Origin of the sequence: Aeromonas sp. FDAARGOS 1402, assembly GCF_019046925.1 — a bacterium.
Classification (GTDB): domain Bacteria; phylum Pseudomonadota; class Gammaproteobacteria; order Enterobacterales; family Aeromonadaceae; genus Aeromonas; species Aeromonas caviae.
The window spans coordinates 4,502,182-4,557,010 of sequence record NZ_CP077201.1 but is presented as its reverse complement, the minus strand read 5'-3'; the positions used below and the strand labels follow the sequence as shown (position 1 = coordinate 4,557,010).

General features: G+C 62.8%; 57 protein-coding genes and 1 pseudogene (1 of these 58 cut by a window edge). 26 read left to right on the top strand and 32 right to left on the bottom strand.

All coding sequences use genetic code 11. From position 1 onward, the window contains the following. The 3 genes in view from I6L32_RS21280 to I6L32_RS21270 are tightly spaced (at most 27 nt apart) and all read left to right on the top strand, a layout consistent with a single transcriptional unit that may run on beyond the window. Positions 1–556, top strand: partial view of a sucrose-specific PTS transporter subunit IIBC gene (locus tag I6L32_RS21280; protein ID WP_201890230.1) — the 3' end only. The gene continues 809 nt to the left of window position 1, outside the view; 556 of the gene's 1,365 nt are visible here — the last part of the coding sequence; its start codon lies off the left edge, out of view; its stop codon occupies positions 554–556. Continuing rightward, positions 556–1,971: a sucrose-6-phosphate hydrolase gene (locus I6L32_RS21275; protein WP_216944467.1), complete on the top strand. Its 1,416-nt coding sequence runs from the start codon at positions 556–558 to the stop codon at positions 1,969–1,971. The genes I6L32_RS21280 and I6L32_RS21275 overlap by 1 nt, the downstream gene beginning before the upstream one ends. Positions 1,972–1,998: 27 nt before the next feature. Continuing rightward, entirely contained in the window at positions 1,999–3,009 is a 1,011-nt protein-coding gene (locus I6L32_RS21270) for a substrate-binding domain-containing protein (protein ID WP_045524014.1), read from the top strand. Between the two features lie 77 nt (positions 3,010–3,086). Here I6L32_RS21270 and I6L32_RS21265 read toward each other — a convergent pair whose 3' ends face one another. The 4 genes from I6L32_RS21265 to I6L32_RS21250 form a co-directional block, all read right to left on the bottom strand. Continuing rightward, complete coding sequence (locus I6L32_RS21265; protein ID WP_041213246.1) at positions 3,087–3,815, bottom strand: MgtC/SapB family protein; 729 nt, start codon at positions 3,813–3,815, stop codon at positions 3,087–3,089. A 182-nt stretch (positions 3,816–3,997) separates the two neighbouring features. Then, positions 3,998–4,375 (bottom strand): hypothetical protein, encoded by a 378-nt coding sequence (locus I6L32_RS21260; protein ID WP_045524016.1) that lies wholly within the window; start codon positions 4,373–4,375, stop codon positions 3,998–4,000. A gap of 371 nt (positions 4,376–4,746) precedes the next feature. Next, positions 4,747–6,018 carry an NAD(P)/FAD-dependent oxidoreductase gene (locus tag I6L32_RS21255; protein ID WP_039039227.1) on the bottom strand — a complete coding sequence of 424 codons (1,272 nt, stop codon included), beginning with the start codon at positions 6,016–6,018 and terminating at the stop codon, positions 4,747–4,749. A gap of 52 nt (positions 6,019–6,070) precedes the next feature. Then, positions 6,071–6,256 (bottom strand): DUF2892 domain-containing protein, encoded by a 186-nt coding sequence (locus tag I6L32_RS21250; RefSeq protein WP_039039226.1) that lies wholly within the window; start codon positions 6,254–6,256, stop codon positions 6,071–6,073. A gap of 85 nt (positions 6,257–6,341) precedes the next feature. Between I6L32_RS21250 and I6L32_RS21245 the strand changes: the two genes are divergently transcribed. The 5 genes from I6L32_RS21245 to I6L32_RS21225 are packed head-to-tail and all read left to right on the top strand — an operon-like array spanning position 6,342 to position 11,736. After that, on the top strand, positions 6,342–6,656 hold the full coding sequence (locus I6L32_RS21245) for a helix-turn-helix transcriptional regulator (protein WP_039039225.1): 315 nt from the start codon (positions 6,342–6,344) through the stop codon (positions 6,654–6,656). After that, positions 6,653–7,066: a YeeE/YedE family protein gene (locus tag I6L32_RS21240; protein WP_042881673.1), complete on the top strand. Its 414-nt coding sequence runs from the start codon at positions 6,653–6,655 to the stop codon at positions 7,064–7,066. Before I6L32_RS21245 ends, I6L32_RS21240 begins: the two co-directional genes overlap by 4 nt. Before the next feature lie 13 nt (positions 7,067–7,079). Next, entirely contained in the window at positions 7,080–7,526 is a 447-nt protein-coding gene (locus I6L32_RS21235) for a YeeE/YedE family protein (RefSeq protein WP_039039223.1), read from the top strand. Between the two features lie 39 nt (positions 7,527–7,565). Continuing rightward, a complete protein-coding gene (locus I6L32_RS21230) occupies positions 7,566–8,585 on the top strand; it encodes an efflux RND transporter periplasmic adaptor subunit (protein ID WP_216945257.1) in 1,020 nt (339 codons plus the stop codon). Continuing rightward, a complete protein-coding gene (locus tag I6L32_RS21225) occupies positions 8,578–11,736 on the top strand; it encodes an efflux RND transporter permease subunit (protein WP_216944466.1) in 3,159 nt (1,052 codons plus the stop codon). Before I6L32_RS21230 ends, I6L32_RS21225 begins: the two co-directional genes overlap by 8 nt. Positions 11,737–11,769: 33 nt before the next feature. On the opposite strand, the gene I6L32_RS21220 is transcribed toward I6L32_RS21225, so the two are convergent. Continuing rightward, positions 11,770–14,157 carry a diguanylate cyclase gene (locus tag I6L32_RS21220; protein ID WP_254203906.1) on the bottom strand — a complete coding sequence of 796 codons (2,388 nt, stop codon included), beginning with the start codon at positions 14,155–14,157 and terminating at the stop codon, positions 11,770–11,772. Positions 14,158–14,625: 468 nt separating this feature from the next. Between I6L32_RS21220 and I6L32_RS21215 the strand changes: the two genes are divergently transcribed. After that, a complete protein-coding gene (locus tag I6L32_RS21215) occupies positions 14,626–15,639 on the top strand; it encodes a lipoate--protein ligase (RefSeq protein ID WP_216944464.1) in 1,014 nt (337 codons plus the stop codon). Between the two features lie 176 nt (positions 15,640–15,815). Then, a complete protein-coding gene (locus tag I6L32_RS21210) occupies positions 15,816–17,510 on the top strand; it encodes a pyridoxal-dependent decarboxylase (RefSeq protein WP_216944463.1) in 1,695 nt (564 codons plus the stop codon). Between the two features lie 73 nt (positions 17,511–17,583). Here I6L32_RS21210 and I6L32_RS21205 read toward each other — a convergent pair whose 3' ends face one another. The 7 genes from I6L32_RS21205 to I6L32_RS21175 form a co-directional block, all read right to left on the bottom strand. Next, positions 17,584–17,937, bottom strand: coding sequence for a copper-binding protein (locus I6L32_RS21205; RefSeq protein WP_216944462.1), 354 nt, complete (start codon positions 17,935–17,937; stop codon positions 17,584–17,586). Positions 17,938–17,981: 44 nt separating this feature from the next. After that, positions 17,982–21,110 (bottom strand): efflux RND transporter permease subunit, encoded by a 3,129-nt coding sequence (locus I6L32_RS21200; protein ID WP_216944461.1) that lies wholly within the window; start codon positions 21,108–21,110, stop codon positions 17,982–17,984. Continuing rightward, on the bottom strand, positions 21,107–22,639 hold the full coding sequence (locus tag I6L32_RS21195) for an efflux RND transporter periplasmic adaptor subunit (RefSeq protein WP_216944460.1): 1,533 nt from the start codon (positions 22,637–22,639) through the stop codon (positions 21,107–21,109). The genes I6L32_RS21200 and I6L32_RS21195 overlap by 4 nt, the downstream gene beginning before the upstream one ends. Before the next feature lie 282 nt (positions 22,640–22,921). Next, positions 22,922–23,410 (bottom strand): hypothetical protein, encoded by a 489-nt coding sequence (locus I6L32_RS21190; RefSeq protein ID WP_202044361.1) that lies wholly within the window; start codon positions 23,408–23,410, stop codon positions 22,922–22,924. Positions 23,411–23,593: 183 nt separating this feature from the next. Next, positions 23,594–24,400 (bottom strand): exodeoxyribonuclease III, encoded by an 807-nt coding sequence (xthA, locus tag I6L32_RS21185; protein WP_010673667.1) that lies wholly within the window; start codon positions 24,398–24,400, stop codon positions 23,594–23,596. Positions 24,401–24,652: 252 nt separating this feature from the next. Continuing rightward, positions 24,653–25,615, bottom strand: a complete 963-nt coding sequence (locus I6L32_RS21180) for an ion channel (RefSeq protein ID WP_029314056.1) — start codon at positions 25,613–25,615, stop codon at positions 24,653–24,655. 60 nt (positions 25,616–25,675) lie between these two features. Next, positions 25,676–27,322 (bottom strand): response regulator, encoded by a 1,647-nt coding sequence (locus tag I6L32_RS21175; protein WP_010673669.1) that lies wholly within the window; start codon positions 27,320–27,322, stop codon positions 25,676–25,678. 269 nt (positions 27,323–27,591) lie between these two features. On the opposite strand from I6L32_RS21175, the gene I6L32_RS21170 reads away from it, so the two are divergent. Next, positions 27,592–28,017 carry an Hsp20/alpha crystallin family protein gene (locus tag I6L32_RS21170; protein ID WP_043155523.1) on the top strand — a complete coding sequence of 142 codons (426 nt, stop codon included), beginning with the start codon at positions 27,592–27,594 and terminating at the stop codon, positions 28,015–28,017. Between the two features lie 41 nt (positions 28,018–28,058). Here I6L32_RS21170 and I6L32_RS21165 read toward each other — a convergent pair whose 3' ends face one another. Beyond that, on the bottom strand, positions 28,059–29,102 hold the full coding sequence (locus I6L32_RS21165; protein WP_216944459.1) for an FAD:protein FMN transferase: 1,044 nt from the start codon (positions 29,100–29,102) through the stop codon (positions 28,059–28,061). Positions 29,103–29,401: 299 nt separating this feature from the next. Between I6L32_RS21165 and azu the strand changes: the two genes are divergently transcribed. Both azu and I6L32_RS21155 read left to right on the top strand, forming a co-directional pair. Continuing rightward, positions 29,402–29,842 (top strand): azurin, encoded by a 441-nt coding sequence (gene azu, locus I6L32_RS21160; protein WP_010673672.1) that lies wholly within the window; start codon positions 29,402–29,404, stop codon positions 29,840–29,842. A gap of 197 nt (positions 29,843–30,039) precedes the next feature. After that, positions 30,040–30,246 carry a hypothetical protein gene (locus tag I6L32_RS21155; RefSeq protein WP_191967284.1) on the top strand — a complete coding sequence of 69 codons (207 nt, stop codon included), beginning with the start codon at positions 30,040–30,042 and terminating at the stop codon, positions 30,244–30,246. On the opposite strand, the gene I6L32_RS21150 is transcribed toward I6L32_RS21155, so the two are convergent. Both I6L32_RS21150 and I6L32_RS21145 read right to left on the bottom strand, forming a co-directional pair. After that, entirely contained in the window at positions 30,243–30,812 is a 570-nt protein-coding gene (locus tag I6L32_RS21150; protein ID WP_151028319.1) for a HutD family protein, read from the bottom strand. The genes I6L32_RS21155 and I6L32_RS21150 overlap by 4 nt on opposite strands. A 129-nt stretch (positions 30,813–30,941) precedes the next feature. After that, a complete protein-coding gene (locus tag I6L32_RS21145) occupies positions 30,942–31,364 on the bottom strand; it encodes a MarR family winged helix-turn-helix transcriptional regulator (protein WP_050498310.1) in 423 nt (140 codons plus the stop codon). Positions 31,365–31,445: 81 nt separating this feature from the next. On the opposite strand from I6L32_RS21145, the gene I6L32_RS21140 reads away from it, so the two are divergent. From I6L32_RS21140 to I6L32_RS21130, 3 genes and pseudogenes are all read left to right on the top strand, one after another. Next, positions 31,446–31,745, top strand: a complete 300-nt coding sequence (locus tag I6L32_RS21140; protein WP_042014216.1) for a DUF3861 domain-containing protein — start codon at positions 31,446–31,448, stop codon at positions 31,743–31,745. Positions 31,746–31,876: 131 nt separating this feature from the next. Then, positions 31,877–32,847 (top strand): annotated as a pseudogene (locus I6L32_RS21135) (nucleoside hydrolase). 95 nt (positions 32,848–32,942) lie between these two features. Beyond that, positions 32,943–33,272 (top strand): DUF3634 family protein, encoded by a 330-nt coding sequence (locus I6L32_RS21130; RefSeq protein ID WP_039039207.1) that lies wholly within the window; start codon positions 32,943–32,945, stop codon positions 33,270–33,272. A gap of 90 nt (positions 33,273–33,362) precedes the next feature. Here I6L32_RS21130 and I6L32_RS21125 read toward each other — a convergent pair whose 3' ends face one another. Beyond that, positions 33,363–34,271 (bottom strand): LysR family transcriptional regulator, encoded by a 909-nt coding sequence (locus I6L32_RS21125; RefSeq protein ID WP_039039206.1) that lies wholly within the window; start codon positions 34,269–34,271, stop codon positions 33,363–33,365. Between the two features lie 119 nt (positions 34,272–34,390). On the opposite strand from I6L32_RS21125, the gene I6L32_RS21120 reads away from it, so the two are divergent. The 8 genes from I6L32_RS21120 to I6L32_RS21085 all read left to right on the top strand — a co-directional run bounded on the left by I6L32_RS21120 (position 34,391) and on the right by I6L32_RS21085 (position 42,235). Beyond that, positions 34,391–34,834 carry a carboxymuconolactone decarboxylase family protein gene (locus tag I6L32_RS21120; protein ID WP_010673680.1) on the top strand — a complete coding sequence of 148 codons (444 nt, stop codon included), beginning with the start codon at positions 34,391–34,393 and terminating at the stop codon, positions 34,832–34,834. A gap of 506 nt (positions 34,835–35,340) precedes the next feature. Beyond that, positions 35,341–36,429, top strand: a complete 1,089-nt coding sequence (gene cyoA / locus I6L32_RS21115) for a cytochrome o ubiquinol oxidase subunit II (protein ID WP_080767819.1) — start codon at positions 35,341–35,343, stop codon at positions 36,427–36,429. 3 nt (positions 36,430–36,432) lie between these two features. Further along, a complete protein-coding gene (cyoB, locus tag I6L32_RS21110) occupies positions 36,433–38,409 on the top strand; it encodes a cytochrome o ubiquinol oxidase subunit I (protein WP_041211612.1) in 1,977 nt (658 codons plus the stop codon). Continuing rightward, positions 38,330–39,025: a cytochrome o ubiquinol oxidase subunit III gene (locus I6L32_RS21105; protein ID WP_080560441.1), complete on the top strand. Its 696-nt coding sequence runs from the start codon at positions 38,330–38,332 to the stop codon at positions 39,023–39,025. The genes cyoB and I6L32_RS21105 overlap by 80 nt, the downstream gene beginning before the upstream one ends. Next, positions 39,026–39,355 (top strand): cytochrome o ubiquinol oxidase subunit IV, encoded by a 330-nt coding sequence (locus tag I6L32_RS21100; RefSeq protein WP_010673684.1) that lies wholly within the window; start codon positions 39,026–39,028, stop codon positions 39,353–39,355. Between the two features lie 8 nt (positions 39,356–39,363). Continuing rightward, positions 39,364–40,257, top strand: coding sequence for a heme o synthase (gene cyoE / locus I6L32_RS21095; protein WP_010673685.1), 894 nt, complete (start codon positions 39,364–39,366; stop codon positions 40,255–40,257). 164 nt (positions 40,258–40,421) lie between these two features. Then, the gene (locus I6L32_RS21090) at positions 40,422–41,783 is read left to right on the top strand and encodes an MFS transporter (RefSeq protein WP_041213223.1); all 1,362 of its coding nucleotides are present in this window, start codon (positions 40,422–40,424) and stop codon (positions 41,781–41,783) included. 83 nt (positions 41,784–41,866) lie between these two features. Next, a complete protein-coding gene (locus I6L32_RS21085) occupies positions 41,867–42,235 on the top strand; it encodes a DUF1428 domain-containing protein (protein WP_216944458.1) in 369 nt (122 codons plus the stop codon). Positions 42,236–42,374: 139 nt separating this feature from the next. On the opposite strand, the gene tauD is transcribed toward I6L32_RS21085, so the two are convergent. From tauD to I6L32_RS21055, 6 genes are all read right to left on the bottom strand, one after another. After that, positions 42,375–43,226 (bottom strand): taurine dioxygenase, encoded by an 852-nt coding sequence (gene tauD, locus I6L32_RS21080; protein ID WP_216944457.1) that lies wholly within the window; start codon positions 43,224–43,226, stop codon positions 42,375–42,377. Positions 43,227–43,305: 79 nt separating this feature from the next. Beyond that, entirely contained in the window at positions 43,306–44,136 is an 831-nt protein-coding gene (gene tauC, locus I6L32_RS21075; RefSeq protein ID WP_216944456.1) for a taurine ABC transporter permease TauC, read from the bottom strand. Beyond that, a complete protein-coding gene (tauB, locus tag I6L32_RS21070; protein WP_042014207.1) occupies positions 44,133–44,900 on the bottom strand; it encodes a taurine ABC transporter ATP-binding subunit in 768 nt (255 codons plus the stop codon). Before tauB ends, tauC begins: the two co-directional genes overlap by 4 nt. 16 nt (positions 44,901–44,916) lie before the next feature. Continuing rightward, complete coding sequence (gene tauA / locus I6L32_RS21065; protein ID WP_216944455.1) at positions 44,917–45,891, bottom strand: taurine ABC transporter substrate-binding protein; 975 nt, start codon at positions 45,889–45,891, stop codon at positions 44,917–44,919. Positions 45,892–46,179: 288 nt separating this feature from the next. After that, a complete protein-coding gene (locus tag I6L32_RS21060) occupies positions 46,180–47,283 on the bottom strand; it encodes an ElyC/SanA/YdcF family protein (RefSeq protein ID WP_216945255.1) in 1,104 nt (367 codons plus the stop codon). A 149-nt stretch (positions 47,284–47,432) separates the two neighbouring features. Beyond that, complete coding sequence (locus tag I6L32_RS21055; protein ID WP_039039201.1) at positions 47,433–48,326, bottom strand: LysR family transcriptional regulator; 894 nt, start codon at positions 48,324–48,326, stop codon at positions 47,433–47,435. A gap of 100 nt (positions 48,327–48,426) precedes the next feature. On the opposite strand from I6L32_RS21055, the gene I6L32_RS21050 reads away from it, so the two are divergent. Further along, on the top strand, positions 48,427–48,915 hold the full coding sequence (locus I6L32_RS21050; RefSeq protein WP_216944454.1) for a DMT family transporter: 489 nt from the start codon (positions 48,427–48,429) through the stop codon (positions 48,913–48,915). A gap of 10 nt (positions 48,916–48,925) precedes the next feature. Further along, positions 48,926–49,360 carry a DMT family transporter gene (locus I6L32_RS21045; protein WP_216944453.1) on the top strand — a complete coding sequence of 145 codons (435 nt, stop codon included), beginning with the start codon at positions 48,926–48,928 and terminating at the stop codon, positions 49,358–49,360. A gap of 272 nt (positions 49,361–49,632) precedes the next feature. On the opposite strand, the gene I6L32_RS21040 is transcribed toward I6L32_RS21045, so the two are convergent. The 10 genes from I6L32_RS21040 to I6L32_RS20995 all read right to left on the bottom strand — a co-directional run bounded on the left by I6L32_RS21040 (position 49,633) and on the right by I6L32_RS20995 (position 54,521). After that, positions 49,633–49,875, bottom strand: coding sequence for a DUF3297 family protein (locus I6L32_RS21040; protein ID WP_010673692.1), 243 nt, complete (start codon positions 49,873–49,875; stop codon positions 49,633–49,635). 102 nt (positions 49,876–49,977) lie between these two features. Continuing rightward, a complete protein-coding gene (locus tag I6L32_RS21035; RefSeq protein ID WP_139736969.1) occupies positions 49,978–50,157 on the bottom strand; it encodes a hypothetical protein in 180 nt (59 codons plus the stop codon). A gap of 177 nt (positions 50,158–50,334) precedes the next feature. Further along, positions 50,335–50,622, bottom strand: coding sequence for a hypothetical protein (locus tag I6L32_RS21030; RefSeq protein ID WP_216944452.1), 288 nt, complete (start codon positions 50,620–50,622; stop codon positions 50,335–50,337). Positions 50,623–50,778: 156 nt separating this feature from the next. Next, positions 50,779–51,240, bottom strand: a complete 462-nt coding sequence (locus I6L32_RS21025) for a DUF6678 family protein (protein WP_216944451.1) — start codon at positions 51,238–51,240, stop codon at positions 50,779–50,781. A 105-nt stretch (positions 51,241–51,345) separates the two neighbouring features. After that, positions 51,346–51,723 carry a hypothetical protein gene (locus tag I6L32_RS21020; RefSeq protein WP_216944450.1) on the bottom strand — a complete coding sequence of 126 codons (378 nt, stop codon included), beginning with the start codon at positions 51,721–51,723 and terminating at the stop codon, positions 51,346–51,348. A gap of 214 nt (positions 51,724–51,937) precedes the next feature. Continuing rightward, on the bottom strand, positions 51,938–52,357 hold the full coding sequence (locus I6L32_RS21015) for a hypothetical protein (protein WP_216944449.1): 420 nt from the start codon (positions 52,355–52,357) through the stop codon (positions 51,938–51,940). Between the two features lie 301 nt (positions 52,358–52,658). Continuing rightward, positions 52,659–52,847 carry a hypothetical protein gene (locus I6L32_RS21010; protein ID WP_048208017.1) on the bottom strand — a complete coding sequence of 63 codons (189 nt, stop codon included), beginning with the start codon at positions 52,845–52,847 and terminating at the stop codon, positions 52,659–52,661. Between the two features lie 84 nt (positions 52,848–52,931). Then, positions 52,932–53,327, bottom strand: a complete 396-nt coding sequence (locus I6L32_RS21005) for a DUF2750 domain-containing protein (RefSeq protein ID WP_216944448.1) — start codon at positions 53,325–53,327, stop codon at positions 52,932–52,934. Between the two features lie 84 nt (positions 53,328–53,411). Then, positions 53,412–53,681, bottom strand: coding sequence for a hypothetical protein (locus I6L32_RS21000; RefSeq protein WP_216944447.1), 270 nt, complete (start codon positions 53,679–53,681; stop codon positions 53,412–53,414). A gap of 156 nt (positions 53,682–53,837) precedes the next feature. Then, on the bottom strand, positions 53,838–54,521 hold the full coding sequence (locus tag I6L32_RS20995) for an alpha/beta family hydrolase (RefSeq protein ID WP_216944446.1): 684 nt from the start codon (positions 54,519–54,521) through the stop codon (positions 53,838–53,840). Between the last annotated feature and the right edge of the window lie 308 nt (positions 54,522–54,829).

The window sequence follows — 54,829 nt, the reverse complement described above, 5'->3', positions numbered from 1 at the left end:
GCGGGTGCTGGGGGATGGCATCTCGTTCGGTCTGAGCGCTCTCTATGAGCAGGCAGGCTGGCTGGCGGGTCTGGTGTTTGGCGGCACCTATTCCCTTATCGTCATCACCGGCATCCACCACAGCTTCCACGCCATCGAGGCGGGGCTGCTGGCCAACCCTGCCATCGGCGTCAACTTCCTGCTGCCCATCTGGGCCATGGCCAACGTGGCCCAGGGTGGGGCTTGCCTCGCGGTCTACTTCAAGACCCGCGATGTGAAGATCAAGGCCATCACGGTGCCGGCGGCCATGTCCTGCCTGCTCGGCATCACCGAGGCGGCGATCTTCGGGGTCAACCTGCGCTACATCAAGCCCTTCCTGGCCGGTCTGTTCGGCGGGGCCTGCGGCGGCGCCTACGTGGTGGCGGCCAAGGTCGGCATGACGGCGGTGGGCCTGACCGGCATCCCGGGCATGGCCATCGTCCAGCCCATGAGCCTCATCCACTACGTCATCGGTCTGGTGATCGCCTTTGGCGCTGCTTTCGCCGCCTCCTACCTGCTCAAGTACAAGGTGGAGTGATGAAGGAAAGCTATCTCCTGAACCAGGTTGTCCGGTCCCTGCTGGCCGGACAGCTGAAGGCGGCGGCCGATCCCCATCGGCCCCGCTGGCATCTGGCAGCCCCGGTGGGGCTGCTCAACGATCCCAACGGCTTCATCGAGCACGACGGGCGCTACCATCTTTTCTACCAGTGGAACCCGCTCGGTTGCGAGCACCGCAACAAGGGCTGGGGGCATGTCACCTCCACCGATCTGCTGCACTGGCAGCACGAGCCGGTGGCGCTGCTGCCCACCGAGGCCTATGAGAGCCACGGCTGCTATTCGGGCTCGGCGGTGAGCGACGAGCAGGGGCGTCTGACCCTCATCTATACCGGCAACGTCAAATACCCGGACGGCAGCCGCACCGCCTACCAGTGTCTGGCCCGTGCCGACGGTGCGGGGGGCTTTGCCAAGCTGGGACCTGTGCTGGACCTGCCCGCAGGCTACAGCGGCCATGTGCGCGACCCCAAGGTGTGGCACGACGGTCGGCAGTGGTTGATGGTGCTGGGGGCTCGTACCCTGGACGATCGGGGTGAGGTGCTGCTCTATCGCGGTGACACCCTGGATGCCTGGACGCTGGTGGGCCCCATCGCCGGCAGCGGGCGCGGCGGTCTCGGGGAGTTTGGCTACATGTGGGAGTGTCCGGACCTCTTCCCCCTGGGAGATCGCCATGTGCTGATCAGCTGCCCCCAGGGGATTGCCCCGCAGGGAGAGGATTATCGCAACCTCTACCAGTGCGGCTGGCTGGCGGGTGACTTCGACGGGACGCACTTCGCCCACGGGGCTTTCCACGAGCTGGACAGGGGATTCGAGTTCTATGCCCCCCAGACTACCCAGGATAGCCAGGGGCGGCGCCTGCTGTTCGGCTGGCTGGGCTTGCCGGAGGAGAACGAGATGAGCCAGCCCACTCTCGAGCACGGCTGGATCCACCAGATGAGCTGCCCGCGGGAGCTGTTCTGGCAGGATGAGTGGCTCTGCCAGCGGCCGGTGGCAGAGCTGGGCGCCCTGAAAGGGGAGCAGACCCGCTTCGAGGGGGCGCCGGACGAGCTGCCTGCCCTGGCCATCGACTCGGCCTGGCTCGATCTGGCGCTGTGCGGTGAAGGGCGCCTCGGGTTCGGGGCCGTGGTCGAGCTGGTGTGGCAGCCGGGGCGTCTTGTGCTGCGCCGCCAGAACTGGCAGAGCGGGGAGTGGGAGGAGCGAAGCGCCCCCTGGCTTGGGGGCAAGATCACCGTCTTGTGTGACCGCTCCAGCCTGGAGTGCTTCGTCGATGGCGGGCGCCAGAGCTTGTCGACCCGTTACTTCCCCGGCGAAAACCCAGTACTTTCCGCACGTTGCGGTGGTGATGGCAGCAAAATTTGCCTCGATCACTGGCCGCTGGCGACCTGCCTAGTACAATAGCCCGGTCTCAGTGTGCCGGGAGGTCAGGTGGAGAAGAAGAAACGGATCACGATTGCCCAGATAGCCACGCTTGCGGGGGTCTCCAAGGCCACCGCCAGCCTGGTGCTCAACGGCAAGAGTGCGGAATACCGCATCGCCGACGATACCCGCAAGCGGATCCAGGCGGTGGCGGACGAGTGCCACTATCAGCCGAGCATCCATGCCCGCTCCCTGCGGGAGGTGCGCAGCTACACCTGGGGGCTGGTGATCCCCGACCTCACCAACTTCGGCTTCGCCAGCATCGCCCGTGCCCTGGAGGCCCGCTGTCGGGAGGCGGGGATCCAGCTGCTCATCGCCTGCTCCGAGGATGACCCCACCCTGGAGCAGCGGGTGGTGGACAACCTCATCAGCCGTCAGGTGGATGGCCTCATCGTCGCCTCCAGCGGCCACAGTGACGACATCTATGCCCGCATCCACGACCGCTTGCCGGTGGTGCAGCTCGACCGCCACATCGGTGAGTCGCGCCTGCCCATGGTGATCTCGGACGCCTGCAAGGCCACCGCCGAGCTGGTGCAGGACATGACCCAGGATTGCGGGGAGGAGATCTACTACTTCGGAGGTCTGCTGGATCTTTCCCCCAGCCGCCACCGGCTGGCGGGTTACGAGCTCGGATTGCACCGGGCCGGGCTGGAGGCCACTTCAGACCGGGTCCGCCACCGTGACTACCAGCCGAGCTCGGGCTATCAGCTGATGTCTGAGCTGGTGGACGAACTCGGGGCACCGCCGAAGGGGCTTTTTACCGCCTCTTTCACCCTGCTGGAGGGGGTGCTGCGCTACCTCAACGAGGCGGGACTGATGGAGACCGGCATGCGCCTGTGTACCTTCGACGATCACGATCTGCTCGACTGCATCCCCATGCGCATCGATTCCGTGGCCCAGGATTGCCCGGCCCTGGCCCGGGCCGCCTTCGAGATGATGCAGCAACTCATCGCGGGCAATCCCCCAGCCCAGACCGCCCAGGTCATTAACCCCAGGGTGCGCTGGCGCAGCCGCCGCTAGGCACACGGCTTCCCTTTCCTGTGAAAAAGCCCCGCCGGATCCGGCGGGGCTTTTGTGCTGCGACTGGTATGAGGGCGTCAATCGGTAATGCTGGCTCGCCAGAAGATCTGCTTGATGTGAGGGTGCTCCCCGAGCGTGTTCATCAGGGCATCGAGCTTGGTGCCATCGATGGCGGTGGCGAGCAGCGCCGCCGAGATCTCGAGATCCTGATCGCCGAAGGGGGTGATGTCGAGTTCGCTCAGGGGGTAGTGGGCCTGCTCCAGCATCTGCTCGAGCCAGGGCAGCACCTCCTTCTGGTGAGCGCGGCCGATGAGAGCGGTCACGTGATAGGTCACTTCGGTGTCCATGTTGTCCACCGGGTCACGGTTTATCTGGTTGACCAGGGGGCGCAGCAGGGTGTTGGCGGCCAGCACGAAGAGGGCGCCGAGGATGGCCTCCAGGGCGAACCCGGCGCCGCAGGCGGCCCCGACCGCGGCCACGCCCCACAGGGTGGCTGCTGTGTTGATGCCCCGGATGTTACCGGATTCCCGCATGATGACGCCAGCGCCGAGAAAACCGATGCCGGAGACGATGTAGGCCACCACGTGGACGACCCCGTAACTGCCGCCATGCAGGTCATAGATGCGCTGGGCCAGGTTGACGAACAGGGCCGCCCCCACGGCGACCAGCACGTTGGTGCGAAGACCGGCGGTGCGCTGGCGGTACTGGCGCTCCAGGCCGACCAGGCTGCCCAGCACGAAGGCGAGCAGCAGGCTGGCCAGGGTGTCGAGCAGGGCGAGAAAATCGAGTTGTTGCCACATTCTCATGAAGGGTCTCCTCCTGGGGATGCCGACCAGCCTGCTCCCCCGGGTTGCGTGAGAGATGGGGGGCAAGGTCGACATCGTGGTGAATGCAAGGGCGCGACCCGCCTCCTGACGGGGCGGGATGGCGCAGAACAGGGTACAGGCCCTTCACGGTTGCCCGGGAAGGACCTCGCCTCGTTCGAGGGTCAATGGCTGGTGGTGGCGTCGTCCCCGGCGCGGGGGCGCAGTTCCCAGCGTACCGGGTGGACAGCCCCGACCTGGTGGATGAACTGCACCAGATAGCGGCGCTGGGGCGGCGTGCAGTAGAGGCTCAGCACCAGCACGCGGCCTTCACCGCGCCCGGGCTTCATGGACTGCAGAGGACTGAGTCCGGCCGGTTGCAGGGTGTGGCTCACCGCCGCCAGCACCTGCTCCATGTCGGCTCTGTCTTCGCAGCGGATGTGCAGCCGATAGAGGTGCTGACGCCGTCTGCCACGTTGCCAGAGTGGTCGCAGGCCCCGTCCCAGTCTGCTCAGCAGGGAAGGGGATTTGTCAGCGACAGAGTTGTTTGAAATCAAGCGCATAGCAGCCTCCTTTTGGGAAGCAGAAACTATGCAGGCAAGGTGTCGGGGGATGAGTCCGCGTCACCTGACGTCAAGTGTGAAAAGCGGGGAAAAGAGGGATCCACTTCTCGCAGGGTGGCGAGTCGCGGCAGAGAATAACCTGCGGCTAGCTCGCGACCAGGGTGCCGACGACGAGGGTCGGCGTGCGTCTGTCACTTGATGAGTTGCCCACCGATGGTCTCCGCTAGTGATAAAGAGGCGACATGGTAGCCGATACGGCGGCCTGGGTAAACCCCGAGCCCTTGATAGCAACATATTGAAACATAATAAAAAAGAGATGAAAGCGCCGGTGAAGGGAGCCCTCTTCCCTTCACCGGCGGGCCCTTGGGGGGTTACCGGGTCTTGTCGATGCCCAGGTATTTGAGCATCAGTTTTTCATAGATGGGTTCGGTGTCGCCCACCTGCATCTTGTGCAGGAAATACTTCTCGAACGCTATCTTGGCCAGGTGGACCCACTTCCCTTTCTTGAACCAGGCGACGTTGCGCGGCGGGATCTGCGGCATGGCCACGAAGGCGGCCCCTGTGTCCCCCATGTCCGCCAGACAGATGGCATTCCACACCGCCCGGGTGACCGGGGGCTGGCCGTCCAGCTCCGCCTTGATGTTGTGGCTCAGGGTGCGCACCATGGCCTCGATCATGTAGCCGGTCTTGGGCACCCCGGTCGGTACCGGCGTCTTGTGCTGGGGCGGGATGGCGATGCAGACACCGGCGGCGTAAATCTGCGGGAAGACAGGGTTGCGCTGGTGTTCGTCGACGATGACGAACCCGCGGGGATTGACCAGCCCCTCGAGGCCCCGCAGGGGGCTGATGCCGGCGAAGGCGGGCAGCATCATGGCATGCTTGTAGGGGAGGCTGTGGGTGCGCTTGACGTTGCCATCTTCATCCAGCTCCTCCACCGTCATCACCCCATCCCTGGCCGCCACGGTGCGGGCATTGCAGATCCATTGCATGTCGCGCATGCGCAGCTCGCTCTCCAGCATGCCCTTGGAATCCCCCACGCCGTTGAGGCCGAGGTGACCGATGTAGGGTTCGCTGGTGACGAAGGTCATGGGCACGTCCTTTCTCACCTTCTTGTCGCGCAGGTGGCGATCGAGGATGAAGGCGTATTCGTAGGCCGGGCCGAAGCAGGAGGCGCCGGGCATGGCACCGACGATCACCGGACCCGGTTCGTCGAGCAGCCCGTTGACACTGTGCAGGCACTCCTCTGCGTGGGAGAGGGTGCAGACGCTGGCGGTGCCGCCCGCCGTCGGGCCTGCTCCCTGCACCTCTTCAAAGGCGAGTGCGGGGCCGGTGCAGAGCACCAGAAAGTCGTAGTGCAGGTGCTGGCCATCGGAGAGGCGGATCTGCTGTTCGAGGGGTTGCAACCCGGTCAGGGCGGCGTGGATGAAGCGGATCCCCTTCTTCTTCACATGAGGCTCTATGGGGAGGGAGATATCCTTGCGCTCTCGCCACCGGACCGCAATCCACGGGTTCGAAGGGTTGAATTCAAAGTCGGGTTTGTCGTTCACCAGGATGACGTCGTGCTGCTTGCCGAGTTCGGCCTTGAGCTCGTAGGCGGCCGACATGCCCCCCAACCCTGCCCCGATGATGATGATGGTTGCCATAATGAGCCTCCGCTCTATTACACGGCTCCTGTGAGCCAATATGTCCGCCTGCCTATTTGAGCCCCATTCGCCTGAGCACGGCGGCGGCGGGACAGAACCCGGTGAACGCGCTCTGGATCAGGTTGACCCCGACAAAGACGCTCAACCAGACAAAGCCCGGGTGGACCCAGGCCGTGAGCAGCAGCGACAGCAGCAACATGCCACCCGCGACCACTCTGACTCCGTTATCGACGGTCATTTCTCGTCTCCTTTTGTTTAGTGATTGCTAATTTAGAGTTGTTTTATACAATAGAACAAATATCAGCAATTGCTAATTTAATCTTATGAGCCACTTCGACGAGATGAACCGACATGCGACAGCCGCCGCCGGCCTGCTCAAGGCGCTGGCTCATCCCGAACGCCTGATGGTGCTCTGCCAGCTGGTGGAAGGGGAGAAGGGGGTCGGGGAGCTGCTGGCCCACAGCCAGCTCGGGCAGTCGGCCTTCTCCCAGCAACTGTCGGTATTGAAGCGCCAGGGCCTTATCCGCTCGCGCAAAGTCTCCCAGCAGATCTACTACTCCCTGGTGAGCGAGGCGGCGGCCGATGTGCTGGCGGCGCTGCAAACCCATTTTTGTCACTCAGATGAGGAAATTCGATGATGGAAAGCCAATGGCTGCTCTCGTTGGGGGGCGGCATGCTGGCGGGGCTCTCGGCCCTGATCCTGATGTTGTTCAACGGCCGGGTGGCCGGGATCAGCGGCATTCTGGCCGGTGCAATGCAGTACAAGACCCCCTGGCGGGTGCTGTTTCTGCTGGGATTGGGACTGGGGGCCTGGCTGGCGCTGACCCTGGGTTGGGCCACCATGCCCGCCTTTGATGCCTTGCCCGGCTGGCCCGTGGTGTTGCTGGCCGGCCTGCTGGTGGGAATCGGCACCCGCCTTGGCAATGGCTGCACCAGCGGTCACGGCATCTGCGGCATGGGGCGGCTGTCGACGCGCTCCGTGGTGGCGACGCTCACCTTTATGGGGATGGGCGTGGCGACCGTGTTCTTTACTCACCACATGTTTTGACGGGTTGATTGCCATGAAATTGCTGACAAGTGTGTTTGCGGGTCTGTTGTTCGGGCTGGGAATGGCCCTCTCCGGGATGATGGATCCGGCGCGGGTCACCGGGTTTCTCGATCTGGCCGGTGCCTGGGATCCCAGCCTGGCCTTCGTGATGGGAGGGGCCCTGGCTGTCTTCATGCCGGGCTACTTCCTGCTGGTGAAACCCCGTCGTCTGAGCCTGCTGGGGGAGCCCATGGCCCGGGTTCCCGCTCCCGTGCTGGATCGCCGCCTGATTGGCGGGGCCGCACTGTTCGGGATCGGTTGGGGCCTGGTGGGCATCTGCCCAGGGCCTGCCTTGAGTCTCATTTCCAGCGGACAGCCCATGATATTGTTGTTCATCGGGGCCATGGCGGCCGGGATCCTGCTGGTGGACAAGGTCTGGAACAGGGTGCTGGAGAAGGCTCGCCAGCACCGTATTGCCTGAGTTTTCAAGGTGCCCATGAGCCAGGGAAGGAGAATCATGATGAACACAATCCGGTTGCTGGTGACCACCCTGCTGGTCATGACATCCACCCTGGTGGCGGCCGAGGAGGCCAAGGGGTCGCTGACGCTCACCCCGCAGCGCGTCACCGACTGGCTCACCCTGAGCGGTACCGTGAGCGCCATTCATCAGGGGACGGTCGCGGCCCAGACCAGTGGCCGGGTCTCCCGCATGTTGGTGGATGTGAACGACGAGGTACAGGCCGGGCAACCCTTGCTCGAGATAAGCGGCAAGGAGCAGTCTGCCGCCGTGACCGGCGCCGAGGCGCGGGTGGCCAGGGCCCAGGCCCAGCAGGTGGAGGCCGAGCGCCAGCTCACCCGTTATCAGGCCCTCATCGCCAAGGGGGTGATCACCCGGGCCCAGCTCGACAACGCCCAGGCAACGGATCGGGCCGCCCGCGCCGAGGTCAATGCCGCCGAGGCCGCCCTCATCCAGGCCCGGGAAGCCTACGGCTATACCCGTATCCTCGCCCCCTACGCCGGGGTGGTGACCAGGCGGCTGGTGGAGCTGGGGGAGACGGTGGCCCCCGGTACGCCGCTGCTATCCGGTTTCTCCCTTGGCGAGCTGAGGGTGGAGCTGGAGCTGCCCCAGTCCGCGCTGGCTCTCGCCGGCCAGCCGTCGGATGTGCAGGTGCTGCTGCCCGGTGGCAAGGCCGTGACTCCCGTCAAGCTGACCCGCTTCAACTACGCCGACAGCCAGAGCCACAGTTTCCGGCTGCGCCTCGATCTGCCGCCGAACACGGCAGGGGTGCTGCCCGGCATGTGGCTCAAGGTGCAGCTCAAACAGGGTGAGCGTCAGGTGTTGCAAGTGCCGGAGCCCGCCCTGCTGCGGCAGGGGGAGTTCAACGGCGTCTACCTCAAAGAGGGGGAGGGATGGGCCCTGACCCCGGTGCGGGTCGGCCACTGCGAGGCTGGGCTGTGCGAGGTCCTGGCGGGTCTCAAGGGCGGTGATACCCTGGCCCCCGATGCCTGGAGCCGTCAACAGGAGGTGTCCCATGAGTAGCGATCTGAACGACAACCATGGCCACCTGGGGCCGGCGGGTCGGCTGGCGGCCCTGTTTCAGGGCTCGGCCATCACCCCGCTGCTGGCGCTGGTGGGGCTCTTGCTCGGCCTCTTTGCCGTGCTGGTGACCCCCAAGGAGGAGGAGCCCCAGATCGATGTCACCTTCGCCGACGTCTACATTCCCTTCCCGGGTGCCAGCCCTGCAGAGGTGGAGTCCCTCGTCACCACCCCTGCCGAGCAGGTGGTCTCCCAGATAAAGGGGATAGATACCCTCTACTCCTTCTCCCAACCCGATGGCGCCCTGCTGGTGGTGGTGTTCAAGGTGGGGGTGAGCCGGGAGCAGGCCATCGTGGATCTCAACAACCAGCTCGACTCCAACCGCGACTGGTTGCCACAGGGGATCGGAGTCGGTCAGCCACTGGTAAAACCCCGGGGGATCGATGATGTTCCCATCGTCAGTCTGACCCTCTGGAGCAAGCAACTGGGGGCCCCCGATCTGACCCGGGTCGCCCACGAGCTGGAGACCGAACTCAAGCGCATTCCCGGTACCCGGGACATCTACAGCCTGGGGGGCCAGCGCGCCGTGCTGCGGGTGATGCCGGACCCGGCGGCCCTCAGCGCCCATGGCATCAGCTGGGGCGAACTGAGCCAGCGACTTGCGGCCGCCAACCGGGTGGGCAGCGAGCAGGCCGTGGTGCAGGATAACCGGGAAATCAAGGTGCAGGTGGGGCAGTTCCTGCAAAGCGAGCAGGAGGCCCGCGAGCTGGTTGTAGGGTTGCAGGGCGACAAGCCCGTCTATCTCGGTGAGGTGGCCCGGGTGGGGCTTGGGGAAGAGACCCCGGTCCAGCGAAGCTGGATGGGGCAGGGGCAAGCCAGCTACCCGGCGGTGACCCTGGCCATCGGCAAGCAGCCGGGGCAGAACGCGGTGGAGGTGGCCAAGCGGGTGGAGGCACGGGTCGAGAGCCTCAGGAACCGGCTCATCCCGGCTGGCGTCGAGGTGACGGTGACCCGTGACTACGGCGTCACCGCCGAGACCAAATCCAACACCCTCATCGGCAAGCTCATCTTTGCCACCACGGCGGTGGTGTTGCTGGTGCTGGTGAGCATGGGGTGGCGCGAGGCGCTGGTGGTGGGGGTCGCCATCGTCATCACCCTCGCACTGACCCTGTTCGCCTCCTGGGCATGGGGCTTTACCCTCAACCGGGTGTCCCTCTTTGCGCTTATCTTCTCCATCGGCATCCTGGTGGATGACGCCATCGTCGTGGTGGAGAACATCCACCGCCATCGCGGCCTGGGCAAGGGGTCCCTCAAGGATCTCATTCCGGGCGCGGTGGACGAGGTGGGGGGGCCGACCATACTGGCGACCCTGACCGTCATCGCGGCCCTGCTGCCCATGGCCTTCGTCAGTGGCCTGATGGGCCCCTACATGAGCCCCATCCCCATCAATGCCAGCATGGGGATGCTTATCTCCCTGCTGGTGGCCTTCATCTTCTCCCCCTGGCTGGCCAATCACCTGCTCAAGCGCGAGGGGCATGTCGCCCACGGGGAGGCCAAAGTCGGGCTCTTTCACCGTCTGATGACCCCTTTCCTGATGGGGGCGGGTGCCAAAAGAGCGAGACATAAGCTCTGGCTGGTCATTCTGCTGCTGGTGGCGGGGGCGGCCGTCATGCCCGTGGTGCAGTGGGTGGTGCTCAAGATGCTCCCCTTTGACAACAAGTCGGAATTCCAGCTGGTGCTCGACATGCCGGAGGGGGCGACCCTGGAGCAGACCGAGCGCACCCTGCTGGCGGTGGGTCGGGAGCTTGCCAGGGTGCCCGAGGTGAAGGATTACCAGATCTACGCCGGCACCGCCGCCCCCATCAACTTCAACGGGTTGGTGCGCCACTACTTCATCCGCAGCGGCGCCAACGTGGGGGACATCCAGGTCAATCTGGTGGACAAGCATGAACGGGATCGCAGCAGTCACGAGATTGCCCGGTCGGTGCGTGCGCCCTTGCAGGCCATCGCCAGTGCGGCAGGGGGCAACCTCAAGGTAGTGGAGGTGCCCCCGGGACCGCCTGTCTGGTCACCCATCGTCGCGGAAGTGTATGGCCCGACGCAGGCCGCCCGTGAAGCCGCTGCCCGCGCCGTACAGGCCCGCTTTGTGGCCACGGCGGATCTGGTGGACGTGGACATCTATCTGACCGACCCTCAGCCCAAGTGGCGGCTGGTGGTGGATCGCGCCCAGGCGGCCCTGCTCGGGGTCGATCTCGGGGATCTGGTGGCTACCCTCAACGGGGGCGTGGGTTATCAGGATGCCAGCTGGCTGCAGGGGCAAGGCGCCAAGTATCCGGTACCGATCCGTATCGAGCTCGCCCCCGGTGACAAGCGGGATCTGACCGGCATCCTGGCTCTCAAGGTACGCAGCCAGAGCGGCCAGCTGGTGCGGGTCTCCGAGCTGGTGAGCCGTCGTGACGAGGTGGCCCCCAGCTACCTCATGCACAAGAACATGCAGCCCATGGTGATGGTGGTGGCTGACATGGGCGGCCATACCGACAGCCCGCTCTACGGCATGTTTGCCGCCGGTGCCGACATCTCGCTGCCACAGTATTACGTGCATCAGCCCGACAAGCTGGGGGAGGTGGCGCTCTTGTGGGACGGGGAGTGGAAGATAACCTACGAGACCTTCCGCGATATGGGGCTAGCCTACGGAGTGGGGATGATCCTCATCTACCTGCTGGTGGTGGCCCAGTTCCGCTCCTATCTGGTGCCGCTCATCATCATGGCCCCCATTCCGCTCACCCTCATCGGGGTGATGCCGGGTCACGCCCTGCTGGGGGCCCAGTTTACCGCCACCTCGATGATCGGGATGATCGCCCTGGCCGGGATCATCGTGCGCAACAGCATCCTGCTGGTGGATTTCATCGAGCAGCAGCGGGCGAGTGGCGTGGCGTTCGAGCAGGCGGTGATCGAGGCGGCGCAGGTGCGAGCCAAACCCATCATGCTGACGGCGCTGGCGGCCATGATAGGGGCGCTTTTCATCCTGGATGACCCCATCTTCAATGGCCTCGCCATCAGCCTGATCTTCGGGATCCTGGTTTCCACCCTGCTCACCCTGGTGGTGATCCCGCTGCTCTACTACAGCCTGCTCGTTTGCCGAAGTCAGAGGTAAACACAGGGGGCACGTGCCCCCTGTTTTCTGGCATCACACCGCCTCGCGGGCATCGCAGGTTTTCATCAGGGGGAAATAACGGCGATCCGCCTGGCTCATGTGACCCACGACCAGCTCCTGGATGATGAAGTTGAGCAGGGCATCGTTGCCAAGGGTGCCCGCCTGTGCGGCCGCCATCAGCTGGCCGGCTTTTTTCAGCAGATGCTGGTGCTCCTGGCGATGGGCCGCCAGCTCCTCATAGCCGTATTGCGCGAGGACCTGCTCTTCGAGGAGGAAGTGCTGGCGCGCCATCTCGAATATCTGCGCCATGTCTGCCAGTAAGGCATCCGGATGGATGCCGGGATCCTGCATGTGCTCGAGCAAGCGGTTGGCCAGCAGGTAGAGCTGGCGGTGGTCCGCATCGATGCGGGGGTGGCCGCATGCGTGGGCGGGCTGCCATTGCAGGGTGCCGGGGAGGGGATCCTGCCCGGTGGAAAACAGGCAGACCCTGCCCCGGCCATGGTGCTTGGCCTGATACATGGCCTGATCGGCGTGGTGCATCAGGGTCTTGGGATCGGCGCCGTGATCCGGGTAGAGGGCGACCCCTATGCTGCCGGAGATGCGCAGCGCCTGCTGTTCAAGCTGGAAGGGGTGATGCAGGCAGCGGTGCAGCTTGTCGGCGACCGCGAGGCCTGAGGCATCCGTATCGGGCAGCATGATCACGAACTCGTCCCCCCCAAGGCGTGCCACCAGGTCTTCTTCCCTGACGCACTCCCCCATGCGCTCGGCCACCAGCTTGAGCAGCAGGTCGCCGGTTTCGTGGCCGAAGGTGTCATTGATGGGCTTGAAGTGGTCGAGATCGATGAAGACCAGGGCCAGGGGCTGCTGTGGAGCCTGCTCCAGGGTCTCCTTGAGCCGCTGTTGCAGCAGGCGGCGGTTGGCCAGGCCGGTGAGGGGGTCATAGAAGGCGAGGCGGCGCATCATCTCTTCCCGGGCCGAACGTTCGGTGACATCCCGGGTCACCCCCAAAATGGCGTCCGGTCTTGTACTGGTGCTGCCGTGCAAGGTGGTGACCGTCTCGATGGTCACCAGATGACCCTGCTTGTGGCGCAGCTGGGAGTGAATGACGCACCGGGTCTGTCCATGATCCCCCCGTTGCCAGGCCTCGAGGGAGACGGTGATGCCGTCGCGAAGCTGTTTCCAGGACTCATCGGGGAGCAGCTGGCGCAGGGAGAGGGCAAAGAGTTCGGCGGGTTCATAGCCGCTCAGGGATGCGATGGCGGGGCTGATGTAACGAAAACGCAGGCTATTGGTATCCATGGTCCAGATCACGTCGCCGCTGTTCTCCGCCACGAAGCGGTAGTGCTGCTCGCGCTGGGCCAGTTCCCGGGTGAGCCGCTGTCGGTCACTGGCCTCTTCCCGCAGACGCAGATAGAGGTGCAGGAAGACGCCGAGCAGGGCCAGCAGGGAGAAGGAGATCAGCATGGCGATGGCCACGCTCCTGTCGAGCAGTTGGCGCTGCTGGCGAAGGCTCGCCTGGGTACTGTTGTAGAGGAAGGGGGTGAGGTTGGGCACCGCCTTGATCATCCCGGCCTCCTGGTAGGTGCGGGCGATCTGCTGCCAGCGATCCTGCTGCATGTAGCCGGGCTCGATGATGTCGGGTTGCATCAGGGCCCGGGTTTCACGGGCCTCGAAGGCGAGCGCCTCGCGCCCGGCCCCGCTGGGGTAGTGCTCCAGGATCAGGTTGATCATCTCCTCGGGATGATCCATGGCATAGCGCCACCCCTTGAGGCTGGCCTGCAAGAAGCGCTGGACCCGTTCCTGCTGGTTGAAGACCTCATTTTCCGAGGTGAAGAGGTTGTCTCCGTAGAAGTCGTACCCGATGTCGCGGGGACTGAACACCCGGTAGGGAATGCCCTGTTGCTGCAGGGTGAAGGGCTCGGTTGTGCTGTAGGCGCTGATGGCGTCCGCCTGGCCCCTCAGCAGTGCCTGTACCCCCCGCTCGTAGGGCAGGGTCTCCCACTGCCGGCTGCGGGTGTAGCGATGCAGGTAGGTGAGCAGCTCGTTGGAGCCGGGTTCGAGCATCAGCCGCTTGTTGGCCAGATCGCCCGGGGTCTGGATATCCGGCCGCTCCAGGGTGATGAGCATCAGGGGGGAGTGCTGCAACATGGCGGCGAGCACCACCACAGGGCGACCTGCTGCCCGGGCCAGCAGCAGATCGCTGCCGCGGATGCCGAACTGGGCGCGACCCGTGGTGACTTCATTGATGACGTCGGTGCCCGGCCCCGCCTCCCGCAGGGTGACCTGCAGGCCGGCCTCCCGGTAGAACCCCTTGGCGATGGCGGCGTAGTAACCGGCAAACTGGAACTGGTGCTGCCAGGGAAGCTGCAGGATGACGCGCTCATCCGCCCTGAGGTGAGCCGTGGTCAGGGTGGCAATCATCACCCAGAAGGGCAGAAGCAAGCGTACAGGCTGGCGAGATGCATCGGACTCCGTCATACCGCTGTTCTCTCGGGAGGTGCTCTTCTGGCTAGAGTCAAACAATTTCCTGTTATTCGCAAGGGGAGCAAGCCCCAATAAGATGGGGCGCGGGAGGCAGTAAAAGTCATTTTTGTGTCATTCATCACGTCAATGGGCGTCACGGCTCATTTTGAAACCTTGTCAACCCGTCACCGGCCCGGTGACAAGGGCATAAGGTGTCATTCCAGGAGGGGTGGCTGCCGCCTCTCTTCTCGCCTGTTAATGATAAGCTGCATGTTTTCGGCGACTCCCTCTTGTCTTCTCCTGTCGTATCAGAAGTTGATGCTCTTGCCCCGATCGGGTGTCGACCTGTGGCGGTCGGGGGACGCCTTCCTTCGTTCAGGGTGGTATGGTAGTCATCCGTTTCCTGTTTTCCGAGAAGGTCCTGTCATGTCTTCCTTGCGCCTGCTGCTCTCCGATTCCCACGATCCCCTGTTCAACCTCGCGGTGGAGGAGTGCATTTTTCGCCAGATGGACCCGGCCCAGCGGGTGCTGTTCCTGTGGCGCAACGACAATACGGTGGTGATAGGCCGGGCCCAGAACCCCTGGAAGGAGTGCAACACCCGCCGCATGGAAGAGGACGGGGTGACCCTGGCCCGGCGCAGCAGCGGGGGCGGCGCCGTGTTCCACGACCTTGGCAACAGCTGTTTCACCTTCATGGCGGGCAAGCCCGGCTATGACAAGAGCGTCTCCACCACCATCGTCATTGATGCCCTCGCCAGACTCGGCGTGAGCGCTTTTGCCTCTGGGCGCAACGACCTGCTGGTGGCGACCCCGGACGGGGATCGCAAGGTGTCGGGTTCGGCCTACCGGGAGACCCATGATCGCGGCTTTCACCACGGTACCCTGCTGCTGGACGCCGATCTCGGCCGCCTCGCCCACTACCTCAATCCCGACCCCAAGAAGCTGGCGGCCAAGGGTATCAGCTCGGTGAGAAGCCGGGTGGCGAACCTTGGTGAGCTGTTGCCTGGCCTGGGTCATGAGCAGGTGGTGCAGGCCCTGTGCGACGCCTTCTTTGCCCATTACGGTGAGGTGGTGCCGCCCGAGCACATCTCCCCCGAGCGGATGCCCGACCTGCCCGGCTTTGCCGAGACCTTTGCCCGCCAACGCAGCTGGGAGTGGAACTTCGGCCATGCTCCCGCCTTCAGCCACCTGCTGGAGGAGCGTTTCCCCTGGGGTGGGGTCGAGCTTCATTTCGACGTGGAGAAGGGGGTGATAGGAAGGGCACAGATCTTCAGCGACACCCTGGACCCTGCGCCCCTGGATGACCTGGCCGCACGCCTGCCCGGGGTGGCCTATCGTCCCGACGCCATCGCCGCGTTGCTGCGTCAGTGGCGGGCGACGTTTTCGGCCAACCCCGAGCTGGAAGGGTTTTCGGCATGGCTGCTGACCGCCCTGCGCTGACCTTGCCCATGACCAGGATCACAAGATGAACAGGGGAAAAGAGGGAAGAGGGGGCGCGGCGCCCGTCAGGGCGCCAACATGACAAAAAGTAGGGCAGACCATTAGTTATTGTCTCTGTTGATAGAGGTGTCACTGGAGTATAAAAACCGCACCTCAGCAGTATCAATGGTATAAAAATGAATCACTTGGTCTATCTGAAAGATGGGGGCGTCAACGCCGTCTCCCCCGAATTCGCCCGCCATTTTGCCACCGTCAAAGCCCACTTCTTCTCCCGCAATCCCGATCTCTGGCCGGTCTTTCGCGAGCCCGGCTTTGCCACCCTCAACGAGTTTCGCGCCCGTGGACTGGCGCCGGATGCGCGGCTCAATGCCTGGCCCGATGGTCGCGCCCGTCTGGCGGATCTCTGCGAAACCATGCCGGTGCCGGCCACCATGCGCACCCCGGGGGAGCCCATGGCGGAGCTGCTGTTTGCCGGCGCCTTGTCAAAGGATTGGGAGAACCCCTCCAGCGTCGAGAACGTCATCACCATGTCGGCGGATCCCGCCATCTATGGCGCCCAGATGGGCATATTGGCCAACCCCAACCTGGTCTACTCCGAATACGCCGGGGTGGCGGAGGAGCTGGAGAAGAAGGTGGTGCGCCAGATAGCGCTGCTGGCGGGTTATGACCCGGCCCGCGCCACCGGCATCTTCACCCAGGGAGGGACGTTTTGTAACCTCTACGGCTACCTGCTCGGCATCCGCAAGAGCCTGCCACAGGCCAAGCACAAGGGGCTAGGCCATTATCAGGACTACCGCATCATCAACTCCCAGGGCGGTCACTACTCCAACATCACCAACCTCTCCCTGCTCGGGGTGGACATCGAGAACAAGACCATCCGCATCCAGGTCGGCGAGAACAACGACATCGATCTCGACCACCTCGAGCGTACCCTGACCGCCTGCTTCGCCCTTCATCACGTGGTGCCCACCATCATGCTCACCATGGGCACCACCGACACCTTCGGGGTGGATCAGGTCAAACCCGTGGTCGAGCTGCGGGACAGGCTCTGCGAGCGCTTCGAGGTGGCGGTCAGGCCCCACATCCACGTCGACGCCGCCATCGGCTGGTCGATGATCTTCTTCCTGGATTACGACTTTGCCGCCAATCCGCTCGCCATCAACGCCGCCACCCTGGCGGGGATCGAGCGCAACGTGAGCCGCTTCGCCGAGCTCAGATATGCCGACTCCTTCACCGTGGACTTCCAGAAGTGGGGTTATGTGCCCTACACCTCCAGCCTGGTGATGATAAAAGAGCAGGACGATCTCAAGGCGATGGAGAACGATCCGGAGAACTTCTCCTACTTTGAGCGGGACATCCAGGGTCAGACTCACCTGCAATCCACCATCGAGTGTTCCCGTGGGGCGAGCGGCCTGTTCGGTGCCTATGCGGCCCTCAACTACCTGGGGGTGGAGGGGTATCGCACCGTGCTGGCCCACTGCCTGCAAAACGCCAACTACTTCCGCTTCCGGTTAAGCCAGCTCGGCAACGTCAAGCTGGTGGCCCAGGAGAACCAGGGGCCGAGCGTGGGCTTCAAGATCTACAACCCCGAGTGGGTACAGGACCCGGAAGCCGAATTCGCCTTCGAGCTGGCGCGCTCCAGCGATCCCGCCTACAAGGCGCGCTTGCAGCGCAACACCGACTACCACCGCAGCCTGTTCAAGGGACGCGGCAAGGTGGGGCTCTACACCAACTGGGTGGAGGCCATCGCTCACTCCGACTATGACTCTCGCGGCAAGTACTCCTATATCGCCGGGGAGAAGGCGGTCTTCATGAACCCCGCATGCGGCCGTGAGCAGATCGACGCCTTTATCGCGCATATTCGTGGCTGAAGAGCCGCATCTTGTGATGTCATAAATAAAAACGGCGGGATAATCCCGCCGTTTTTATGGCTCAAGGCAGTGGTTACCGTTTCTGGATAGCGGTCACGGTGAGCTTGCCGGCCGGGTTTTCGGCGTGAAAGCGCACCGCATCCCCCACTTTCAGATCCTTGAGCAGTGCGGGATCGGCCACCCGAAACACCATGGTCATCGCCGGCATCTTGAGGTTCGCGATGGCCTCGTGCTTGATGCCGACCTTGCCGTTGGCCGCGTCGATGCGGCTGATGACCCCCTGGGTCATCGCCATCTCGTTCATGCCTTCCATCTGGCTCATCTGGCCCATGTCGTGGCCGGCATGGTTCATCATCTCCTCGGCCTGCAGGCCGGTATGGGTGGCAAGGCCAAGCAGCAGGATCAGGGTCAGCGTCTTGTAGTTCATGATGGTTTCCTTATCGTTCAGTCAATATGGATCGTGAAATCGGGTTATTCGGATTGCGGGTTCGCGCTCTTGCCAAGGCTGCGGCTGCGCCACAGGTAGTAGGCCGCAGGCAGCACCAAGAGGGTCAGCACCAGCGCGCTCACCATGCCGCCGATCATGGGGGCGGCGATGCGCTGCATCACCTCGGATCCGGTGCCGTGGCTCCACATGATGGGCAGCAGGCCGGCGATGATGGTCACCACCGTCATCATCTTGGGGCGCAGGCGCAGGGCGGCGCCGTGGATCACCGCCCGGTGCAGGCCCGCCTGGTCCGGCTTGCCGCAGGCCACGATGTCATCCCAGGCGTGGTTGAGGTAGACCAGCATCAGGACGCCGGTTTCCACCGCCACCCCGGCCAGGGCGATAAAGCCCACTCCCACCGCCACCGAGAGGTTGAAGTCGAGCAGCCAGAGGGTCCAGATCCCGCCCACTACCGCCAGCGGCAAGGTGGTGAGAATGAGCAACACCTCCTGAACGCGGCGAAACGCCAGATAGAGCAGCAGCACGATAATGGCGACCGTGAGCGGCACCACGTAGGCGAGGCGCGCCTTGGCCCGCTCCATGTACTCGTATTGGCCGGACCAGGTGAGGGCGTAGCCCGCCGGCAGTACCAGCTGCTTGCCTACCTCTGCCTTGGCCTCATCTACAAAAGAGCCGATATCGCGGCCGCGAATATCGACGTAGACCCAACCGTTGAGCCGCGCATTTTCACTGCGCAGCATGGGGGCCTCATCGCTGATGTAAACCTGGGCCACGTCCGCCAGCGCGATGCGCGCGCCGCTCGGGGTCACCACGGGCAGCAGCTCGAGGCTCGCCACCGAATCGCGATAGCTCTGGGGATAGCGCAGGTTGATGGGGTAACGCTCGCGCCCCTCGATGGTCTGGCCCACTTCCATGCCGCCCACCGCGGTGGCGAGCACCGCCTGCACGTCGGCGATATTGAGGCCGTAGCGGGCCGCCTTGAGCCGGTCGATGTCCACCTTGACGTAACGCCCACCCGCCACCCGCTCGGCGTAGACCGATGAGGCGCCCTCCACCTTGCCGACGATCTGTTCCAGCTGCTGGCCGAGCTGCTGGATCACCTTGAGATCCGGCCCCGCTATCTTGATGCCGACCGGGGTCTTGATACCGGTGGCCAGCATGTCGATGCGGGTCTTGATGGGGGGCACCCAGGCGTTGGTGAGACCGGGGAAGCGGATGAGGGAGTCGAGCTCTTCTTTCAGCTTCTCCGGGGTCATGCCGGGTCGCCACTGATCGCGGGGCTTGAGCTGGATGCTGGTCTCCATCATCACCAGATCGGCGGGGTCGGTGGCCGATTCGGCGCGCCCCGCCTTGCCGAACACGTTCTGCACCTCGGGCACGGTACGAATGAGCTTGTCGGTCTGCTGCAAGATCTCCCGCGCCTTGCCCACCGAGATATTGGCCGCCGTGGTGGGCATGTACATGATGTCCCCCTCATCGAGCGGCGGAATGAACTCGGAACCCAGGTACTTGAGCGGCCAGAAACCCGCCACCGTCACCACGGCGGCGATGGCCAGAGTGGTTTTCGGACGAGCCAGCACGGCTTTGAGCAGCGGCACATAGCCCTGGCTCAGCCAGCGGTTGAGCGGGTTGGCCTGCTCCGCCAGCACCTTGCCACGGATGAAGTAGCCCATGATCACCGGCACCAGCGTGATGGCGAGCCCGGCCGCGGCCGCCATGGCATAGGTCTTGGTGTAGGCGAGCGGGTGGAACATCCGCCCCTCCTGCGCCTCCAGCGCGAACACCGGCAGGAAGCTGATGGTGATGATCAGCAGGGAGAAGAAGATGGCGGGCCCGACCTCTATGCTCGCCTCGGTGATGATGCGCCAGCGGTTCTTGTCGGTGAGCGCCTCCCGCTCCATGTGCTTGTGGACGTTCTCGATCATCACGATGGCGCCATCCACCATGGCGCCGATGGCGATGGCGATGCCGCCCAGCGACATGATGTTGGCGTTGATCCCCTGCAGGTGCATCACGATAAAGGCGGTCAAAATCGCAATAGGGAGGGAGATGACCACCACCAGGGATGAGCGCAGGTGGAACAGGAAGGCGAGGCAGACCAGCACCACCACCGCGAACTCCTCCACCAGCTTGCCGGAGAGGTTGTCGATGGCGCGCTGGATAAGGTCGGATCGATCGTACACGGTGACCACCTCCACCCCCTCCGGCAGGCTGCTTTTGAGCTGGGCGAGCCGCGCCTTGACCCCGTCGATGGTGTGCTGGGCATTCTCGCCATAGCGCATGACGATAATGCCGCCCACCACTTCCCCTTCACCGTTGAGCTCGGCCAGGCCGCGTCGGCTCTGGGGCCCGGTGACCACATCCGCCACGTCGCCCAGCAGCAGCGGGGCACCGCGCACAGTGGTGCCGAGGGGAATCTGTTTTAAGTCCTCCACGCTTTTCAGATAGCCGTTGGAGCGCACCATGTACTCCGCTTCCGCCATCTCGATGACGGAGGCGCCTGTCTCCTGATTGCCCTGCTTGATGGCTGTCTCGATAAGGGAAAGCGGGATGCCGTAGGCGCGCAGCTTGTCCGGGTCGACCCGCACCTGATACTGGCGCACCATGCCGCCCACGGTGGCGACTTCGGAGACCCCCTCCACCGTCTGCAACTCGTACTTGAGGAACCAGTTCTGCAGGGAGGTGAGCTGGCTGAGGTCGTGCTTGCCGGTTCTGTCCACCAGCGCGTACTGATAGACCCAGCCCACCCCGGTGGCATCGGGGCCGAGCTGGGGACGGGCAGAGGCGGGCAGGTTGGGGGCAACCTGGCTTAGGTACTCCAGCACCCGGGCACGGGCCCAGTAGAGGTCGGTGTTGTCGTCAAACAGCACATAGACGAAGGAGTCGCCGAAGAAGGAGTAGCCGCGCACCGTGGTGGCCCCCGGCACCGCCAGCATGGCGGTGGTGAGCGGGTAGGTGACCTGATCCTCCACCACCTGGGGTGCCTGGCCCGGATAGGCCGTCTTGATGATCACCTGCACGTCGGAGAGATCCGGCAGGGCGTCCACCGGGGTCTGTTTGACCGACCAGAGCCCCCAGGCGGTGAGCATGACGGTCAATAGCAGCACCAGAAAGCGGTTGCCGATGGACCAGCGAATAATCGAGGGGATCATGACTTCTTCTCCACCTCGGGCATCGCCATCTGATGCTGGCTATGGTCCATGCCTTCCATCTTGCCCATCTCATCTGCCGCAGGCTTGGCGGTGTCGCCAGTTGCGGGCGCTTGCTCTTGATGGATGGTGGTGATGCGGTACTCATCCCCCTCCTGCATTACTTGCAGGTGCAGGGTCTGTCCCTCGGCCAGCTTGCTGATATCGACCTCATCGGCGACGGCGAACTCCATTTCCATGGCGGGCCACTGCCACTCGGGGATGGGCTGGTGGGAGACCATCAGGGTACGGTTGGCCAGATCGATGCTTTCAACCTCCCCCTGGGTCCACACCTGGGCGGGGCGCACCGCCGTCATGCGCTGGAAGTCCGAATCGATGGCCGATTCGGAGTCGAGCAGGAACTGGGCCGAGCTGACGATGTTATCCCCAGCCTCTACCCCAGCCTTGATGGCCACCTTGTCGCCAAACTGGGGGCCCAGAGTGACGGCCACCGATTTGAAGCTGCCATCCCCCAGCGCCAGCACCAGCCGATCCTGACTGCCGGTGCGGATCACCGCTTCGCTCGGCACAACCAGTTGCGGCTCTCCCTGCCCGGTGCGAATGCTCACCTTGGCGAACATATTGGGCTTCAGAAACTCGTCCGGGTTGGCGAAGCGCAGCCGTACCTTGAGAGTACGGGTGGTGGCATCCAGAGTCGGGTAGAGGTAATCGACCCGGCCCTGCCAGTGGCGGCCGGGGGCATAGTCGAGGGTCATGGTGACCGGATCGCCTACCTTCAGCTGGGTCGCCTGGCGCTCGAACACCTCGGCACTCACCCATACCTGCTTGAGGGTACTGATGTTAAAGAGCGCTGCGGCGGGCTCCACATACTGGCCTTCGCGCACCTTCAGCTCGGAGACATAGCCGCTGCTGGGGGCATAGATGCGCACCGTCTCCTGCACCTGACGGCTGCCCTTGAGGGCCGCAATCTGATCCGCTGGCACCTGCAAGGACTTGAGCTTGCCCTCGGCGGCGCGCAGCAGCAGGGGGTTGGCTGTGTTGAGGGCGAGCAGGTACTCGTGCTGGGCATTGACCAGATCCGGGGCATAGAGCTCGTAAATAAGGCTCCCCTTGCTCACCTGCTGCCCCTCGCTCTTGATGGCGAGGGTGCGGATCCAGCCCGCCATGCGGGCGTTGACCGCCTCCAGCTTGTCCTCGTCATAGCCGACATAGCCCACCGTCTCGATCTGCTGGTGGATGGGGATCTTCTCCACCTTGGCGAGCCGCACCCCCAGGTTCTGCTGGATCTCCGGGCTGATGGTGACTGTGCCCGGTGAGCCGCCCTGTTTTTCCTCATAGACGGGGATGAAGTCCATCCCCATGTTGTCTTTGGCGGGGGCATCGCGCTTGTCGCGCGGATCCATGGGGTTGACCCAGTAGAGGGGCGTCTTCTCTTTGGCACTGGCGCCATCGGTGCTCTGTTTGGCGGCCCAGTAGCCGCCACCGGCGCCGAGGGCGAGCAGCAGGGCGGACATCAACAGCGTCTTGTTCATGACAAGCCTCCGACGCACGGGAGGCGAAGGGGGCACTGGCACGGCCGCGTGCAGGCAGACCGGGTAACGGGGGGGAATGACATGATATCTCTTCTCTTCTGTCAGGCCGCCAGTGTGGTGGTGTGCGCGGGCAGGGCATCACCACGAGGCGGCAAACGGGGCGCAGCTGCATCAGCGCGCACGGCTCCCTGCGAGCAGGCCGGTTTGGCCGGGGCGCAGGGTCAGGCAAGGCGGCAGAAAACGGGCAAGCGAGGCTTGCCGTTGCCGCGAGAGAAGCGCTTTCTAGTGGCGCAGCACCGACAACATCAGGTGTCGGCGCGGCCAGGAGGGAGGGTGGGTACCGCGGGATCGCAGGAAGGGATCCCGCAACCAGTTGTCCAGCAGGGGGGCGAGGCGCCACGAAGGGAACAACAGCAGGGGAAGCAGCAGTGACAGCAGCAGGCCGAGCAGGGGCGGCGCACTGGTGGCGCCGAAGACGCCGCTCTGCATCTGGCACTTCTCCCCGGGCGGGGCCGCCTCACTCTGGGGGCCGCCGTGGCAGGAGAGGGAGGCTGTGTCGGCCTGGTGCATGGCGGAGTGCTGCACAGGCTCGCTCTGGTGCAGTCCATGAGACAGGGGGGACTGCGCCGGAGCCAGGATGGATGCGGATGCGTCACTTGGCAGGGCGGTGGCCGCCCCATGCCAGCCGATGCACAGGGTGAGATTGCAGACGAGCATCAGCCCCAGCAACAGCCGGGCGATGAACGTGGTGGGCAATCTCGATGAGAGCATGGGTGGTTTCCCTGTGACGGATGGGCCGAATCTAAACCTTGCCGAAAGGAGAAGGTCAAGGCCTGGCAAGCGCCGTCTGCCTGGGAATTGACATGGATTAAGAAAGGGCGGGGCAGTGAACAAAAAAAGCCCCCGCATGGGCGGGGGCAGGTTCTTTTGGCGAGGGCTAGCCTGACGTGGGGATCAGGCGAAGCAGGTCCAGATGGGGGCGTGATCCGAGGGCTTGTCGATGCCGCGCAGCTCGTAGTCGATGCCGGTCTCGGTCACTTTGTCCTTGAGGGCGTCGGAGGCCATGATGAGGTCGATGCGCAGGCCCCGGTTCTCGTCAAAGCCCCTGGAGCGGTAGTCGAACCAGGAGAAGCGCTCGCACTCGGTGGGGTTGGCGGCGCGGAAGGTGTCGGTGAGGCCGAACCCCTTGAGCCGCTCCATCCATTCCCGCTCGATGGGCAGGAAGGAGCACTTGCCATCCCGCAGCCAGCGCTTGCGGTTCGCCTCGCCGATGCCGATGTCGAGATCCGTGGGGGAGATGTTCATATCCCCGATCAGCGCAATCTGGTCGTCCGGGGTGTGGTGGGTCTCGAGGTAGTGCTGCAGGTCTTCATAGAACTTCTGCTTGGCCGGGAACTTGGTCTCGTGATCCTGGCTCTCCCCCTGGGGGAAGTAGCCGTTCATCACCTTGATGACGGAGCCGTCTTCCCGCTTGAAGCTGGCCATGATCATGCGGCGCTGGGCATCTTCCGGATCGGTGGGAAAACCCTTTTGCACCTCGATGGGAGCCTGCTTGCTCATGATGGCGACCCCGTAGTGCCCCTTCTGGCCGTGGAAGACCACGTGGTAGCCCATGGCCTCCACATCCGCGACCGGGAAGGCTTCGTCGTGCACCTTGATCTCCTGCAGGCCGATCACGTCCGGCTGGTGCTTGTCGATAAGGGCTTGCAACTGATGAAGACGGGCGCGCAGGCCATTGATATTGAAAGAGATGATCTTCATGTTCGGGGTGCTCATGTCGTTTTTGTTCGTCGCTTATTGGACTAGGAATCCGCGATGGATGCAAGTTCGGGGGCTGTGACTGGCGCAGCGGCTCGGGAATCTGTTCACGATCTGTCGCGAGAGTCTGTCAGCAAGGTGACGCGCAGCAGAGGAACCTGAGTGCATGTGTATACATGGGAGCGCCTGGCGACACATAAGCGAGCAGCATATGAGCCTTGGAAGCGGCTTCCCAGCAAGATCGTGGACAGGTTTCTAGCGGGTCATCTTCTTGACAAACACCACCACGAACAGTGCCAGCGTGAAGCTGCCGGTAAAGGCTTCGAAGGCGGCGAAGATCCGCGACAACCCCACCGGGGTGAAGTCCCCATACCCCAGCGTGGTGAAGGTCACCACGCTGTAGTAGAGGCACTCCATCAGGAAGATGGCGTTCTGCTCCAGAGGGGCGTCAGGGCGATAGATGAGGTGGGTGCCCGCGAAGTTGAGGCCGCAGAAGAAGTAAAAAATGCTGCAGATGACGATGAGCAGCAGGGAAAAAAGTACCACCCGCATGGGGGCCTCGCCGTAGCCGCAGAAGAGATCCACTATCCAGGAGGCGAAGCGGCGGTAGGACCAGAACGGCATCTGCAGGCGGCGCATGGTGAGCTCCTGCTGGATGTAGCGACCGGACATGGTGAAGATGCCCTGGGCCTCCGAGGCCTTGCGCAGATCCCGGTAGGTCTCCTCCGCCTCCTTGAACCAGACGCGGGCCTGCGCCGGGTCCCGCTCGCGGCGCCCCTTTCTGTCCTGCATCAGCCGCTTGCCCGTCTCCAGGTTGTCGAGGCGGGTGTTCTTCCAGCGGATGCCGAGCAGGTTGACGTCGTCGAGGGTGGCGCAGTGGAGGTTCGCTTCGCTCAGATCGGCCTTCATCAGGCTGCCGCCCTTGATGCGAATGCCGTAGAGATGGGCACCTCGCAGGTTGGCGCGATAGAGGTTGCACTGCTCCAGCAAGAATCCCTCCGGACCCTGCCTGTTCACCAAGTTGAGATCCGCCAGCTCGGCGCGGGCCAGTTGCAGGCCGTGGCACAGGCCTCCCTGGCGCACATAGCGCTCCAGCGCCTCGGCGGTATCAGGGGTGTTGTGGGCCGCAGCGGGGTCGTGCCAGCGGCAGAGATCATGATCCCCTGCCTCTTCGGTGCAGTGGCGGCCATCGGCCACTAGGTATCGGCACATTGCCATGGTGTTGCCCCTCCCTTCCCTGAGTCAGTATCAGCATAGGTGAGGGGAGGAGGGGGGATATCAGCTGTGCTGATGATATTCCTGGCGCAGCTTGCGAAAACGTTCCTGCTGGGCGGGGTTGAGGGGGATGCCCTCCAGCACCTCCAGGGTCTCCTTGCACTCGGCGCCAAACTCCGGGCTCTTGCGGTTCTTCTGCATGAGTTGCAGCAGCACCTGGATCTTGTTGAGGGCGGCGCCGGTATTGGCGGGCGCCCGGCGCAGGGCCTCGCGAAAGTGGCCTAGGGCCTGCTCCAGCTCCCCGGCCTGATAGGCCTTGATGCCCAGATCGTTGAGCTGCTGATAGCGCTGGCGCCGCTCCTGCACCGTCTTGTCATCCCGGGTCACCTGGATGCAGGTGGTGAGCAGCCGATCCTCATCCTCCGCCAGCAGGGGTTGCAGGCTCTCGGCGTACTCGAACTCCCCGAGCTGATAGAGGGCGAGTATGGTCTCGCCAAGGAGAGCCGGAGGCATGGTGGCGGGCTCGTCCAGCCAGTTCTGGTTGGCGCGATAGAGCATCTTCTTGCCCTTGAGCAGCTCCCCCAGGGCGATGCGCACCCGGGCCTGGCAGATCTGCTCGAACACCGGGTAGTTGAACTCCGACATCATCAGGGAGTCGCGGATGCGCGACAGGGCGGAGTTCACCTGCTTTTGCAGGTTGGCGATGTGGTAGCCGTCGTTGCTGTTGAGGGCGTACAAGGTGAGGGTCTGGATATAGGCCCCGAGATAATGCGGCGTGCGGTGGATCGAGTTGCGCGACAAGTCGATGAGGGCGAGCAGCACGTCCTTGGCCTGGGCGTAGTCGTGCCGTTGCAGGCACACCTCCGCCAGACGGCGGGAGAGCTGCACCGACTGGGGAGAGATGTCCACCGCCCGGCGCAGCTCCTGCTGGGCCTGCTCGTCATTGCCCAGCGCCAGCAGGGACTCCGCGAGCCAGAGGTAAGCCTCCACCATCAGGGGGGTGTGTTTCAGGGTGGCTTGCAGGTGGCTTACCGCCTCCTCGTGCAGACCCAGGGTATGGCACGCCTTGCCCAGGGTGAGGCGAGCCCAGCTGTTCTCCTGCCCCGCCAGCAGCTGGCGCATCAGGCTGCGAGCCTCCTTGGCCTGGCCCAGCTTGAGCTGGGTGTCGGCCTGCAGGCAGCGGCAGAAGTTGGCAAAGCGGGGCACCGCGTCCGCCTGTTTGGCACAGGCCTCCACCAGGGCGGGCAAATCGTCCCGGGTGAGGGCGCTGAAGACGCTCTCCAGCGCCTGGCGCCGGGCGAGGGCGCGTTTGAGACGAAACGAGAACTGCTCCTGGGAGAAGGGCTTCATCAGGTATTCGTCGGGCTCGGCTTCCAGCGCGCTCAGCACCATGGCGCGGGAGCCGTCGCTGCTGACCATGATCACCACGCTCTGGGGCGGAATGAGTTGCTGATCCCGCAGGCTCTCCAGCAACTGGCGGCCGTTCTCGCCCGCCCCCAGCTCATAGTCGAGCAAATAGATGTCGAAGCTCTCTTTCTGGCAGCGGCGGCGCGCCTCGTCGGCGGAGTTGGTGTAGGTGATGCGGTTGATGCCGATGTTGATCAGCATCGCCTTCATCATCATCTGGAAGGAACGCTGTTCGTTGACCAGCAGGATGCGCTTGGGCTTGGGCTGGGGTTTCTTCTCGGGTACGGAGTCCGGTGTCTGCATCTGTCTGGCATCAAGGCGCTACGGGCTGGTGGGAGAAGTGTGCCACCAAAGTCCGCAGGCAGGCAATTGCACATGGGGAGGGGCCCCGGTTTTTCCCGCAGACCTTGGGTGAAAAAAGGGTGTCTTGCCTTTGATCCCGGTCAAGGGAAGGTGAGTTGGCACTGGCAGGCGCTGTCCCGGTTTTTAGACTTGAAGAGTATCAGCATGCGGGAGGCGGCAGGGGGCAGGGTGCCCGTCTGCTCCCTTGCCCGCTCACAAGGAGGGATCAGATGAGTTTGCTACCGAGTCGCACCAGCCTGTTTGATGACCTGTTCCACGACATGGCCTCCGGCTTCTACATCCGCCCCCTGCACGGGGACCCGTTGCCCGGCCAGATCAAGCTGGATCTGCGGGAGAGCGGGGATGACTACCTGCTGCAGGCGGAATTGCCCGGGGTGGCGAAGGAGGACATCCACGTGGACGTGCACGGCAAGCTGGTGACCCTGAAGGCGGAGATCCGCCAGTTTGACAGCCAGAGCAAGGATGAACGGGCCCTGCGCAGCGAGCGCTACTATGGCAGCGTGTCGCGCAGCGTCGAGCTGCCGGTGGAGGTGTCGCCAGAGCAGGTGAGCGCCCGCTTTGACAACGGCATCCTCACCCTGCGCCTGCCCAAGCAGGCGGCCAGCCCCGCGCCCCACCGCATCCCCATCGAATAGGCGGTCAGTGAACGAGGCCCCGCACTGCGGGGCCTCGTCATTCAGGGCTGCTTGCGCACCAGATAGGGGGCAAACTCGGGGGTGTGGCTGGCGGCAAAGCCCGTGGCGGTCTTCTCGATGAGATAGACCGCCAGCTTGTGCTCCCTGGCAAAGGCCATCGCCCGCTCGGGACCCATCACCATGAGGGCGGTGTCGAGGGCATCGGCCTCCAGGGCCGTGGGGGTGATGACGGTGGCGGAGACCAGCTTGTGGGTCACGGGCTCGCCGGTGGCGGGATCGATGATGTGGGAGTAGCGCTTGCCGTCGAGCTCGTAATAGTTGCGATAGCTGCCGGCGGTGCTCACCGCCATGCCGTTCGGGGTCACCACGTCCTCGATGGCGCCCGGTCTGTCCGAGGGCTCGACGATGGCCACCCGCCAGGGATTGCCCTTGTCGTTGTGCCCCTTGCTGCGCACCGCCCCGGCCACTTCGATGAGGTAGTTGTGGACCCCTTTTTGCTCCAGCAGCCCGGCTATCTCGTCGGAGGCCGCCCCCTCGCCCAGGGTGGAGAGATCCAGATAGAGGTCTGGGATGGCCTTGCCGAGCAGGAAGTGATCCCCCTCGGGGGTCAGGGTGAGCTTGTCGATGCCGACCCGCTCCCGCGCCTTGGCGATCTGCTCTGCGCCGGGCCGCCTGACCGGGCGCTTGTCCGGCCCGAATCCCCACAGATTGACCAGGGGGCCCACGGTGACATCGAGAACCCCCCGGGTGAGGTGCCCGGCGTCAATGCCCTGTTGCACAATCTTCGCCATGGTGGCCGGGATGACCTGGGGGGGCTGCCCCGTTCCCTGATTGAAGCGGGAGATGAGGGAGCCCGGATCATAGGTGGAGATCTCCTTGTTCAGGCGTGCCAGCAGCGCCTCCACTTCCTGTTGCAGTGCCCCCTGTCCGCCGGGGAAGGGATCGCTCAGGGTCACCGCATAATAGGTGCCCATGGTGTTGCCCTGGATGCGGGTCTGGGTCGGGGCCGGCTGGCAGGCGCCAAGCAGCAGGATCAGGGAGAGCAGCAGGGTGTGCGCCAGCGCAGGCGCAAAGGGGAACTTCATCTCTCATTCTCGCGGGAGTCATCGACGGGGGAGCAGCTTAGCCAACGGCTGTGGTGTTGGCGAGTGGCCGTGGGCGGGAAGGCCGCAAATAATTAAGCTGGAGGGGAATTTGATCAACCCGCTTTGGGCCCGGGGTCGGGAGAAAAGAAGTGACCGGGCCCGCAGGCTGGCCCAAAAGCGGTCGTCCTTCGGTGACATTTGAATACAATGAAGATCGATCCTGACAGCATCTTTGCGGGTCTCGCCCACGGGGGCGAGATGCCTGTGCTGTCATCCTTCGTCAATCAAAGGAGAACGTGATGAAAAAGGTGTTAACCCTGCTGCTTCTTGGCTCCCTCGCCACCCCGGTCCTGGCCGACGAGTGCGCACTGGTGATCGAAGGCAATGACGCCATGCAGTTCAACCAGACGGCGATGAGCGTGCCGGCCACCTGCAAGGAGGTGACGGTGACCCTCAATCACACGGGCAAGCTGCCGGTGGCCAACATGGGCCACAACTGGGTGCTGGCCAACACCGCCGACTATCAGGCCATCGCCACCGCCGGCATGAGCGCCGGGGTCGATCACGACTACCTGCCCAAGGATGACCCCAGGATCCTGGCCCACACCAAGCTGGTGGGGGGCGGCGAGAGCACCAGCGTCACCTTCAAGACCGACGGCCTGGCGGGCAAGGATCTCACTTTCTTCTGCTCCTTCCCGGGCCACTTCGCCCTGATGAAGGGGGCCTTCAAGGTCGGCTAGGCCGCCATGGCCTGACAGGAAAAAGCCGGGGTATCCCGGCTTTTTTGTGCCCGCTTGCCGTGGCATGCCAAGCTTTGGGCGTCCGCCTGGGGATGGCGTGCCCCGTTTCATGATCCGGCGCGGGGTGAGTGGGGGACGGAAGAGGGTAAGATAGGCGCCTTTCGGGCCTGATGCCCCCCCAAGAGGAACAGGTTGTCGTGAGAAACGCCATCAAATGGGTGCTCGGCTGTTGCCTGCTGTTGGTCTGCGCCATCGGGCTGGCCGCCGAGCCCCCGGTCAAGAAGAGCCGGAGCGGCATCTGTCACCCCAAGGGCGGCACCTACTACAGCCGCACCAGGCACTATACCCCCTATGACACCATGCAGGCCTGCCTCGACAGCGGGGGCCGTGCCCCCCGGCGTTAAACGGCGGCTTGCTTGGGCTGCAGGGTAAAGAAGGCGAGGGTGGTCTTCTTCCCGCACTCGAAGCGGATGCTCTCCTCCCCCTGCACCACCAGGGTCTCGCCCGGTGCGACCTGTTGCCCCTGCACGGTGAGCTGGCCCTCCAGCAGGTGGCAGAGGTAGCACTTGTCCGCCTCCAGGGTGAGGCTGAGGGGGAAGGGCAGGTTCAGCACCCGCACGTTGGCGCTGAGGCGCGCGGGGTCGTAGATGAGGCCCAGATCCGTCACCTCTTTTTTCAGCAGCTCGCAGTGGGTCTCGTCATCCCCGCTGAAGTGGGCCGCCTCGAAGGTGGCGTAGGGGTGGCCGTTGAGCACGAAACCGGCACCGCTGACGGGCAGCAGGATGCGCTGGTAGCCGGGAAAGCGGGAGAAACTCCCTGCTTCCTTGATGGGGGCCGAGCTCAGCCGATAGTCAAAGTCGAGCTTGTCCAGGGTCGAACCAGGGGGGGAGATCAGGATCTGGGCCGTGGTGCCCTGCCTGTTCTTCCAGGGCATTTTCAACTGGTCGGACTCTTTAATCAGGGTGATCACGATGGCGCCTCGGCGGGAAGGGGAGAGTGGGGCCAGTGATACCATCTCCGGGAGTGGCTCACAAGGCGCCGCCAACACAGGCCGCGCTGGTTGGCCACAAATCAGGCAGCGGACCCCCTGACGCTGACCCTAATCGGTCGACTCAAGCCCTTTTTCTATCTTGTCCAGCAGTTGCTGCAACTGCGCTATCTCCGCCGGCGTCAGCAGGGAACACAGCCGTTCGTCGAGCCGTGCGGCCTCCTGCTCCCCCTGGTTGACCCGCTCGCAGGCCAGCGGGGTCAAGGCCAGACAGATGCTGCGTCTGTCAGTGGGATGGGGCCGCTTCTCGATGAGCCCCTGTTTCTCCATCTCCTGCAGCAGGCGCGTCACCTGCGCCTTGTCGCGGCCCGACCGCTGCGCGATGAGCTGCGGCGTGGCGGGATCCAGCGCATGGATCAGTTGCAGCACCTTGTAATGGAGGGGGCTAAGGGCGATCTGCTGTGCCCGGAAATGCTGCGTCATGGCGATTTTGTACTGATCGAGGATCCGGAAGAGGCGGTTTGACAACTTCATGGTTGATAAAGTCAACTTAAAAGGGTTTAATTGATTTTATCAACCATATGGGCAAAAGCCCAGCCCGAGAGGAGATGAAAGATGCCACACACTTATCGTGTACAGGTCCAGGCGCTGGACCGCGAGGTGCCCCCGTTGCAGTTCGACTGCCAGAATCACGACGACATCTTTGCCATCCTGGCGCTCAGCAAGGGGAAGCTGGCCATGTCGGAGCAGGAACATCAGGCGTTTATCGTCGGGTTGAAGCTGTTTGGCGAAGTCATGATGCAGCATCGCAAAGAGGAGCTGTTCAAGGGGTTTCTCCCCCATTTCAAGCAATTCATGGGGCAACTGAAACGCACCGCCAGGGGAGAGGAGGCCGTGGTCGCCCCTTCCGAGTGACCCTGCCCTGACCCCAAGGGCGAGCGCTCCCGCCATCATGCCTGATGCAAAGGAAACCCCGAGGTTGTGATCCCGGTGCTGTCAAAGCGGCGAGGGCCCGCTACACTGGCTGCTCGTTTCACGGAGGACCCATGACCCACAAGATCATTCTGGATACCGATCCCGGCATCGACGATGCCATGGCCATTCTGTTTGCCGAGGCGCACCCCGCCATTGACCTGCTCGCCATCACCACTGTGTTTGGCAATGCCACCATCGAAAACGGCACCCGCAACGCCCTCTGGCTCAAGCAAAAATATGGCATGAAGGCGGACGTGGCCCGGGGCGCCGCCGCGCCGCTGCTGCGCGAGCCCGTGGGGCCGACGACGGTGGTGCACGGCCCGAGCGGCTTTGGTGACGTTCAGGCGGGGGAGGTGACCCTCATCCCGGATCCCCGCCCGGCCTGGCAATACATCGTCGAGACGGTGAAGGCCCATCCCGGCGAGATCACCCTGGTGACCATCGGTCCCCTCACCAACCTGGCGCTGGCGCTCGAGGCGGCCCCCGAAGTAGCCGCCCTGGTGAAAGAAGTGGTCGTGATGGGCGGTGCCTTTGGCGTCAACGGCCATCGCGGCAACGTGACCCCCTATGCCGAGGCCAATATCCACGACGATCCCGATGCGGCGGACCGGGTCTTCACCGCCCCCTGGCCCCTGGTGATCATCGGGCTCGACGTCACCCAGCAGAGCATCTTCACCGCCGACTATCTGGATGCCCTGCGGGACGATGCGGGGGAGCCGGGCCGCTTCCTGTGGGATGTCAGCCGCTTCTACCTGCGCTTCTATTCCGAGCGCATCGGCATGGCGGGGTGCCATGTGCACGATCCCTCCGCCATCGCCTATGTGATCGATCCTGCGCTGTTCACCCTGCGCAAGGGGCCGGTGCGGGTCATCACCGAGGGGCCCGCCATCGGCCATACCCTGCAAAAATTTGACGACACCCGCCATCCCCATGACGAGTGGGCCACTGCCCGGCCCAGCAGGTCGGGGTCGCGGTGCGGGATCAGGCCCTGCTCGCCCTCTATCGGGATACCCTGGTGGCCTGGGGCAAGGGGCGCCGATAAGGCCTGGCAGTGAGTGAAAGCGTGATGGCGGCCGGGTCATGGTGAGGCGCCCCCGGTTATACTGGCGAACAACGGGTTGACGGGAGGAAGACGCAATGGCCTGGTTGTCTCTGTTGGTGGCGATAGCCCTGATCGGGTGGTTGATGACGCTGGGGCGCGGTGCCCTGTTCGAGGTCCGGCTCGCGCCGGGCAAGGTGGTGGTGAAGCGGGGCTCGGTGCCGCCGCGCTTTGTGACCCAGGCGACCCAGATCCTGCACCATGAGCCGGTGCGCGGGCGCATCCTGGGCCTGCGGGACGGCAACGGGGTGAGGCTGGTCTTCTCCCGCTCCATCCCCGAGCCCGTGGCCCAGCGCCTGCGCAACATCTTCCCCTACGGGGATTACCGGGGGCTCTCCCCGAGCCCTGACGGGCGAAAATCACGCTGAGCGGTCGCCGTGGCGACCCTCATTTCCAGACGCCGGGCCCTGTGCCCGGCGTCTGCGTTTTCAGGGTTTCGCCAGGAGGCCCTGTTGCGGTCAGCGCGGCCCTTGCAAGGGCCTGATTGCCTCGACCAGAAAGTCGATGAAGGCGCGGGTCTGGGGTTTGAGGAAGCGGCCGCCACGAAACACCGCGTGGATCTCGTCCTGGCGATCCTCGTAGGGGGAGGCGAGCCACTCTGGCAGCAGCGGCAGCAGGGTGCCCTCGTCGATGCTTTGCTGCACCATCCAGCTCGACAGCAGCAGCACGCCGCACCCCGCGAGGGCGGCGCAGAGCAGGGGCGTGCCCCCGACCGAGGCGAGGTTGCCCTGCACCGCCACCTTCTCGCGCTCCGTGCCCTGCTGGAAGTACCAGTGCTGGCGTTGGCGCCCATGGCCGCGAATGAGGCAGTTGTGGTGGGCCAGCTCGGCGGGATGGGCGGGTTCGCCATGGCGGGCCAGATAGGCGGGGGAGGCGACCAGCAGCGAGCGGTTGGTGAGCAGATGGCGAGTGTGCAAGCTGCTGTCGGCGGGCTTGCCGATGCGCACCGCCACGTCCACGTTCTCGGCATCGAGATCCACCATGCGGTTGTCCAGCGCAACCTCCAGGCGCACCCCGGGGTAGCGGGCGAGGAAGTCGGGCAGGCGGGGAGAGAGCCAGGACGCGCCGAAGCTCTCGAACACCGAGACCCGCAGCGGTCCCTCTGGCGCCACCGAGAGGGGTTGCAGGGATTGCACCAGCTGATCCGCCTCCTCCAGCAGGGGCAGGGAGCGGGCGAGAAAATAGGCGCCCTGCTCGGTCAGCACCAGTTGGCGGGTGCTGCGCTTGAAGAGCGGGATCCCGAGCTGCTGCTCCAGGGCGTCGATGGCACGGGTCACGGAGGAGGGGGCCTGGTTGAGGGCGCGGGCGGCACGGGAGAAACTGCCCGATTCCACCACCTGGGCCAGGATGCGGATGCGATCCAGCATGGATTCACCTTTGCGATAAACGCAAAACTGTTGCAGGTTATGACGATATTCTAATCAACAATGAAAAAGTGAACAATCAGCTCACCGCCCCATCCGGGGTCCATCACAGGAGTCTCGCCATGTCACACCGTATCCAGCTCGCCAACCAGGTGCCCGCCGCCGTCTCGGCCATGATGGGCCTTGAGTCCTACCTCGGGGGCACCGACATTCCCCTGTCGCTCAAGGAGCTCATCAAGTTGCGCGCCTCCATGATCAACGGCTGCGCCTACTGCATCGAGATGCACGCCGACGTGGCGATGAAGCACGGGGAGAGCGCCCAGCGTCTGCTGGCGCTGGCCGCCTGGCAGGAGTCGCCGCTGTTCGACGCCCGGGAGCGGGCGGTGCTGGCCCTGACCGACGAGGTGACCCTGATCGCCGACAAGGGGCTCACGACGCAGACCTATGAGGCGGCGCTGGCCCAACTGGGGGAAACCCTGCTGGCCCAGTGTCTGGTGCAGGTGGTCACCATCAACGCCTGGAACCGGATCGCCGTGGCGACCCGGATGGAACACGATCACTCCTGACCCCGACTCCGAGGGAGGGAGAGAAAACGATTGTCAACGGGCCCGCACAAGGGCCCGTTTTGTTACGAAGTGTGCCTTCTGACGCCAGGGGTTGCGACCGTTGTCGGGGGACGGGAAGTTAATCATACATTCGTTTGATTAATTATTTTTTTAATCTTCTCCGAAAAATACCCATCCAGATCAAGGTGTGGAAAAATGACCTGTGAGTCGAAAAGGGGCTGTATGGCTCTTTTTTGATCGCAATGGTGGGTTAAAAACAGACCAGATGGATCTTTTTGGTTAATTGGTGGTCACTTTTGGTGGCGCGAGAGATTAACGGAAGATGAATTGCCGCGGTGTAACTTGAATAAATTGGTCATTGTCAAGGGATTAACATCTGATACCGCTTTCCATCACCTTTTGAACATTTTTGGGATTAATTTTTCATGTTGTTCACATGCCGGTCTGATGCAATAAAATGCTGCATTTTTTTATACCAATAAGCCTTCAAAAGATGAGGACATTGCATGAGACTCTTTGATGTGAAGAGGGGCTTGGGCGCTTTGCTGCTGCTCGCTACCGCCAGCTTGCTGAGTGGCTGCGACATGGCACTGATGAGCCCCAAGGGGCAGGTCGGTATGGAGCAGAAGTCACTGATACTCACCGCACTCGGCTTGATGCTGATCGTGGTGGTGCCCGTGATTGTCATGGCGGTGGCGTTCGCCTACAAATACCGGGCGTCCAACACCAGTGCCACCTATGCGCCGGACTGGGCCCACTCCAACAAGATTGAGGCAGTCGTCTGGACTGTACCCGTCATCATCATCGTCATCCTGGCGGTGATCACCTGGAAAACTTCCCACTCCCTCGACCCCTACAAGCCGCTGGAATCGGACGTCAAACCGGTTCAGGTGGATGTCATTTCCCTGGACTGGAAGTGGTTGTTCGTCTATCCGGAGCTGGGCATTGCGTCGGTCAACGAGCTGGCCTTCCCGGTCAACACCCCGGTCAACTTCCGGGTGACCTCCGACACCGTGATGAACTCCTTCTTCATCCCGCAACTGGGCGGCCAGATCTACGCCATGGCCGGCATGCAGACCAAGCTGCACCTGATTGCCAACGAAGCGGGCGAGTACAAGGGCATCTCCGGCGGTTACAGCGGTGCCGGTTTCTCCGGCATGAAGTTCAAGGCCATCGCGACCCAGGACCAAGCCGGTTTCGACGCCTGGGTAGCCAAGGTGAAGGCCTCTTCCAAGGCCCTGAGCACCATGGATGAGTTCAATGCCCTGGCCAAGAAGAGCGAAAACCACCCGGTGGAGTACTTCGCCAGCGCCGATCCCAAGCTGTTCGTCAACATCATCAACAAGTTCATGGGCGGCATGTCCCATGGTGGTCACGCCACCCCGGCTGCGGGCTCTGCGGATCACGAGGGCATGAACCACGAGGCCATGAACCATGACGCCGCCCCGAAAGCGGGTGCCATGGACCACGAAGGGATGAACCATGAGGCCTCGCAAGAGGACGCCATGGAGAACCAGGCCATGAACCATGACGCCCATGCCGGACACATGGCCATGTCGGCCGACAAGAGTGTGAAAGCAGGATCCGAGGAATAATCGATGTTTGGAAAATTGACACTCGAGGCTATTCCGTACCATGAACCCATCATCATGGTCACGATAGCCGGTATCATTCTGGGGGGCCTGGCCATCGCCGGTCTCATCACTTACTACGGCAAGTGGCAATATCTGTGGAAAGAGTGGCTGACCTCGGTCGACCACAAACGCCTCGGTATCATGTATCTCATTCTGGGCATGGTCATGCTGCTGCGTGGCTTTGCCGACGCCGTGCTGATGCGTGGCCAGCAGGTCATCGCCTCCGGGGGTGGCGAAGGCTACCTGAATGCCCATCACTACGACCAGATTTTCACCGCCCACGGCGTCATCATGATCTTCTTCGTGGCCATGCCGCTGGTGATCGGTCTGATGAACATCGTGGTGCCGCTGCAAATCGGTGCCCGTGACGTGGCCTTCCCCTTCCTGAACAACCTGAGCTTCTGGTTCACCGCCGCGGCCGTGGTGCTGATCAACGTCTCCCTCGGGGTCGGTGAATTCGCCCAGACCGGCTGGCTGGCCTATCCGCCCTTGTCGGGGCTGGAGTTCAGTCCCGGGGTCGGGGTCGATTACTGGATATGGAGTCTGCAGATTTCGGGTCTGGGGACCCTGCTGACCGGCGTGAACTTCTTCGCCACCATCATCCGCATGCGTGCCCCTGGCATGACCATGATGCGCCTGCCGGTCTTCACCTGGACCGCCCTGTGTGCCAACATCCTGATCATCGCCTCCTTCCCGATCCTGACCGTCACCATCGCCCTGCTCACCGCAGACCGCTACCTGGGTACCCATTTCTTTACCAATGACATGGGTGGCAACATGATGATGTACATCAACCTGATCTGGGCCTGGGGTCACCCCGAGGTGTACATCCTGGTGCTGCCGGTGTTCGGGATCTTCTCCGAAGTGGTGGCGACCTTCTGCAAGAAGAAGCTGTTCGGTTACACCTCCCTGGTGTGGGCAACCGTGGCGATCACCGTGCTGTCGTTCATCGTCTGGCTGCACCACTTCTTCACCATGGGGTCCGGTGCCAACGTGAATGCCTTCTTCGGCATCACCACCATGATCATCTCCATCCCGACTGGGGTGAAGATCTTCAACTGGCTGTTCACCATGTACCGCGGTCGCATCGAGTTCACCTCGCCCATGCTGTGGACCGTCGGCTTCATCATCACCTTCACCGTGGGTGGCATGACCGGGGTACTGCTCTCCGTGCCGGCCGCCAACTTCGTGCTGCACAACAGCCTGTTCCTCATCGCCCACTTCCACAACGTCATCATCGGCGGCGTGGTGTTCGGCTGCTTCGCCGGTATCACCTACTGGTTCCCGAAAGCGTTCGGCTTCAAGCTGGATGACGTCTGGGGCAAGCGTGCCTTCTGGTGCTGGATCACCGGCTTCTTCGTGGCCTTCATGCCGCTCTACGTGCTGGGCTTCATGGGCATGACCCGTCGTGTCAGCCAGAACATCGATCCCGAGTTCCACGGCTGGCTGGTGGTCGCCGCCTGCGGCGCCGGTCTGATTGCCCTGGGCGTGCTGTGCCAGGTCATCCAGATCGTGGTCAGCATCCGCGACCGCGAGAAGAACCGCGACCTGACCGGCGATCCCTGGGGTGGCCGTACCCTGGAGTGGGCCACCTCCTCTCCGCCGCCGTTCTACAACTTCGCCATCGAGCCGAAGGTCACCGGTCTGGACGCCTTCTGGGAAGCCAAGGCTGACGGCAGCGCTTACAAGAAGCCTGCCCAGTATGCCCCCATCCACATGCCGAAGAACTCCGGTGCCGGTGTCATCATCGCCGCCTTCAGCGTGGTGTTCGGCTTTGCCATGATCTGGCACATCTGGTGGATGGCCATCGCCGGCTTCATCGGCATGATCGCCACCTGGATCATCCACAGCTTCAACGACGATGTGGACTACTACGTACAGGTTGACGAGATCGAGCGCATCGAAGGTCAGCATTTCGACAACATCAACAAGGTGGCTTAATTCCATGGCGACTGACGTACTACATCACTCTCACGGTGCCCATGAGGATGGGCACCACGATGCCGGTGCCACCAAGGTATTCGGTTTCTGGATCTACCTGATGAGTGACTGCATCCTGTTCGCGACCCTGTTCGCGACCTATGCGGTCCTGGTCAACGGCACTGCCGGCGGCCCCACCGGCAAGGACATCTTCGAACTGCCGTTCGTGTTCGCCGAAACCATGCTGCTGCTGCTGAGCTCCATCACCTTCGGGTTCGGCATGCTGGCCATGAACAAGAACAAGGTCGCGGCGGTCAACACCTGGCTGTTCGTCACCTTCCTGCTGGGTGCCGGCTTCATCGCGATGGAAATCTACGAGTTCCATCACCTGATCGTGCACGAGGCGGGCCCGGATCGCAGCGGCTTCCTCTCTGCCTTCTTCACCCTGGTGGGGACCCACGGTATCCACGTGACCAGCGGCCTTGTCTGGATCATCGTGATGATGGTGTCGATCACCAAGAAGGGGCTGACCGAGCGCAACCGCACTCGCCTGATGTGCCTGAGCCTGTTCTGGCACTTCCTCGACGTGGTATGGATCTGCGTCTTCACCGTGGTCTATCTGATGGGGGTCATGTAAATGAGTCATTCCGTTGACAATCACGGCGCCAGCCACGGCAGCGTCAAGTCCTACATGATCGGCTTCGTGCTGTCACTCATCCTGACCGCCGTGCCGTTCTGGATGGTGATGGACGGCTCCGCCTCCCACGCCGTGGTGCTCGGCACCGTGGTGGCCATGGCGGTGGTGCAGATCTTCGTACACCTGGTCTACTTCCTGCACATGAACACCTCCTCCGAGGAGCGCTGGAACCTGGTGGCACTGGTCTTTACCGTGCTCATCATCGCCATCGTGGTCGTGGGTTCCCTGTGGATCATGTACAACCTCAACATCAACATGATGGTTCACTGAGCGGGTTGATGATGATGAAGCAATACCTGCAAGTGACCAAGCCGGGCATCATCTTCGGCAACCTCATCTCGGTTATCGGGGGATTCCTGCTGGCCTCGAAGGGGAGCCTGGATGTGCCCCTGTTCATCCTGACCATGGTGGGGGTGTCACTGGTGGTGGCCTCCGGTTGCGTGTTCAACAACTACATCGACCGGGACATCGACTGCATCATGGAGCGCACCAAGAACCGCGCCCTGGTGCGGGGGCTCATCGCCCCCGGTGTCTCCCTCTGGTATGCGACGGCGCTGGGCGTTGCGGGCATTGCACTGCTCTACTTTGCGGCCAATCCGTTGGCCGCCTTGCTGGCGGTGCTGGGCTTCCTGGTTTATGTGGGGGTCTACAGCCTCTACATGAAGCGCCACTCGGTCTATGGCACCCTGGTCGGCAGCCTCTCCGGCGCCGCGCCGCCGGTCATCGGCTACTGCGCGGTGAGCGGGCAGTTCGACTCGGGGGCCCTGATCCTGCTGGCGATCTTCAGCCTGTGGCAGATGCCGCACTCCTATGCGATCGCCATCTTCCGCTTCAAGGACTACCAGGCTGCCAACATCCCGGTGCTGCCGGTGGTGAAGGGGATCCCGGTGGCCAAGCTCCACATCACCCTCTACATCCTGGCGTTCATGGTGCCGACCCTGATGCTGTTCCTCGGCGGCTACGCCGGGTACAAGTATCTGGTGGTGGCCACCGCGGTGAGCGTCTGGTGGCTGGGGATGGCGCTGTCGGGCTACAAGGCGGCGGTGGACGACTCCCTCTGGGCGCGCAAGCTGTTCATGTTCTCCATCGTCACCATTACTTGCCTGAGCGTGATGATGTCGGTGGACTTCCAGCCGGACGCAGCGCCTGTATTGGTGAGCATGCTGCCCTGATAGTGTGAACTGCACCCCTGAAATGCATGAAATCCAGAGCCGGGAATCTTCCCGGCTCTGCTATTATGGGCGCCGCCCTGCGAGGGGCATCGCCGATTTTTCGGGGCGGCCGGGCGCCTGTCACCCCTTTCTTTCTCTCTTCTTTTTGACTCATCGAGGCCCTCATGAATGATTTCACCATGACGAGGGGCGAGCGACGCGCGACCTGGGCGCTCGGCTCCGTCTTCTCGCTGCGCATGCTCGGCATGTTTATGGTGCTGCCGGTGCTGACCACCTACGGCATGTCCCTGGCGGGCGCCTCCGAGGCGCTCATCGGGCTTGCCATCGGCATCTACGGCATGACCCAGGCCCTGTTCCAGATCCCCTTCGGCCTGCTCTCCGACAAGGTGGGGCGCAAGCCCCTCATCGTTGGCGGCCTGCTGATGTTTGCCCTTGGCAGCGTCATCGCCGCCCTGAGCGACGCCATCTGGGGGGTCATCGTCGGGCGCGCCCTGCAAGGGAGCGGCGCCATCTCCGCCGCCGTCATGGCGCTTCTGTCGGATCTCACCCGGGAGCAGAATCGCACCAAGGCGATGGCCTTCATCGGGGTGAGCTTTGGCATCACCTTCGCCATCGCCATGGTGACCGGCCCCCTCATCACCCATGCCCTGGGCTTGTCCGGCCTCTTCTGGCTCATCGCCCTGCTGGCCCTGGCCGCCATCGCCATGGTGCTCTGGGTGGTGCCGACCCCGGCGGCCCACCTGCAAAATCGCGAGTCCGCCATGGTGCGAGGCAGCTTTCGTACCGTGCTCACCAACCCTCGCCTGCTCAAACTCAACCTCGGCATCCTCTGCGTCCACACCCTGCTGATGTCGAGCTTCGTGGCCCTGCCGCCCCTGCTGGAACGTGCGGGCCTGCCCCGTGACAGCCAGTGGCAGGCCTATCTGGTCACCATGCTGATCGCCTTCGTGAGCGTGGTGCCCTTCATCATCTATGCCGAGAAGCACCGTCAGATGAAGCGGGTCTTCATCGGGTGCGTGGTGGTGATGCTGGCCGCCGAGCTGGTGCTCTGGCAGAGCGGCCAGCAGTTGTGGGGTCTGCTCGCCGGGTTGCAGCTCTTCTTCATCGGCTTCAACGTGATGGAGGCGCTGCTGCCGTCTCTTATCAGCAAGGAGTCCCCGCCGGGCTACAAGGGCACCGCCATGGGGGTCTACTCCACCAGTCAGTTCCTCGGGGTCGCCATCGGCGGCAGTCTCGGCGGCCTGCTCTACAGCCTGGGGGGCGGCCCCCTGGTGTTTGGCGGTTGCGCCGCCCTGGCCCTCGCCTGGCTCGGGGTGAGCCTCACCATGGCCGAGCCCCCTTATGTGAGCAGCCTGCGCATCGTGTTGCCGGAAGGGGTCGAGGCCACCCCGGCCCTGGAACAGCGGATCCGCGCTTGCGAGGGGGTAAGCGACGTGCTGCTGGTGCGCGAGGAGCACTCCCTCTACGTGAAGGTGGACAGCAAGCGCCTGACCCGCAGCGATCTGGAGCGGCTGGTCTCTTTGTGATGGCTGGCTGCGCGGGGCGGCGCAGAGCGCGGGCTGATGGGCGGCTGCTATGCTGAGATCCTCACTCACTGGAGGAACCTCTGATGTCATACGTGGACGGATTCGTGCTCGCCGTGCCGACGGCCAACAAGCAGGCCCTGATCGATCATGCGGGGCAGTTTGACCCCATCTTCCTCGAATACGGCGCCACCCGGGTGCTGGAGTGCTGGGGGGACGATGTGCCTCACGGCAAGCAGACCGACTTTTATCGGGCGGTGGTGGCCAGGGAGGATGAAACCGTGGTCTTCTCCTGGGTGGAGTGGCCGAGCAAGGCGGTGCGGGACGACGCCATGGGCAAGATGATGCAGGACCCCAGGATGGACCCCGCCAATCCCCTGCACCAGACCATGCCGTTTGATGGCGCCCGCATGATCTTCGGAGGCTTCACCACCGTGCTGGAGCTCAAGGGCTGAGACCGGCCATCGGGTCACCCAGGTGGCCGGAGCGCAAGGGCCAATAGCAACATCCTGGCCCGTCAGATGATGAAAAAGCCCGCCAGCCGGCGGGCTTTTTGCTGGGCGTTATCTCATGGTCGCTCTCCATGGGGGACGTTCAGCCCGGGCGCCAGAAGGGCTTGTCCCCGAGAATGGTGGCCCTGTGCATCACCCGGCGGGCCGGCAGGTAGTCGGCATTGGCATAGTGCTGGGTCACCCTGTTGTCCCAGATGGCGATGTCGTTCTCCTGCCAGCGCCAGCGCACCTGAAACTCGGGGCGGGTGATGTGCTCGAACAGAAAGCCGAGCAGGGCCTCGCTCTCTTTGGGGGGCAGCCCGGGCAGCCGGGTGGTGAACCCCTCGTTGACGAACAGGGCCTGACGGCCGCTCACCGGATGGGTGCGGATCACCGGGTGGCGCAGGGGCGGGTGACGGGCCACGGCCGCCTGCCAGCGCTGGCGCGCCTCCTCGCTGTCATCATGGCGATGGGCCGGGAAGGACTTGGTGAAGTCGTGCTCGGCTTCCAGCCCTGCCAGCAGGGTTTGCAGGGGCGGGGAGAGGGCCGCCAGTGCCGCGATGCCGCTGGCCCAGAGGGTGTCCCCCCCGGTGGGCGGCAACTGCTTGGCGGCCAGAATGGCCAGTGCCGGGGGCGTCTCGATAAAGGTCACGTCGGTGTGCCAGTTGTCGTTGTCCGGCGGATTGTCATCGTGGGTATCGAGCACGATGATCTCCTCGGCCTCCTCCGTGTGGGGGTAGACGGGGTGGATGTGCAGATCCCCGAAGCGGTTCGCCAGCGCCCGCTGGGCTCGCGGGGTGATGGGCTGGTTGCGAAAGAACAGCACCTGGTATTTGAGCAGGGCGCGATGGAGCTGCTCGAACTGCTCCTGGCTCAGGGGCTCGGCCAGATTGACGTCGGCGATGACGGCGCCGATGTGGGGGCCGAGGGGGGTAATGGTCAACTTGTCGGTCATGGTCTTGCTCCATGTCTGGGGGCGTGAAGGCCCGATACCAATAGGAAAGGGGGGCGAAGGAAAGAGGTCAGCCTGTGGCTCATTGTCCTTCTCCATGCCAGGGGGTGAGCCTGCGCTGCAGGGCGCGCAGTCCCAGTTCCAGTACGAAGGCGATCAGGGCGATCACCAGGATGCCCGCCAGCACCACGTCGGTGGCGAGAAACTCGCCGGCGGATTGCACCATGAAGCCCACCCCCCGGGTGGCGGCGATAAGCTCGGCCGCCACCAGGGTGGACCAGCCCACCCCGAGCCCGATGCGCAGCCCGGTCAGGATGTCCGGCAGGGCCCCTGGCAGGATCACGTGCCAGAGCACCTGGGACCGGGATGCGCCCAGCGCCTGGGCTGCCCGCACTCGCACCGCATTGGCGCTCTGCACCCCCGCCAGGGTCGCCAGGGCCACGGGCGCGAAGATGGCCAGATAGATGAGCAGCACCTTCGATGTTTCACCGATGCCAAACCAGATCACCATGAGTGGCAGGTAGGCGAGCGGCGGCACCGGGCGGTAGAGCTCGATGAGGGGATCCAGCACGCCGCGCACTGTGGGGGAGAGCCCCATGGCGATGCCCACCGTGATGCCAAAGCACGCCGCGGCAGCGAGCGCCACCAGGATGCGCCCCAGGCTGGCCCCCAGGTGTTGCCACAGGGTGGCATCCATAAAGCCCGTTGGGCCTGCGATGGTGATGAGCTGTGCCAGCACCCGCTGTGGGGGCGGCAGGAACAGGGGATCGACCCAGCCGAAGTGGGCCACCAGCCACCACAGGGCCAGCAGCACGAGCAGGGTGGCGAGGCTCAGGGTCAGATGGCGGGACAGGGGCCAGCCCGCTGCCCGTGCGTGGGTGACATCCCGTTGCCGGGTGAGGGCGAGGGTCATGCGAAGGCCTCCCGCTCTGCGAACACCCGTTCCAGCACGTATTCACGGCGCTCGATGAAGGCCGGATCGGACTTGATACTGCGGCAGGGCTCCCCGGCGGCGAAGCGGCGACCGAAATCCAGGGTCAGCCGCTCCGTCACCCGCCCGGGGGAGGGGGAGAGCAGCACCAGATCGGTGGCCATGAAGATGGCCTCCTCGATGTCGTGGGTGATGAGCAGCACCTGACGCCGGTGCTCGTGCCACAGGCGCAGCAGCAGAGTCTGCATCTGCTCCCGGGTGAAGGCGTCCAGGGCGCCGAAGGGCTCGTCCAGCAGGAGCAGGCGGGGTTGGGTGGCCAGGGCCCGGGCGATGCCGACCCGCTGGCGCTGGCCGCCGGAGAGCTGCCAGATGGCGCGATCGCCGGCCCCCTCCAGCCCCACCTGACGCAGCAGTGCCTGGGCCTGTTCGGTGCGCTCGGCACTGGGTACGCCCGCCAGCTGCAGGCCGAGGGCCACGTTGTCTCGCACGTTGCGCCAGGGCAGCAGCCCCTCGCTCTGGAACACCACGCCGCGCTCGGCGCCGGGGCCGGTGACCGGCTTGCCCTCAAGGCTTATCTGGCCGTGGTGGCAAGGCTCGAAGCCCGCCACCAGGTTGAGGAGGGTCGTCTTGCCCGAGCCCGAGGGCCCCAGCACCACCATCAGCTCCCCCTCGGACAGGGAGAGGTTGATGTTGTCGAGCACCCGCCTGCCGGCGTACTCGGCGGACACATGAGAGAGCTGCAACATGGTCGTCTCCTTGGATTTACTGGGCCACGGCTTTCACGAAGCGATCGGTCACGAACTGGCGGTAGTCCGAGGCGGCGTTCGCGACCTTGCCCTGGCTCTCGAGGAAGCGGGCGGTGTCGATGATGGTCTGGTTGACGAGGCGCCCGAGCTCGGCGCTCTGGGCCTTCGCATCGAGGTAGGTGTTGCCCTTCACCAGCGCGGGAACGTCCGCCTCGGGAACGCCGCTCAGCTTGGCCAGCTTGGCGAGGTTGTCCGGCTTGGTGAGCCAGCCGTCGGGGTTGGCCAGGTAGTCGCGCTGGGCGGCCAGGGTGCTGTTCACGAAGGCCTGCACCACTTCGGGGTGGGCCTTGGCAAAGTCCTTGCGCACTACCCAGACGTCCAGGGTCGGCGCCCCCCAGTCACCCACCTGGGCGGAGTCGGTCAGCACCTTGCCCTCCTTGGTGAGCTGGTTGAGGGCGGGGGCCCAGACATAGGCGCCGTCGATGTCGCCCCGCTGCCAGGCGGCGATGATGGCCGGTGGTTGCAGGTTGACGATCTGCAGCGTCGCGGGGTCGACGTTCCAGTGCTTGAGGGCCGCCAGCAGGCTGTAGTGGGTGGTGGAGGTATAGGGCACGGCGATGCGCTTGCCCGCGAGATCCTCGGGTTTTGCGAGCCCCTGTTTCACCACCAGGGCCTCGGACTCCCCGAGCTTGGAGGCGAGCAGGAACACCTCGATGGGCAGGTTCTGGCTCGCCGCCACCGCCAGGGGGCTGGAGCCGATGTTGCCTATCTGCACGTCGCCGGAGGCGAGCGCCCGTACCACGCTGGCGCCGCTGTCAAACTTGCGCCAATCCACGGTGGCGCCGCTCTCCCTGGCGAAGCTGTTGTCGGCCTGGGCTACCTTGGCAGGTTCGGCGGAGGTCTGGTAGGCCACGGTGACGTCGAGGGCCTGGGCGGACTGGCCGAGCAGCATGGAGGCTGCGAGCCACATAGAGATGCCTTTTGCTGTCATGATGCACTTCCTTGTTGGGGGTGTTGGAAGCCACATCTTTATCTGAACATCCCCGGGGGCGAAGGAACGAGAAGGGTGCTCTCATGCCGTTTGGTTCTTAGAAAAAGAACGGTAAATCAATGATCTGATTAAGATATGCCAGAAAGTGGATAGCTTGCTCACCCGCCGTCTATCGGGTGGCTGGCGCAAGGGGCCAGTAGGTGCGTGCAGGGGCCAGCCACCAGGGGGCGCAGTGACTGGCAGGGGGAAGAGAGGAAAAGGCCCCGCCAGGGTGGCGGGGCCGGGGGATCAGCGCTCCACCAGCGGGGCCGAGCGGTAGCTCCACAGGCCATAGGTGCGCAGGGCGTCCCGGTAGATGCCAAGCAGCTCCTCCGGGCTCGCCTTGGCCAGGGCCGAGAGGGGCTTGTCCGGGTAGGCGACGCTGTCGATGCGGATGTTCGCCGGGCCGCTCTGCCAGCAGGCGATTTCCAGCAGGGTCTGGCCCCGGCGCACATGGCTCGCCGAGCTCACCAGGGTGGCGAACTCAATCTCGTGGCGGGCGAGGGCATAGCCGCTGTAGAGGGCGTTCTCCACCGTGCTGGTGGCGTAGTTCTCCTCGATGATGCGGGAGCGGTCGATGCCCTTTTTCGCCAGCCAGTCCGCCATCAGCTTGCCCTCGGTCTGGCGGTTCTGGGGCACGCCGCCGGTGAGGATGACGAGGGCCGCCGGATCGGCCTGGGCCAGGGCGCGGGTTGTCTCGAGGCGTCCCAGCAGGATCTCGTGCATGGAGCCGTCGGGATTGAGGGCATAGCCCAGGGTGACGATGGCGCGGCGCCCCTTCTTCTCGCCCCGTCCCTGACGCTCCTTGAGGGGGGTGGCGACCACCCTGTCCACGGTATCAAACAGCCGCTGCAGATCGGCGGCGCGGCCGGCGTTGAGCTCGCCGACCCGCTTGAGGTAGCCATCGGATTTGGCCTGGTTGCCCTTGAAGCGCTGCCAGGTGGCCAGATAGGTGTTGATGTCCAGATCGTCCGGGGCGGCGGTGAGGGCCTGCTCGAACAGGGCGATGGCCCTGTCCACGTTGCCGTTGTAGATCTGGGCGTTGGCCGCCGAGATGAGCAGATCGGTGCGATAGGGCTCGAGCTGGTGGGCCTCCAGCAGCAGGGTGGTCACCTGCTCCATGTTGCTCGGCATCTTGGCGGTAAAGCCCGCATCGGAGACCCGGGCGGGGGAGTGGAAGATGCGGGCGGCGTCTGCCAGCAGCTGATCCACCACCTGGCGCTTGCTGATGAACTGCTCGTAATTCTGCTCCTTTTGCAGGGAGCGCACCGGGGCGGCCCAGGCATCGGATGAGATAACGAGCGGCAGCGTCAGCAGGTTGGTGAGGGTCAGGGCAATCGCGGTTTTCTTCATCATGGGGCTCCCTGTGGGGTGCGGGGCACGATGCCGTGGCTCGTCCCCTGAATGCTTTTCCAATAAAAACAGATGCTTGGTTTGCTGCCTACTCTACTCCCTTCCCGATGAAAAAAACGTGAACCGTTCCGGTTATCCCGATGCCCCCCTCAGCGCAGCCCCAGACGCGCCTGCAGGAAGGCCAGCCAGGCCTCCACCTTGGCGGGCAGGTGGCGGCGCTTGGGATAGACGCACCAGATGCCGTGCTCGGGCAGGGCATGGTCTGGCAGGACGGGCACCAGCCGCCCGATGGCGAGATCCCGCGCCACGATGAAGTCCGGCATGTTGCCGATGCCAAGCCCCGCCAGCAGCGCGGTGTGGATGGCATCGCTGTTGTTGACCTCGAAATTGCCCCTGGGGGTGATGGCCACCTCTCCTTCGGGCCCGTGCAGCCGCCACTGGGTGCCGCCGCGAAACAGGGAGTAGAAGAGGCAGTTGTGGCGCTCGAGATCCGCCGGGGTGCGGGGCGTGCCGGCCTGCGCCAGGTAGGCGGGGGCGGCGCACAGGGTGCTGAGACAGGGGGCGAGGCGGCGAGCGACCAGGCTCGAATCCTCCAGCTCGCCGATGCGCACCGCCACGTCGAACCCCTCGGCCACCAGATCCTGCCGGGCGTCGCTCATCTCGAGCTGCAACTGCACCTCGGGGTGGAGGGCGAGAAACTCGGGGACAAGGGGGGCGATGTGGCGCCGGCCATAGACCATGGGCACCGTCACCCGCAGCAGGCCGCGCGGCGCCGATTGCAGGGCGCCGATGGCATCTTCCCCGTCGCTGGCCAGGCGCACTGCATGGCGCACCGTCTCGAAGTAGCGCTCCCCCGCCTCGGTCAGGGTGAGGGAGCGGGTGGTGCGATAGAGGAGCTGGCAGCCGAGGGCCTGCTCGAGCTGGCTCACCTTCTTGCTTAGCACCGACTTGCTGAGACCGAGCTGACGGGCGGCGCCGGAGAAGGTGCCCGACTCCACCACGGCGACGAAGGCCGGGAGCAGGGCGAAGGCTTCCTGGTTCATGTTGTTCTCGATATGGAAACAATGTTGTTCCAGGAGGGTAGATTATCCCCAAATCAAAAACAATTTACCCTGCTCGTCAGTTCAACCAAGGAGCAACCCCATGATCCCCCCGCTTGTTGACCGCGGCCCCGGCCGCCCCGCCCTCGGACAGACACTTGGCCAGACCCTGGGCGCCCTGGCCGCCTTCGCTGCCGGCCTGCTGCTGGCGCTGATGATCGCCCAGAACGGCGCCCTGTCCCGCGCCACCGACCCCTGGCTCGCGAGCTGGCTGGCCCACGGGGTCGGCACCCTGGTGGCCGGGCTCCTGTGGTGGCTCTCCCCAGGGCCCCCGACGCCGGAGGCGGCCCCGCCCTGGGCCTGGCTCGGCGGTCTGCCGGGGGCGCTCACCGTGGTGCTGGCGGCCCTGTGCCTCAACTCGCCCCTCGGCATGGCGGGCACCCTGGCCCTGCTGCTGCTCGGCCAACTGCTGTTTGGTGCCCTGTGCGATGGCCTCGGCTGGCTCGGACTGGCTCGCCGCCGCCCCTCGGGAAAAGACGCGCTCGCCGCCCTGCTGGTGCTGGCCGGCGCCCTGCTTATCGTGCTGCATTAGGAGAGACACCATGACCCTCTTGATCCTGCTGGGACTGCTGAACGGCGTGGCGGTGAGCCTGTCGCGCACCCTCAATGGCCGCCTCGCCAGCGCCCGGGGCGCCATGACGGCGTCCCTTGCCAACCACCTGCTCGGCTTCGGGCTGCTCGGCGCCCTGCTCATCCTCAAGGGGGCGCCCTGGGAGCGGCTCGCCGGGCTCGATCCCTGGCTGCTGCTCGGCGGCGTGCTGGGGGCGCTGTTCGTCGCCATCAGCAGTTGGGCCATCGGCCGGATCGGCGCCCTGGCCTGCGCCCTGCTCATCGTCACGGGCCAGCTGGCGGGGGGCGCCTTGCTCGATGCCCTGGCCGGGCGGCTGGCCGCGAGCGATCTGCTCGGCATTCTGCTGGTGCTGGCGGGGGCTGCGCTGCAACGCTGGCAGGCCGGCAAGCCGCGCTCCCGAGGGTGAGTGATGCTGTGATGGCCTGGGTAAACCGGCAGGGATGACAAGAGTGTCGCCCTGCCTGGATGCCAAAGGCGGCCTGCCAGCCGGATCAGGGCCCAGATGAAAAGGAAAAGTCGAAAGAAAGGGAAGGAAAGGAAGACAAAGGAAGGCAACAGAGAGCAAAGAAAGAGAGGCGCCTGTAACCCTGGGCCGCCCTCAACAGCAGAACACCGGCACAAGGCCGGTGTTCTGAACAGCATGGCGGCGGGCCCGGCGGGGCGCGCGGTCAGGGCCGCTTAGGCGTAGAAAGCCTCGACGGTGCCCTTGACGGTGATCAGCATGGGGTTGCCGTAGCGATCCTTGGCCTTGGGGGAGGGGATCTTCACCCAACCTTCGCTGATGCAGTACTCCTCGACATTGGTGCGCTCCTTGCCGTTTACGCGAATGCCGATCTCGTGCTCGAAGCACTCTGCCACATGGTGCGGGCTGCGCGGGTTGGCCGCCAGACGGTCGGGCAGTGCAGGTTTGTTGTCGCTCATGGTCATTACCTGTTGTGGATGCAAAGTGCGCCATTGTAGACAATGGCCCCGCCGGGCTCAAGGCAGCGTCGGCGCAGCCTTGAGAATCTGTGATGAGGTCGGTCAGGAGGCGCGCCAGGCCTTGATCCTGCCATAGGTGGTGCCAGCCAGAGTGACAAGAAACATGACGACATAGCTTAAGAGCGGCGGGTCGAAATAGAGATCCTCCGGCAGGCTGCAAAGATAGAGGAAGGCAACCGCCAGAAGCGGTGTCAACAGAAGCTGGATAAGTGTTCTTATCATGGGGCGATTCACTTATTGGATGCGAAATATGGAGGAGCAGGCGCTTGTCGCGAGCCTTTCGCTGCGTTAATCAGCCATGCCAGTTGGTGTGACTCAACGATGGGTCATCTTCTTCGGGCACTCTATTTTGTCACGAGGTGCTATTTTGCGATTCCGGCCTGACGGGGAGTTGCCTTGTCACTCCGGTAGTTGAGATAACCATGCGACAAACCATTCAGCAGGCATGGAGGCAGACTCTTTACTCAACGCAACGTGGATATCCCAGTTCGTTTCTACCTCCGCGAGTATGGGCATCACGGCATCAATCTCTGCGGGGGCATCTATATCAGCGTATTTGTTCCAGAAAGCCTCACACCAGTGAGCAATGGACTCATGATGGTGAGGTGCACTTTCTGGATGGGCGCCCCATGTCAAAACCTGTTTTACATTGTCTGGCGTAAATGCCAGCTGTATTTCATCGGGCATATTGCTTTACCTGCAACATCTGGTGTGGTGACGATGGTTGATATGTCCAGTGACACTACCCTGTGTAGGGCATGTATTTACACCAAGACATTCGTCGCTCTTTTTGGGGCGCAAGTCGTTTACGCAATGCAGAAAAATAAGGGTCAACACAGTACGCTAGTTCGCGCAGTGGTCCTGCCGCTGCGCCTGTAGAGACTGGTTGTGCATACAGACGAAAACGGGATGGCTCTCTTTTCTCACATAGCCCCAGACCCGGATACCACGCTCCAGCATGGTAAATTTGACACCGGCCTGGCTCGCAATATGAATCGCTTCATCCGTGAAATCTTCAATATCCGGTGCCAGCAATGCCCCTCTGGAGTGAGCCTGGTATGCCAGGACGTCAAGGAACTCCATGGCCCAGAAGTTGCCCCAATATTGGGCCAGTTCTGGTGTATAGCTCTCACCATCTTCTGGAAATGTGGAACCATCCAGATCCGTTCGCCGGTATTGGAAGAACCTGTTGCTCTGATGCAGCAACGCAAAAAGACGATTCCATTTGGAATTGTTCGAAACAGACGTCATGCCTGCCTTGATAACATACTCTTTGACGGGCTCTCTATGTCGAATGTCCATCATTATCCTCCAGATCGAATGACACCTTGCCAGGGAAATCTACGCCGCCTGTCGTGACACGACCCACTAAAACCAGATATGGGTTTGATAAACGACAGGTGTTGTAGATCACCTGTCAAGCGCCATTTTTATAACGCGGTCAAGCAGTTCTTCATCCTCATAGAGCTCGCGGTACGCGGTGAACGAGAGGTTGCCTTCATTGTACTGTTTTTCAAAGAATACTTTTAAGCGCCACTCGTCGGGATCTGGCTTGTTGAAATCAAAGTCTATTCCACCGACAGAAGCAGTTCGGTATATATCGACACCAACACCATGAGTACGATAGACCCAATGAGTCCCTGGTATGGTCATGCTTCCCCTATGCCTTGGCTCCAATATTTCCTCTGCGGAGGCCAGATGAAAAACACGTACAAGCAGCTCTTCAGCCCACTTCCTTTGTGCATACCATAGCGGAATAAGGTTTTTGATTTTTTCCAGATTGTCCATTTTGCCTTCTCAGATTCTATGTTATGGCGTGTTATATCCAGCGGCGGCAACCTATCTCGCGGTCAACATGCATAACAGAAAATTGTTCTGCGGCAGATTCTGTGTTGGGGATTTGGCTGCAATATTGCCCGACCTGTTGGCAAGATGGGGTGGTCAATCCAGACCAGTGAAGGCTATGAACGTCTTGAATGACAGGCCGACAAGACAGGAGTGATCATGGGAACAACCGCTCATAAAGCTCTTGTTCAAATGGCATGCCAAACGGGCTGGCAGTCACCAGATTCTTGCTGTAGCCATGTTTGTTTCCCTGTGCAATAAACCCCAGTGGAGTACCCTTGACCAACAGGGCGACGGAATGACCGTCAGGCGCCCAACGCAGCTCAATATCGCTTTCGAGGGGGGCATCACCTTCACTACCAGGAACAACAAACTTGAGGATTGCCGGCGGTGCGTTGTTGTCGCAGTACTCATTCAGATGTTCAGGGGATGGTACCGTATTGAGCAGCCAACAGTCCGCTGCAGGGTAATCAGCCCCGGAGTCTGTCATGTAGAGCCAGACCGAAGTCCCTTCATCAGCAAGAATGGCCGCCTTATGGGAAACAGGATGTCTTTCGGATAGAAAAAGGGGGTTCATTTTTGATGAGCCTCAGATTGAGAGCATGATCGCACCATCAGATACCAGATCCTTACCGGGATATCCGAATATGTCTGATGGAAATATATTCATGGTGAGGGATTGATACACGACCTGGATTGCGGTGCAAACATGAACATCAACCAGGAACATTCATATAGCGCCAGTTCACAGCGATATAATTTGTTTTTTCAAGCATATTGACTGATTTTTAGAGCCTGCCAAATTGATAAAAATGAATCGCTACATGATCCACCTGTTATCAAAAAATTGAAAAGCATCATGGTTAAAGCATGTCTTGTCATTGACTTTCTGTTCTTTTTGGAACCAGAGCCAATATCAATGTTGCAACCGGGCCTAGCAGCAATGAAATAAAAAACCAGGCTAAACCGCTACGATTCTTCCCTTGGGCGAGGACAGCATTGATTAGCATCAATGTCCCCCACCCAACAAAAAACTGCTTGCCGGTTTCAAGGTAGTCTGGGTTCAAAAGATGCTCCTTTCTTTTATCTGCTGAGGTCCGAGTTCAGGCGCCGTTATGAGAAGCCCGACAGGAATGGGTGACCGCTGACACCTAGTAGTTTTCCAGCTCATATGCCAGGGCTGCCGATAGCGCTTGTGCCGTCATGGTCACAGCGGCGTCCTGTGGGGTGGGGAATATTGCGACCGGAATGCCCAGTCTGGACATTTCAGGCAACCACTCGCCCATCAGGTCGTCCAGGCCAATGATCTCAGGTTTCGCCGTTGACCAAGGACCCGTGGCACATGCGCTGGCGTATTCAGGGTGAGGCCAGATAGCAAACGCTGGCTTGCCACAACCATCAATATCGCCAGACACCCAGCCGTCAGATGCACGCAATCCCCAGGCAGACTCCTGGTCTGCGACGCGTTTGATGAAATGCATGACACGCTCTGTCGACGGAAGAGCAAGGACGTTTTGCATTTCCTTTTCAGTGAGTCGGTAGCTCATATTCTCTCAATGGTTAATATAGAACCCGTGGCTGTTTTCAAGTGCCGGTTTTTGGTGAGTGCATGGTTTGCCAACAACTGGCTGCTACAGAGACATCTCAATATTGGCCAGCGCCATTTTCTTTTTTGGATTCCAGTTTAATGGAGTCAATTTTTTATTCCCCCACCATGCGCAATGTTTTGTTTCAACCCATTGATGACGGATCTTGGCACAATGCTCAGGTGTGGAGTGTTGATCATAATCAAAACCTGACTCGGCACCACAACATGCGCAAATATCAAAAGTGGTGCAATTTGACTCATCCAACACGGTTATATCTGTAAAGCCACAGATTGGGCATCCTTCACTTTTCAAGAATACCTCAATAGTAATTAGCCGGAAAGGCGGTAATAATAAAAAGGTGGTCTCATCATCAAAGAAGAACCACCTCTGGTCAATAGGTAGGTGAACTGATTATCCCGCCTGTTTCAAACCGTTCCTGGTCTCTACACATGTATCTGTGTATAAATATCAAGACCGTTTCACCAAACCCGAGTAGTTTTCAATGGCATCAACCAATCGGGTGATGGTGGCATCATCGACAGTGAAATTATGATTCGTATCAAAATAAGAGATCTGAATATTCGCACTGAGAGGGTAGTGATCTTCTATACCCAGACCACCATATTCATCATGAACACCCTGGATAATCAGCATGGGAGTTTGGAGATTGGCCAGATGCTGATAACGTTCTGGCTCATCCTGCGAATCAGGATGTTTGAAAGGGTAGCCCAGGCAAATTATTTTCTTGAGACCCAGTTCATCGGCGATCAATGATGACACCCGTCCACCTGAAGAGCGTGCAAGCACGATGACACGTTCAGCGATACCCTGGCTGCTGATTGTCTTCTTGAGAAAATCACAACGAGATAACACAGCGTTGTCTTTCCTGTGATACAGATAGGAAAAATACGATGGGTGCAAGATACCATAGAGTACCTGTGCCGCCCGAAGATGTAATCGTTCCAGGTGTTTTGGAAGAAGACGGAGCCGTTTTACCCATTTTCTGAATGAAAAAATGAAGCTGGCCGCTGGATCCTCCCAACGAATGTCGACATTGTTTTTTCTCAATCTGGTCAGCAGGGCCTGGTTCAATGCTTCATCTCTTTGCCAATCGTCGCGGCCGACTAAAAGCAGAATTGGAGTCTTGGTCACACTCAGATCTCGATACGATGGAAAAGTCCCGGCTATGTTGCCGGATTGTTGGTCGATATCGAAGCCCTTGCAGTGGTTGAACCTGCATTGAGCGCCATCTTTTTCGAGTCTGGCGCCACAATCCTGGCAAGGCTACCGCCCCTGAGTTCCAGCCCCCAGTTCGCTGCTGTTAACCTGCGAGATAGCAACAATCGCTGTCATGGCCTTCTCCCGAGAGATGGATTGTCGTTTGGCTATCATAAGGGCTCTGATCGGGTCATGGGAAGAGGGGGGGAGAAAAATACTATTAGCTTCAATACATTAGTGAA

Excerpts from the sequence above, each read along its gene's own strand:
- I6L32_RS21205 (WP_216944462.1), bottom strand. The coding sequence starts at position 17,937 with ATGAACTACAAGACGCTGACCCTGATCCTGCTGCTTGGCCTTGCCACC.
- azu (WP_010673672.1), top strand. The coding sequence starts at position 29,402 with ATGAAAAAGGTGTTAACCCTGCTGCTTCTTGGCTCCCTCGCCACCCCG.
- I6L32_RS21130 (WP_039039207.1), top strand. The coding sequence starts at position 32,943 with ATGGCCTGGTTGTCTCTGTTGGTGGCGATAGCCCTGATCGGGTGGTTG.
- tauD (WP_216944457.1), bottom strand. The coding sequence starts at position 43,226 with ATGACCGACAAGTTGACCATTACCCCCCTCGGCCCCCACATCGGCGCC.
- tauB (WP_042014207.1), bottom strand. The coding sequence starts at position 44,900 with ATGTTGCAGCTCTCTCATGTGTCCGCCGAGTACGCCGGCAGGCGGGTG.
- I6L32_RS21060 (WP_216945255.1), bottom strand. The coding sequence starts at position 47,283 with ATGAAGAAAACCGCGATTGCCCTGACCCTCACCAACCTGCTGACGCTG.
- I6L32_RS21040 (WP_010673692.1), bottom strand. The coding sequence starts at position 49,875 with ATGAGCGACAACAAACCTGCACTGCCCGACCGTCTGGCGGCCAACCCG.
- I6L32_RS21015 (WP_216944449.1), bottom strand. The coding sequence starts at position 52,357 with ATGAACCCCCTTTTTCTATCCGAAAGACATCCTGTTTCCCATAAGGCG.
- I6L32_RS21265 (WP_041213246.1), bottom strand. The coding sequence starts at position 3,815 with ATGAGAATGTGGCAACAACTCGATTTTCTCGCCCTGCTCGACACCCTG.
- I6L32_RS21220 (WP_254203906.1), bottom strand. The coding sequence starts at position 14,157 with ATGATTGCCACCCTGACCACGGCTCACCTCAGGGCGGATGAGCGCGTC.
- I6L32_RS21085 (WP_216944458.1), top strand. The coding sequence starts at position 41,867 with ATGTCATACGTGGACGGATTCGTGCTCGCCGTGCCGACGGCCAACAAG.
- I6L32_RS21180 (WP_029314056.1), bottom strand. The coding sequence starts at position 25,615 with ATGGCAATGTGCCGATACCTAGTGGCCGATGGCCGCCACTGCACCGAA.
- I6L32_RS21175 (WP_010673669.1), bottom strand. The coding sequence starts at position 27,322 with ATGCAGACACCGGACTCCGTACCCGAGAAGAAACCCCAGCCCAAGCCC.
- I6L32_RS21120 (WP_010673680.1), top strand. The coding sequence starts at position 34,391 with ATGTCACACCGTATCCAGCTCGCCAACCAGGTGCCCGCCGCCGTCTCG.
- I6L32_RS21035 (WP_139736969.1), bottom strand. The coding sequence starts at position 50,157 with ATGATAAGAACACTTATCCAGCTTCTGTTGACACCGCTTCTGGCGGTT.
- I6L32_RS21200 (WP_216944461.1), bottom strand. The coding sequence starts at position 21,110 with ATGATCCCCTCGATTATTCGCTGGTCCATCGGCAACCGCTTTCTGGTG.
- I6L32_RS21275 (WP_216944467.1), top strand. The coding sequence starts at position 556 with ATGAAGGAAAGCTATCTCCTGAACCAGGTTGTCCGGTCCCTGCTGGCC.
- I6L32_RS21125 (WP_039039206.1), bottom strand. The coding sequence starts at position 34,271 with ATGCTGGATCGCATCCGCATCCTGGCCCAGGTGGTGGAATCGGGCAGT.
- tauA (WP_216944455.1), bottom strand. The coding sequence starts at position 45,891 with ATGACAGCAAAAGGCATCTCTATGTGGCTCGCAGCCTCCATGCTGCTC.
- I6L32_RS21255 (WP_039039227.1), bottom strand. The coding sequence starts at position 6,018 with ATGGCAACCATCATCATCATCGGGGCAGGGTTGGGGGGCATGTCGGCC.
- tauC (WP_216944456.1), bottom strand. The coding sequence starts at position 44,136 with ATGACCCTCGCCCTCACCCGGCAACGGGATGTCACCCACGCACGGGCA.
- I6L32_RS21230 (WP_216945257.1), top strand. The coding sequence starts at position 7,566 with ATGAACACAATCCGGTTGCTGGTGACCACCCTGCTGGTCATGACATCC.
- I6L32_RS21215 (WP_216944464.1), top strand. The coding sequence starts at position 14,626 with ATGTCTTCCTTGCGCCTGCTGCTCTCCGATTCCCACGATCCCCTGTTC.
- I6L32_RS21240 (WP_042881673.1), top strand. The coding sequence starts at position 6,653 with ATGATGGAAAGCCAATGGCTGCTCTCGTTGGGGGGCGGCATGCTGGCG.
- I6L32_RS21250 (WP_039039226.1), bottom strand. The coding sequence starts at position 6,256 with ATGACCGTCGATAACGGAGTCAGAGTGGTCGCGGGTGGCATGTTGCTG.
- I6L32_RS21090 (WP_041213223.1), top strand. The coding sequence starts at position 40,422 with ATGAATGATTTCACCATGACGAGGGGCGAGCGACGCGCGACCTGGGCG.
- I6L32_RS21195 (WP_216944460.1), bottom strand. The coding sequence starts at position 22,639 with ATGAACAAGACGCTGTTGATGTCCGCCCTGCTGCTCGCCCTCGGCGCC.
- I6L32_RS21165 (WP_216944459.1), bottom strand. The coding sequence starts at position 29,102 with ATGAAGTTCCCCTTTGCGCCTGCGCTGGCGCACACCCTGCTGCTCTCC.
- I6L32_RS21140 (WP_042014216.1), top strand. The coding sequence starts at position 31,446 with ATGCCACACACTTATCGTGTACAGGTCCAGGCGCTGGACCGCGAGGTG.
- cyoB (WP_041211612.1), top strand. The coding sequence starts at position 36,433 with ATGTTTGGAAAATTGACACTCGAGGCTATTCCGTACCATGAACCCATC.
- I6L32_RS21045 (WP_216944453.1), top strand. The coding sequence starts at position 48,926 with ATGACCCTCTTGATCCTGCTGGGACTGCTGAACGGCGTGGCGGTGAGC.
- I6L32_RS21210 (WP_216944463.1), top strand. The coding sequence starts at position 15,816 with ATGAATCACTTGGTCTATCTGAAAGATGGGGGCGTCAACGCCGTCTCC.
- I6L32_RS21025 (WP_216944451.1), bottom strand. The coding sequence starts at position 51,240 with ATGATGGACATTCGACATAGAGAGCCCGTCAAAGAGTATGTTATCAAG.
- xthA (WP_010673667.1), bottom strand. The coding sequence starts at position 24,400 with ATGAAGATCATCTCTTTCAATATCAATGGCCTGCGCGCCCGTCTTCAT.
- I6L32_RS21020 (WP_216944450.1), bottom strand. The coding sequence starts at position 51,723 with ATGGACAATCTGGAAAAAATCAAAAACCTTATTCCGCTATGGTATGCA.
- cyoA (WP_080767819.1), top strand. The coding sequence starts at position 35,341 with ATGAGACTCTTTGATGTGAAGAGGGGCTTGGGCGCTTTGCTGCTGCTC.
- I6L32_RS21170 (WP_043155523.1), top strand. The coding sequence starts at position 27,592 with ATGAGTTTGCTACCGAGTCGCACCAGCCTGTTTGATGACCTGTTCCAC.
- I6L32_RS21100 (WP_010673684.1), top strand. The coding sequence starts at position 39,026 with ATGAGTCATTCCGTTGACAATCACGGCGCCAGCCACGGCAGCGTCAAG.
- I6L32_RS21225 (WP_216944466.1), top strand. The coding sequence starts at position 8,578 with ATGAGTAGCGATCTGAACGACAACCATGGCCACCTGGGGCCGGCGGGT.
- I6L32_RS21055 (WP_039039201.1), bottom strand. The coding sequence starts at position 48,326 with ATGAACCAGGAAGCCTTCGCCCTGCTCCCGGCCTTCGTCGCCGTGGTG.
- I6L32_RS21005 (WP_216944448.1), bottom strand. The coding sequence starts at position 53,327 with ATGAGCTACCGACTCACTGAAAAGGAAATGCAAAACGTCCTTGCTCTT.
- I6L32_RS21245 (WP_039039225.1), top strand. The coding sequence starts at position 6,342 with ATGAGCCACTTCGACGAGATGAACCGACATGCGACAGCCGCCGCCGGC.
- I6L32_RS21105 (WP_080560441.1), top strand. The coding sequence starts at position 38,330 with ATGTGGACTACTACGTACAGGTTGACGAGATCGAGCGCATCGAAGGTC.
- cyoE (WP_010673685.1), top strand. The coding sequence starts at position 39,364 with ATGATGATGAAGCAATACCTGCAAGTGACCAAGCCGGGCATCATCTTC.
- I6L32_RS21190 (WP_202044361.1), bottom strand. The coding sequence starts at position 23,410 with ATGCTCTCATCGAGATTGCCCACCACGTTCATCGCCCGGCTGTTGCTG.
- I6L32_RS21260 (WP_045524016.1), bottom strand. The coding sequence starts at position 4,375 with ATGCGCTTGATTTCAAACAACTCTGTCGCTGACAAATCCCCTTCCCTG.
- I6L32_RS21145 (WP_050498310.1), bottom strand. The coding sequence starts at position 31,364 with ATGAAGTTGTCAAACCGCCTCTTCCGGATCCTCGATCAGTACAAAATC.
- I6L32_RS21050 (WP_216944454.1), top strand. The coding sequence starts at position 48,427 with ATGATCCCCCCGCTTGTTGACCGCGGCCCCGGCCGCCCCGCCCTCGGA.
- I6L32_RS21030 (WP_216944452.1), bottom strand. The coding sequence starts at position 50,622 with ATGCCCGATGAAATACAGCTGGCATTTACGCCAGACAATGTAAAACAG.
- I6L32_RS21235 (WP_039039223.1), top strand. The coding sequence starts at position 7,080 with ATGAAATTGCTGACAAGTGTGTTTGCGGGTCTGTTGTTCGGGCTGGGA.